General features: G+C 68.0%; 45 protein-coding genes and 2 pseudogenes (1 of these 47 running past the window's edge). 27 read left to right on the top strand and 20 right to left on the bottom strand.

The window, feature by feature from the left end:
* From clpB to IEY87_RS43645, 7 genes are all read left to right on the top strand, one after another.
* A protein-coding gene (gene clpB / locus IEY87_RS43675) for an ATP-dependent chaperone ClpB (protein WP_189144790.1) crosses the window boundary here: on the top strand, positions 1-2,382 show its 3' portion. It extends 237 nt beyond the left edge of the window; the window shows 2,382 of its 2,619 coding nt (coding positions 238-2,619); the start codon falls outside the window, past its left edge; its stop codon occupies positions 2,380-2,382.
* A 1-nt stretch (position 2,383) separates the two neighbouring features.
* Positions 2,384-2,812: a thioredoxin gene (gene trxA, locus IEY87_RS43670; protein ID WP_189144789.1), complete on the top strand. Its 429-nt coding sequence runs from the start codon at positions 2,384-2,386 to the stop codon at positions 2,810-2,812.
* Entirely contained in the window at positions 2,809-4,461 is a 1,653-nt protein-coding gene (locus tag IEY87_RS43665) for an FAD-dependent oxidoreductase (protein ID WP_189144788.1), read from the top strand. The genes trxA and IEY87_RS43665 overlap by 4 nt, the downstream gene beginning before the upstream one ends.
* Before the next feature lie 17 nt (positions 4,462-4,478).
* On the top strand, positions 4,479-4,928 hold the full coding sequence (locus IEY87_RS43660; RefSeq protein WP_189144787.1) for a DUF1931 family protein: 450 nt from the start codon (positions 4,479-4,481) through the stop codon (positions 4,926-4,928).
* Between the two features lie 143 nt (positions 4,929-5,071).
* The gene (htpX, locus tag IEY87_RS43655) at positions 5,072-5,923 is read left to right on the top strand and encodes a zinc metalloprotease HtpX (RefSeq protein WP_189144786.1); all 852 of its coding nucleotides are present in this window, start codon (positions 5,072-5,074) and stop codon (positions 5,921-5,923) included.
* A 125-nt stretch (positions 5,924-6,048) separates the two neighbouring features.
* The gene (locus IEY87_RS43650; protein ID WP_189144835.1) at positions 6,049-6,702 is read left to right on the top strand and encodes a DUF1345 domain-containing protein; all 654 of its coding nucleotides are present in this window, start codon (positions 6,049-6,051) and stop codon (positions 6,700-6,702) included.
* Between the two features lie 206 nt (positions 6,703-6,908).
* The gene (locus tag IEY87_RS43645) at positions 6,909-8,129 is read left to right on the top strand and encodes an NAD(P)/FAD-dependent oxidoreductase (protein ID WP_225277010.1); all 1,221 of its coding nucleotides are present in this window, start codon (positions 6,909-6,911) and stop codon (positions 8,127-8,129) included.
* Between the two features lie 363 nt (positions 8,130-8,492).
* Here IEY87_RS43645 and IEY87_RS43640 read toward each other — a convergent pair whose 3' ends face one another.
* On the bottom strand, positions 8,493-9,356 hold the full coding sequence (locus tag IEY87_RS43640) for an SMP-30/gluconolactonase/LRE family protein (protein WP_189144784.1): 864 nt from the start codon (positions 9,354-9,356) through the stop codon (positions 8,493-8,495).
* 454 nt (positions 9,357-9,810) lie between these two features.
* On the opposite strand from IEY87_RS43640, the gene IEY87_RS43635 reads away from it, so the two are divergent.
* Positions 9,811-10,908, top strand: coding sequence for an FUSC family protein (locus IEY87_RS43635; RefSeq protein ID WP_189144783.1), 1,098 nt, complete (start codon positions 9,811-9,813; stop codon positions 10,906-10,908).
* A 333-nt stretch (positions 10,909-11,241) separates the two neighbouring features.
* Here the strand turns inward: IEY87_RS43635 and IEY87_RS43630 are convergent, their stop codons facing one another.
* Positions 11,242-12,642, bottom strand: a complete 1,401-nt coding sequence (locus IEY87_RS43630) for a sugar porter family MFS transporter (protein ID WP_225277011.1) — start codon at positions 12,640-12,642, stop codon at positions 11,242-11,244.
* 121 nt (positions 12,643-12,763) lie between these two features.
* On the opposite strand from IEY87_RS43630, the gene IEY87_RS43625 reads away from it, so the two are divergent.
* Positions 12,764-15,286, top strand: coding sequence for a BTAD domain-containing putative transcriptional regulator (locus IEY87_RS43625; RefSeq protein WP_308426485.1), 2,523 nt, complete (start codon positions 12,764-12,766; stop codon positions 15,284-15,286).
* On the opposite strand, the gene IEY87_RS43620 is transcribed toward IEY87_RS43625, so the two are convergent.
* Complete coding sequence (locus IEY87_RS43620; RefSeq protein WP_189144780.1) at positions 15,221-18,352, bottom strand: ATP-binding protein; 3,132 nt, start codon at positions 18,350-18,352, stop codon at positions 15,221-15,223. The two genes, IEY87_RS43625 and IEY87_RS43620, sit on opposite strands and share 66 nt — an antisense overlap.
* Positions 18,353-18,500: 148 nt before the next feature.
* On the opposite strand from IEY87_RS43620, the gene IEY87_RS43615 reads away from it, so the two are divergent.
* From IEY87_RS43615 to IEY87_RS43595, 5 genes are all read left to right on the top strand, one after another.
* Positions 18,501-19,268 carry a GNAT family N-acetyltransferase gene (locus tag IEY87_RS43615; RefSeq protein ID WP_189144779.1) on the top strand — a complete coding sequence of 256 codons (768 nt, stop codon included), beginning with the start codon at positions 18,501-18,503 and terminating at the stop codon, positions 19,266-19,268.
* Between the two features lie 34 nt (positions 19,269-19,302).
* Entirely contained in the window at positions 19,303-20,187 is an 885-nt protein-coding gene (locus IEY87_RS43610) for an NADP-dependent ketol-acid reductoisomerase (protein ID WP_189144778.1), read from the top strand.
* Positions 20,188-20,357: 170 nt separating this feature from the next.
* Positions 20,358-22,013: an AfsR/SARP family transcriptional regulator gene (locus IEY87_RS43605; RefSeq protein WP_225277012.1), complete on the top strand. Its 1,656-nt coding sequence runs from the start codon at positions 20,358-20,360 to the stop codon at positions 22,011-22,013.
* 114 nt (positions 22,014-22,127) lie between these two features.
* Positions 22,128-23,729: an aldehyde dehydrogenase family protein gene (locus tag IEY87_RS43600; RefSeq protein WP_189144777.1), complete on the top strand. Its 1,602-nt coding sequence runs from the start codon at positions 22,128-22,130 to the stop codon at positions 23,727-23,729.
* An 18-nt stretch (positions 23,730-23,747) separates the two neighbouring features.
* Positions 23,748-24,305: a hypothetical protein gene (locus IEY87_RS43595; RefSeq protein WP_189144776.1), complete on the top strand. Its 558-nt coding sequence runs from the start codon at positions 23,748-23,750 to the stop codon at positions 24,303-24,305.
* A 109-nt stretch (positions 24,306-24,414) separates the two neighbouring features.
* Here the strand turns inward: IEY87_RS43595 and IEY87_RS43590 are convergent, their stop codons facing one another.
* Genes IEY87_RS43590 through IEY87_RS43580 form a run of 3 tightly spaced genes read right to left on the bottom strand, consistent with a single transcriptional unit; the run spans position 24,415 to position 29,896 of the window.
* Complete coding sequence (locus IEY87_RS43590) at positions 24,415-25,218, bottom strand: hypothetical protein (protein WP_189144775.1); 804 nt, start codon at positions 25,216-25,218, stop codon at positions 24,415-24,417.
* The gene (locus tag IEY87_RS43585) at positions 25,215-26,696 is read right to left on the bottom strand and encodes an aldehyde dehydrogenase family protein (RefSeq protein ID WP_189144774.1); all 1,482 of its coding nucleotides are present in this window, start codon (positions 26,694-26,696) and stop codon (positions 25,215-25,217) included. Before IEY87_RS43585 ends, IEY87_RS43590 begins: the two co-directional genes overlap by 4 nt.
* 32 nt (positions 26,697-26,728) lie before the next feature.
* Positions 26,729-29,896, bottom strand: coding sequence for an ATP-binding protein (locus IEY87_RS43580; RefSeq protein WP_189144773.1), 3,168 nt, complete (start codon positions 29,894-29,896; stop codon positions 26,729-26,731).
* A 154-nt stretch (positions 29,897-30,050) separates the two neighbouring features.
* Between IEY87_RS43580 and IEY87_RS43575 the strand changes: the two genes are divergently transcribed.
* From IEY87_RS43575 to IEY87_RS43560, 4 genes are all read left to right on the top strand, one after another.
* Positions 30,051-30,539 carry a (2Fe-2S)-binding protein gene (locus IEY87_RS43575; protein ID WP_189144772.1) on the top strand — a complete coding sequence of 163 codons (489 nt, stop codon included), beginning with the start codon at positions 30,051-30,053 and terminating at the stop codon, positions 30,537-30,539.
* The gene (locus tag IEY87_RS43570; RefSeq protein ID WP_189144771.1) at positions 30,532-31,521 is read left to right on the top strand and encodes an FAD binding domain-containing protein; all 990 of its coding nucleotides are present in this window, start codon (positions 30,532-30,534) and stop codon (positions 31,519-31,521) included. The genes IEY87_RS43575 and IEY87_RS43570 overlap by 8 nt, the downstream gene beginning before the upstream one ends.
* Positions 31,518-33,791 (top strand): xanthine dehydrogenase family protein molybdopterin-binding subunit, encoded by a 2,274-nt coding sequence (locus IEY87_RS43565; RefSeq protein WP_189144770.1) that lies wholly within the window; start codon positions 31,518-31,520, stop codon positions 33,789-33,791. Before IEY87_RS43570 ends, IEY87_RS43565 begins: the two co-directional genes overlap by 4 nt.
* A gap of 183 nt (positions 33,792-33,974) precedes the next feature.
* Positions 33,975-34,199, top strand: coding sequence for a hypothetical protein (locus IEY87_RS43560; protein WP_189144769.1), 225 nt, complete (start codon positions 33,975-33,977; stop codon positions 34,197-34,199).
* A gap of 1,214 nt (positions 34,200-35,413) precedes the next feature.
* Here IEY87_RS43560 and IEY87_RS43555 read toward each other — a convergent pair.
* Positions 35,414-35,662: a transposase gene (locus IEY87_RS43555; RefSeq protein ID WP_189144768.1), complete on the bottom strand. Its 249-nt coding sequence runs from the start codon at positions 35,660-35,662 to the stop codon at positions 35,414-35,416.
* Between the two features lie 225 nt (positions 35,663-35,887).
* On the opposite strand from IEY87_RS43555, the gene IEY87_RS43550 reads away from it, so the two are divergent.
* From IEY87_RS43550 to IEY87_RS43525, 7 genes are all read left to right on the top strand, one after another.
* Positions 35,888-36,388, top strand: a complete 501-nt coding sequence (locus IEY87_RS43550; protein WP_189144767.1) for a nuclear transport factor 2 family protein — start codon at positions 35,888-35,890, stop codon at positions 36,386-36,388.
* A gap of 239 nt (positions 36,389-36,627) precedes the next feature.
* Entirely contained in the window at positions 36,628-36,915 is a 288-nt protein-coding gene (locus IEY87_RS46460; RefSeq protein ID WP_225277013.1) for an RraA family protein, read from the top strand.
* Positions 36,849-37,289, top strand: coding sequence for an RraA family protein (locus tag IEY87_RS46455; RefSeq protein ID WP_225277083.1), 441 nt, complete (start codon positions 36,849-36,851; stop codon positions 37,287-37,289). Before IEY87_RS46460 ends, IEY87_RS46455 begins: the two co-directional genes overlap by 67 nt.
* 316 nt (positions 37,290-37,605) lie before the next feature.
* Complete coding sequence (locus tag IEY87_RS43540) at positions 37,606-38,436, top strand: pyridoxal phosphate-dependent aminotransferase (RefSeq protein ID WP_225277084.1); 831 nt, start codon at positions 37,606-37,608, stop codon at positions 38,434-38,436.
* A gap of 52 nt (positions 38,437-38,488) precedes the next feature.
* Positions 38,489-39,106, top strand: a complete 618-nt coding sequence (locus IEY87_RS43535) for a TetR/AcrR family transcriptional regulator (RefSeq protein ID WP_189144766.1) — start codon at positions 38,489-38,491, stop codon at positions 39,104-39,106.
* Positions 39,107-39,563: 457 nt separating this feature from the next.
* Positions 39,564-39,716 (top strand): hypothetical protein, encoded by a 153-nt coding sequence (locus IEY87_RS43530; RefSeq protein WP_189144765.1) that lies wholly within the window; start codon positions 39,564-39,566, stop codon positions 39,714-39,716.
* 98 nt (positions 39,717-39,814) lie between these two features.
* Positions 39,815-40,381, top strand: a complete 567-nt coding sequence (locus IEY87_RS43525; RefSeq protein WP_225277014.1) for a hypothetical protein — start codon at positions 39,815-39,817, stop codon at positions 40,379-40,381.
* 840 nt (positions 40,382-41,221) lie between these two features.
* Here the strand turns inward: IEY87_RS43525 and IEY87_RS43520 are convergent.
* Positions 41,222-42,331, bottom strand: coding sequence for an integrase core domain-containing protein (locus IEY87_RS43520; protein WP_225277015.1), 1,110 nt, complete (start codon positions 42,329-42,331; stop codon positions 41,222-41,224).
* A 151-nt stretch (positions 42,332-42,482) separates the two neighbouring features.
* On the opposite strand from IEY87_RS43520, the gene IEY87_RS47070 reads away from it, so the two are divergent.
* Positions 42,483-43,541 carry a response regulator gene (locus tag IEY87_RS47070; RefSeq protein ID WP_308112916.1) on the top strand — a complete coding sequence of 353 codons (1,059 nt, stop codon included), beginning with the start codon at positions 42,483-42,485 and terminating at the stop codon, positions 43,539-43,541.
* Positions 43,542-43,776: 235 nt separating this feature from the next.
* Here IEY87_RS47070 and IEY87_RS43510 read toward each other — a convergent pair whose 3' ends face one another.
* The 5 genes from IEY87_RS43510 to IEY87_RS43490 form a co-directional block, all read right to left on the bottom strand.
* Positions 43,777-44,988: a monooxygenase gene (locus IEY87_RS43510; RefSeq protein ID WP_225277016.1), complete on the bottom strand. Its 1,212-nt coding sequence runs from the start codon at positions 44,986-44,988 to the stop codon at positions 43,777-43,779.
* Positions 44,989-45,554: 566 nt separating this feature from the next.
* Positions 45,555-46,994 (bottom strand): HAMP domain-containing sensor histidine kinase, encoded by a 1,440-nt coding sequence (locus IEY87_RS43505; RefSeq protein ID WP_189144764.1) that lies wholly within the window; start codon positions 46,992-46,994, stop codon positions 45,555-45,557.
* Positions 46,991-47,665, bottom strand: a complete 675-nt coding sequence (locus tag IEY87_RS43500; protein WP_189144830.1) for a response regulator transcription factor — start codon at positions 47,663-47,665, stop codon at positions 46,991-46,993. The genes IEY87_RS43505 and IEY87_RS43500 overlap by 4 nt, the downstream gene beginning before the upstream one ends.
* A 129-nt stretch (positions 47,666-47,794) precedes the next feature.
* Positions 47,795-48,034: an integrase core domain-containing protein gene (locus tag IEY87_RS47390; protein ID WP_189144829.1), complete on the bottom strand. Its 240-nt coding sequence runs from the start codon at positions 48,032-48,034 to the stop codon at positions 47,795-47,797.
* Between the two features lie 630 nt (positions 48,035-48,664).
* On the bottom strand, positions 48,665-49,888 hold the full coding sequence (locus tag IEY87_RS43490; RefSeq protein ID WP_189144763.1) for an oxygenase MpaB family protein: 1,224 nt from the start codon (positions 49,886-49,888) through the stop codon (positions 48,665-48,667).
* A gap of 317 nt (positions 49,889-50,205) precedes the next feature.
* Between IEY87_RS43490 and IEY87_RS43485 the strand changes: the two genes are divergently transcribed.
* Complete coding sequence (locus IEY87_RS43485) at positions 50,206-50,853, top strand: TetR/AcrR family transcriptional regulator (protein WP_189144828.1); 648 nt, start codon at positions 50,206-50,208, stop codon at positions 50,851-50,853.
* Positions 50,854-51,468: 615 nt separating this feature from the next.
* Here the strand turns inward: IEY87_RS43485 and IEY87_RS43480 are convergent.
* The 7 genes and pseudogenes from IEY87_RS43480 to IEY87_RS47380 form a co-directional block, all read right to left on the bottom strand.
* Positions 51,469-53,781: a molybdopterin-dependent oxidoreductase gene (locus tag IEY87_RS43480; protein WP_225277017.1), complete on the bottom strand. Its 2,313-nt coding sequence runs from the start codon at positions 53,779-53,781 to the stop codon at positions 51,469-51,471.
* 485 nt (positions 53,782-54,266) lie between these two features.
* Positions 54,267-54,725, bottom strand: coding sequence for an EF-hand domain-containing protein (locus tag IEY87_RS43475; protein WP_225277018.1), 459 nt, complete (start codon positions 54,723-54,725; stop codon positions 54,267-54,269).
* A gap of 18 nt (positions 54,726-54,743) precedes the next feature.
* Positions 54,744-54,818, bottom strand: a pseudogene (locus IEY87_RS47385) (hypothetical protein); the annotation flags it as partial.
* A 23-nt stretch (positions 54,819-54,841) separates the two neighbouring features.
* Positions 54,842-55,122: pseudogene (locus IEY87_RS43470) on the bottom strand (Tn3 family transposase); the annotation flags it as partial.
* Between the two features lie 344 nt (positions 55,123-55,466).
* Positions 55,467-56,408 (bottom strand): SDR family oxidoreductase, encoded by a 942-nt coding sequence (locus IEY87_RS43465; RefSeq protein WP_189144760.1) that lies wholly within the window; start codon positions 56,406-56,408, stop codon positions 55,467-55,469.
* A 52-nt stretch (positions 56,409-56,460) separates the two neighbouring features.
* A complete protein-coding gene (locus IEY87_RS43460) occupies positions 56,461-57,141 on the bottom strand; it encodes an NADPH-dependent F420 reductase (protein WP_229699461.1) in 681 nt (226 codons plus the stop codon).
* Positions 57,142-57,317: 176 nt separating this feature from the next.
* Positions 57,318-57,482: a pentapeptide repeat-containing protein gene (locus IEY87_RS47380; RefSeq protein WP_189144758.1), complete on the bottom strand. Its 165-nt coding sequence runs from the start codon at positions 57,480-57,482 to the stop codon at positions 57,318-57,320.
* Positions 57,483-57,671: the final 189 nt, after the last annotated feature.

The raw sequence follows: 57,671 nt of genomic DNA, 5'->3' as shown, positions 1-57,671 counted from the left end.
GCGCCCGGCCAGGTGTTCCTCACTCAACGCCTGGCCCGGCTGCTCGACGCCGCGGACCGAGAGGCGGGCCGGCTCAAGGATGAGTACGTTTCGGTCGAGCACCTGCTGTTGGCCCTGCTCGAGGAGGGCTCCGCGACTGCGGCAGGGCAGTTGCTGCACGGCCAGGGTGTGACCCGGGACCGGTTCCTGCAGGCGCTCACCGCCGTCCGGGGCAACCAGCGGGTCACCTCGGCCATGCCCGAGGTCGCCTACGAGGCCCTGGAGAAGTATGGGCGCGACCTGGTCGCAGACGCCCGCGCCGACAAGCTTGACCCCGTGATCGGCCGCGACACGGAGATCCGCCGCGTGATCCAGATCCTGTCCCGCAAGACCAAGAACAACCCCGTGCTGATCGGCGACCCCGGCGTGGGCAAGACTGCCGTGGTCGAAGGGCTCGCCCAGCGGATCACCCGCGGCGACATCCCGGAAGGGCTGCGCGACAAAAGCATCTTCAGCCTGGACATGGGCTCGCTCGTCGCGGGAGCCAAGTACCGCGGGGAGTTCGAGGAACGCCTCAAAGCCGTGCTGAACGAGGTGAAAGCGGCTGAGGGCCGGATCCTGCTGTTCGTCGACGAGCTTCACACGGTGGTAGGCGCCGGGGCGACCGAGGGTGCCATGGACGCGGGCAACATGCTCAAACCGATGCTCGCGCGCGGCGAGTTGCACATGATCGGCGCGACCACGGTGCAGGAGTATCGCCAGCACATCGAGAAGGACGCCGCCCTGGAACGGCGGTTCCAGCCGGTACTGATCGACGAGCCCTCGGTCGAGGACGCTGTATCGATCCTGCGCGGCCTGCGCGATCGGCTGGAGGTCTTCCACGGCGTGAAGATCCAGGACAGCGCGCTCGTCGCCGCGGTGACACTGAGCCACCGCTACATCGCCGACCGGTTCCTGCCGGACAAGGCCATCGATCTGGTCGATGAGGCGTGCGCGATGATCCGCACCGAGATCGACTCCATGCCGGCCGAGCTCGACGCGCTCACCAGGAAGGTGATGCGGCTGGAGATCGAGGAGGCGGCGCTGGCCAAGGAGGACGACTCCGCAAGCCGGTCCCGTCTCGAAGAGCTGCGCCAGGAGCTGAACGCCTCGCGCGTCGAGGCTGACGCGATGCGGGCGCAGTGGGAGGCCGAGCGGTCGGCTCTGCGCAAGGTGCAGAGCCTGCGGCAGGAGCTGGAGAGTGTGCGGCGGGAGGCCGAACAGGCCGAACGTGCCTACGACCTCAACCGTGCCGCCGAGCTGCGCCACGGCCGGCTCCCCGAACTGGAACGCCGGCTTCGCGCCGAGGAGGAGCGGCTCGGCACCCGGCAGAACGGCCACCGGCTGCTGCGCGAGGTCGTCACGGAGGACGAGATCGCGTCCATTGTCTCCCGCTGGACCGGCATCCCCGTGACCCGGCTGCAGGAGGCAGAGCGGGACAAACTGCTCAAGCTCGATCAAATCCTGCACGAACGTGTCATCGGACAGGTGGAGGCTGTGCGGCTCGTGGCCGACGCCGTCATCCGCGCTCGCTCCGGCATCAAGGATCCTCGGCGCCCCATCGGATCGTTCCTGTTCCTCGGGCCCACCGGGGTCGGCAAGACCGAACTTGCGAAGTCCCTCGCGACGGCCCTGTTCGACACCGAGGACAACATGGTGCGCATCGACATGAGCGAGTACCAGGAGCGCCACACGGTCAGCCGGCTCGTCGGTGCTCCTCCGGGCTACATCGGTTATGAGGAGGGCGGTCAGCTCACGGAGGCGGTGCGGCGCAAACCGTACTCGGTGGTGCTGTTCGACGAGATCGAGAAGGCCCACACGGACGTGTTCAACACGCTGCTGCAGGTCATGGACGACGGGCGGCTGACCGACGCGCAGGGCCGCACGGTCGATTTCCGCAACACCGTGGTCATCATGACCTCCAACATCGGCTCCCAGCACCTGCTGGACGGGGTCACCGCCGACGGGGAGATCAAGCCTCAGGCACGCGAGAGCGTGATGGGTGAACTGCGCATGCACTTCCGGCCAGAATTCCTCAACCGGGTCGATGACATCGTGCTGTTCAAGCCGCTGACCGAGGCCGAGATCGAGCGCATCGTGGACCTGATGTTCACCGACATCAGAACCCGCCTGGCCAGCCGCCGGCTCACCCTTGAGGTCACCGAGGACGCACGTCGGCTCATTGCCAACCAGGGCTACGACCCCGTCTACGGTGCCCGGCCACTGCGCCGGTTCATCGCCCGCGAGGTGGAGACCAGAATCGGACGCGCCCTGCTCGCCGGCGACGTGCCCGACGGGTCGACCATCACGGTCGGCGCCGACAAGGGTGAGCTGAACGTCACCTTCTATCCGCCCAGGACCTGACGTGTACACCCTGAACTGCGCCAACTGCGGCAGGCTCAACAGAGTCCCGGACGCCTACCGAGGCAGGCCCCTGTGCGGGGTCTGCCACCGGCCGCTGCCGTGGATCGTCGACGCTGACGACAGCACCTTTGGCGAGGTTGCCGAACGCGCCGACCTTCCCGTCCTCGTCGACTTCTGGGCGCAGTGGTGCGCGCCGTGCCGGACAGTCACCCCGGCACTCGAACAGCTCGCCCGCGAGATGGCGGGACGGCTCAAACTCGTCAAAGTCGACGTGGACAGCTCTCCGGCCCTCGCCCGCCGATACACGATCACGGCCGTCCCGACACTCATGGTGCTGCACGAGGGCCGCGTCGTGGCGCAACGCGCAGGCGCGCCGCCCGCGCCGCAGTTGCGCCAGTGGGTCGAAGACACAGTACGGGCACCGTCATGACGGCCGCGCCGGCCTGCGCGGTCGAGACGCCTGACCTGTGCGGGGCCTATCCCCGGCTGGACGAGCAGCAGATCACCGAGCTGTCGCGGCACGGCGAGCGGCGATCCGTATCGCCGGGCGACATTCTGCATCGGGAGGGCGAGCAGACCCGTGAGTTCATCGTGATCCTGCGGGGCAAGGTGGCCGTGGTCGAGGGGGACGGCGCGAAGCAGCGGACGATCGCCGTTCACGGCCCCGGACGTTTCCTCGGCGAGCTCGGCCTCCTCATCGGCCAGGCGGGATTCGTGACCGCGGTCGTGCGGGAGCCTGGCGAGGTGCTGGCCGTGCCGGCCGACGAGGTGCGAACGCTCGTGGCGGGCGACCCGGCGCTCGGCGACCTCATCCTGCGCTCCTACCTGACCCGCCGCACCCTGCTGATCGGTCTGGACGCCGGGTTCCGCATCATTGGCTCCCGATACTCACCCGATGCCCGGCGGCTGCGCGAATTCGCCGCACGCAACAGGATCCCTCACCGGTGGATCGACCTGGAGGAGGACGAAGCCGCGGACGCGCTCCTGCGCGAGCTGCGCATCTCCCCGCACGACACCCCGGTGGTGATCTGGCACGGCGACCAGGTGCTGCGCAACCCGACCACGGCCGAACTGGCAAAGGCCATCGGCCTGCTCGTCCCTGCGTCGAGCGACGCCGTATGCGATGTGGTCGTCCTAGGCGCGGGACCCGCAGGACTGGCCGCCAGCGTGTACGCGGCCTCTGACGGCCTGACAACCGTCGTGCTCGATGCCGTAGCCACGGGCGGCCAGGCGGGCACCTCGTCCCGCATTGAGAACTATCTCGGCTTTCCCCCGGGCATCTCGGGCGCCGAGCTCGCCGAGCGTGCCGTCATCCAGGCAAGCAAGTTCGGCGCCCGCCTGACCATCCCGGCCGAGGCTAGCCGTCTGGAACCGTGTGAGGGCCACTACGGCATCATCGTGGAGGGCGAGTGCGCCGTTAAGGCCCACGCCGTGATCATCGCGACCGGCGCCCGCTATCGGAAGCTTGATGTTCCCCATCTCGAGAAATTCGAAGGATCCGGCGTCTACTATGCGGCGACACCGTTCGAGTTGCGCATGTGCCGGCGATCGCCCGTGGTCGTCGTCGGCGGCGGCAACTCCGCGGCCCAGGCGGCACTTTACCTGAACAGGAACGCATCGTCGGTGCGCATGCTGGTGCGTGGCAGCGACGTACACGCGAGCATGTCCCGCTACCTCGCCGACGAGATCGACCGAACTCCCGGCATCGAAATCATGTACCACACCGAGGTATGCGAACTGCTCGGAGACCGCACGCTACGGGCTGTCCGCGCGCAGAACACGCGAACAGGAGAACTTCTGGAGATCCAGACCAGCGCGCTGTTCGTTTTCATCGGAGCCGAGCCGCACACTGAATGGCTCAAAGGGACCCTCCCGCTGGACAACCGCGGCTTCGTCGTCACGGGCCAGGGCACGTCGCCCTGGGGCACCCTCCTCCCCCTGGAAACCGGGTATCTGGGCGTCTTCGCCGCCGGCGACGTTCGCAGCGGCTCGGTCAAGCGGGTCGCGTCCGCAGTCGGAGAAGGCGCCATGGCAGTACGCCTGGTGCACGAAAGATTCACCACCACAGGCAGCCAATAGGAAAGACGGTGATCCACATGCCCGTGATCGCAGTTTCCAGGTTCGAACACTTCTTTCGCGCCGCCGCGGGACTCGACGTGGACAAGGCCGACCTCAAGCGCTACAGCGACTTCGTCAACCGCAAACTGTACGACATGCTCATCGTCGCCGAGGCCGCCGCGAAGTCGAACCGGCGCGACATCATCCAGTTCTGGGACCTGCCCATCACCAAAGGACTGCAGGAGAACATGCACGACTTCCGGGACCTGGACGAGGAACTGGACCTGACATCGATCCTGGCGGAGCTCGCGGCGCTGCCTCCGCTGGATCTGTCGCTCAGCGAAGAGGCCGAGGCCCGGTTGCCGAACGTGGCGGGTGGGCTCTCCGTGGCGCTCGCCAGGGCGATCAGAGCCATAGAGCCTGATCGCAAGAACCCGGCGAGCAAGGAGTGGACACGCACAATCCGTGTCTTCGACCTGCTGCTATGACGAGACTCGGCGCGTTGCTGCTGCCTCTGCTCGCCACGCGATCGGATGGCGGCTACTCGGACACAGGCAGGCCTGGCCCACACCACAGGGAGGATGGGCTCGAGCGCGATGGGCAGTAGATGTGTTCGAGAAAGGAGGACGCCATGCGTCACAACGGTCTGCGTACCGCGGCGCTGCTCGGCGCCCTGTCTGCTCTGATCATCCTGGTGGGGTGGTGGCTCGGCGGCAGCACCGGAATCCAGATCGCCGTCCTGGTCTCGCTCGTCACCAACGGCGTCGCCTACTTCTTCTCTGACAAGATCGCACTGTCGGCGATGCATGCACAGCCTGTCGGCCCCGGTGACTGGCCCGCACTGCACCAGATGGTCCGCGAACTGTCGGAGGAGGCGCGCCAGCCCATGCCCCGGCTGTACGTTTCGCCGATCCTGCAGCCCAACGCGTTCGCCACCGGGCGCAATCCGCGTCATGCCGCAGTCTGTGTGACCCGTGGGATCATCCAGGTGCTGAACGAACGCGAGCTGCGCGCTGTCCTCGGGCACGAACTGTCGCACGTCTACAACCGCGACATTCTGATCTCCTCCGTGGCAGGGGCCCTGGCCACGATGGTCACCTACCTGGCCTACATGGCCGGGTTGTTCGGCGGGGGAGACGATGACGAGGGTCCCGGCTTCCTCGGGGCTCTCCTGATGATGGTCCTCGGGCCGATGGCGGCCGCGATGATCCAGATGGCCATCTCCCGGGCGCGGGAGTATCAGGCCGACGAGTCCGGCGCCCGGCTGACCCGTGACCCGATCGGGCTGGCCAGTGCGCTACGGAAGATCCATGCGGGCACCCGGCAACTGCCACTGCCGGAGACCGGCAGGCTCTCCTCGACCTCACACCTCATGATCGCCAACCCGTTCCGTGGCGGGGGCATCGGAAGGCTCTTCTCCACCCATCCACCGATCGCCGACCGGATCGCACGGCTGGAGGCCATGGCCGGTTACCGCCGCTGATCTGGCTGTGCTCGGGCCGGCGGGCAATTCCTCGAGCTCGGTCTCGGCCGGCGACAGCGAGCGTCCGCTGGACTCGCACGTCGAAGAAGTGACGTCGGCCCGTCCTGTGACACTCTGGTCAGGTGATGGCAGCGTGGGAGCGTCGCGGACGGCGGATACTTTCCTTGCGGCGGGTTTTGATGTGCGTCCTGCTCGGGGCCGTGGCCGGCGGATGCGTCGCGCTCATCGGCGCCCCTGAACTGTTCTTCTTCGTCACCTGGGATGTGGCTGTTTCCCTCGTCCTGGCGTGGGCGTGGCAGATCAGCTGGTCGCAGGACCACGAAGGGACCAAGCGCATCGCCGAAGAGGAAGGCGGGACGCACACCACCGACACGGGCATCCTGATCGCCGCGGTGGCCAGTCTCGCGGCCGTCGTGGCCGCCCTCCTCCGCCCGGGCAGCGATCAGGACCCAGTTGTCGTGACCGCGGTGATCTTGAGTTTGGTGACCGTGGTCCTGTCCTGGACTTTGACGAACACCGTTTTCGCCCTCAAGTACGCACGCTTGTACTACGTCGAGGTTGACGGAGGCATCGACTTCCGGCAGGAGGAGCCGCCGAGCTATAGCGACTTCGCCTACACGGCGTTCACCGTGGGGATGGCTTACGGAGTATCAGACAATGTGCTGGCCAGCACGCGCATCCGGAAGGTCGCCTTCGGGCACGCCCTGCTTTCCTATCTTTTCGGCACCGTCGTTATCGCGGTGTCCGTCGGTCTCATCGCCGGTCTGGGACAGCGATGAGCCCGTGTCGATGCCTGACGATCTCGAACAGGTCCGCCTGGAGCGTCGAGACGGTACTGGACGAGCCTGATCAACCACTATCAGCAAAACGGTCTTGCATACGCCCAGGTCAATCCACGAATCGCAATTCATGCATCTCGCAGATTTAACGGACACTGGGCATGCTATAGGCCTCCGAGGGGGTGGCACGGGGCACGGAGATGGTCATGAGACGAAGAACTCGCGTTGTGGTCGTGGGGGCGGGTTTCGCCGGATTGGCCGCGGCGCGAACGCTGGCCAAGGCAGGCGCGCTGGTCACGCTGGTCGACCACAACCCGTACTCGACCTTCCAACCCCTGCTCTACCAAGTGGCCACGGCCGGGATGAGCATGTCCGACGTGTCATACCCCGTCAGGACCTACGCCGCCAAGTGGCCGAACGTGCGCGCGCGTCGGGGTGCGCTAAGCACGGTGCTGCCCGAGAAGCGGCGCGTGGAGTTGGGTGACGGAAGCACGCTGGACTACGACTTTCTCGTGCTGGCCACCGGTGTGACCACCAACTGGTACGACGTGCCGGGGGCGCCGGAGAACGCACAGCCGCTTTATTCGCTCAACGACGCGGCAGCGTTGCGACGGCGGCTCCAGCACTGCCTGGAGGAAGCGGTGGCGGGCCGGCGCGACAGCGTCCACGTCGTGGTGGTGGGCGGGGGCTCGACCGGCGTCGAGATTGCCGGGACGCTGGCCGAGCTGCGGCGGCGCACGCTGCCGCTGACGCATCCCGAGATTCGTCCCGACCAGACGAGCGTGACGCTGGTGGAGCGCTTCGACTTCGTGCTGTCGCCGTACAAGCCGCGGCTGCGAAATGCGGCGGCAGCCGCGCTGCGCAAGCGAGGGGTGCGGCTGCGGCTGGGCGCCACAGTGGCATCCGTGGAACCGGATGCAGTGGGGATCGTCGACGGGACGCACGTGCCGAGCGACGTGACCGTGTGGGCGCTCGGCGTGACTGCGCCCGCCTACGTGGCGGAATGGGGGCTGCCGCAGACCAAGGGCGGCAGGATCAGGGTCACCGAGGCTTTGAATGTGCCGAAGCATCCCGAGATCTTCGTGGCCGGCGACCTGGCCGGACCGCCCGAGCAACTGCCCCAGCTCGCTCAGCCGGCGATCCAGATGGGAGAGCACGTGGGCAAGCAGATCCTGGCGGCGGCTCAGGGACTGCCGCTGCGGCCGTTCTCGTACCGGGATCCGGGGATCATGGCGACCGTGGGCCGGGCCGAGGCCGTGTTGCAGCTGTCCAACGGATTGACCATGCGTGGGTGGCCGGCGTGGCTGGTGTGGATCTTCATTCATGTGGCGTACCTGCTGGGCGGGCGCAACCGGATCACCGTGCTGGTCAACTTCTTCTGGCGGTACGCCGGTCCACGCCACGCCGCCACCAGCGTCAGTCAGTGAGCGCCACCGACAGGGCGGCCAGGTCACCAGCTTGGAGACCGTCGCGCCGCAGCCGAAGCCGGGCCGGGCGGACTCGCCAGGGCCACGGCTCTGGCCGTCCCGTTGCCCTCTGCCCCTGTTGTCGCCTCCGCTCCGCACGCTGGGCAACGGAATGCTCGTCCGGCGACCACGCACACTTCCGACGCCCCTCCCGGTCTGGCTTGACCGTGATGGGAACCGTGGACCTTCCACCGCAGGATCAGCACCGACTGAGTTCAGGCAGACTTCCGCTGCGACCACCGCGCGACATCGGGGTGGCGTGCAGGTCGGCGTACTCCGGACGGGCGGCTTCGTCGTTTTGGGCCAGGAAGATAGAGCACCCGGTCAGAGTGTTGTCGGCAGGACCGGGCGACCTGGCACGCCGGGGTCGGCGGCGAAGAGGGACCCCGCCTCCGGCTGCTCAGCGCGGTCCACGTCCCGCGCCGAGGTGGTGATGAACAGGCGGTCCAGATTCTCGCCTCCGAAGGCGACCGAGGTGACCTTGCGTACCGGCAGGCCGACGACCGCGTCGAGGCGGCCGCCGACGTCGTAGCGGTGGACGGCTGCTCCCTGCCACAGCGCCACCCACACGCCGCCCTCGTCATCGACTGTCAGGCCGTCCGGAGCCCCGACCTCCCGGTCGATGAATACGAACGGGCGGCGCCCGCTGAGCCCGCCCTCCGGATCATAGTCGAACACGTCCACGCGCCCGGTCGCGGTGTCGGTGTAGTAGGCGAGGGAGCCGTCCGGGCTGAAGTCGAAGCCGTTGGAGATCGTCACCTCGGGCAGGACCACCCGCAGCGTCCCATCGAGTTCGGCCACGTAGAACGAGCCGCGTCCGGGACTCTCGTCGTAGGCCATGGTGCCAATGTAGAAGCGGCCGTCGGGGTCGCAACCGCCCTCGTTCATCCGGATCGCAGGGTCGTTCCACGCCTCGCCGAGCGAGCGCAGCGGGGCGTCCAGGTCATCGGAGTCGGCCAGCAGCAGCTCGCGTTCTGCCGCGACCACGTAGCCGCCCGACACGCGCGGCCGTACGACAGCGGCGACCTTTGCCACATGGCGGCGGCGTACGTTGCCGTCGGGGTCGAGCATCAGCACGTCGCCGGCCAGCATGTCGACCCACCGCAGTCCGCCCCACTGGCCAGACCAGACGGGCCCTTCCCCGTGCTCGGCGACAGGGTCGGTCACGGGGTACGAGGCGATGGTCATGCCGATCTCCTTGACAAGTCTCACGGGACACGTGCCGCTCATGCTGCCAGAACTGTCGTAGCCGACCACGTACCTCACCAAGCGGTGTCGCGGCAGCTCAGCCTCGTCCACCAACGCCACCGCGATGTCCACCGATTACCGGGATGGACGTTGAGAGGTCTCCTGCCGGTCAGCGACGTCGGCACTCGATCCACCGCCGTGTTCTCGAGAGGCCTGGTGAGGGCAAAATGCCGCTCGAAAACGGAGCGCCCGCTACCCGACGCGGGCAGCCTCACGATAAAAGGTGAAAGACGACCCGGAAGCCACCAGGTGGGGCACCACGTCTGAGGGTGCGGTGATGGCATTTTCCGCCGCGAGGCGATGGCTGGACAGGTGGACTGACCTAGTCCCCGGCTTGGGTCGATGGCGGCGGCGGGGGCTACGCCGCTGGGTGCGGCGTGAGAGGCAGTTGCTGATGCCGACGGCGACGGTCACCGTCGGCTGCCTGGTGGCTTGGTGGATCTCCACCGAACTGATCGGCTCACCTCAGCCAGTGCTCGCTCCCACCGGCGTGCTGTTGTCGGTGACAGCGACCGCCTACAGCACCCTGATCCAGGCCGTCCAGCAGACCATCGCGGTGCTGGTCGGGCTGGCGGCTGCCATCGGCTTCGTGCAGGTGTTCGGCACCAGCGCCGCCACCATGGCCGTCCTGGTCGCGGTCGCGCTGGTGGTCAGCAGAACCGTCGGCATACCGTGGCAGAACACGCAGGCGCCCATCACCGCTCTACTCGTATTCACCCTGGGCCGCGAGTACGGCATGGCGCGGCTGCTCGACATTGTCATCGGCGCGCTCGTCGGAGCCACGCTCATACTGGTGATCCCGCCCCGTCACGTGGGTCGGGCCGCCAAGGACATGGCCGACCTGGCCGATGATCTCGCCGACCTTTGCTCCGACCTGGCGGAAGGCGTCAAGCAATCCTGGACCGCCCACCAAGCGCAAAAATGGCTGGCCCGCGCCAGACGCATGTCCGTCAGACTGCGTTCGGCCCATGAGAGCGCCGAACGAGCGACTGAGTCCCTGCGTTTCACCCTACGTCGGGCGCGAACCCGCCAGCGCCTGCGCCGCATCATGCAGGCTGCCCTATGCCTGGAGCACGCCTGTCTTCAACTGCGCGGCGTCACCCGTGCCCTCGCCGACCTGGCCGCCGGGGTTCGCGGCCTACCAGGACAGCACGAGACCGGCAGTTTTCCCCAGGTTTTCGCCGACCTGCTGAATGCGGTCGGGAAGGCTTACGCTTGTTTCGAGCAACTGCTGGTCGCCCCTGGCAGCGGCGGGGACCTGCTCCGCCTGCGCGCCGCCGTAGCGGAAGGCGAGCACCTCGAACGCGCTGCCCGCAGGCAGATGGCAGAGATCGATTCGCGTTCACCCCTCTGGACGTTGTACGGCGCGCTGCTCGAGGACTGCGTCCAACTGCGACATGAGGTCGATCCCGACGACGGGCCACATCGCGACGCCATCCCCCCACGCGCCCGTGAACAAGCGGCCCGGTTCACATCACGTCGGCGACACTAGCCTTCCGCCGTCCAGCAGGTGCACCGGGGGTGTTGTCGGCCTGCCTCGCCGACCAGCCCGCCTGTCTGCTACCGGGTGGTGGTGCGCAAGGAGATCGCCGACCACCTGCTCGGTTCGAGTTTCGTTGTCGTGCTGCGCTGCTGATCATCACCAAGGTCTCGGCCTTGTAAACGGTGGCCACGGTCGACTCGGCACCAGGCAGAGCGGATCACTGCGTACGTCAACATGCTCGGGCTCGTCCTATCCCGTCACGCCAGGGACGAGGTCCCCGTCGTCACACCTAGGCCTCGTGGTGTCCCGCGCGGGCGGGTCACCACGGCCGTACTAAGCGGGTCAGCCCATTTCCTCCAGCTTGCGGCCCTTGGTCTCCTTGATCCATCTGGCAACGAAGATGAACGACAGCAGCGCCATGACGGCGTACCCGGCATAAGTGAGCGAAAGATTCCACTCCGCGAGGGCCGGGAACGAGACTGATATCAGCCAGTTGGCGAGCCACTGGGCCGCAGCGGCGACGCCCAGGGCTGCGGCGCGGATGCGGTTGGGGAACATCTCGCCGAGCAGCACCCAGACCACCACACCCCACGACAGTGCGAAGAACAGCACGAACGCGTTGGCGGCGACGAGCGCGATCAGCCCCTGCTGGTCCGGCAGCGTAACCCTGCCGTCGGTCACCCTGGCCGCGCTGAACGCCCACGCCGTGGTGGCCAGCGCGATGGTCATCCCCACCGAGCCGATCATGAGCAGTGGCTTGCGGCCGATCTTGTCCACCAGCGCCATCGCGATCACCGTGCCGATGATGTTGATGATCGAGCTGGAGAAGCTGATCAGCAAGGACTCGCTCTGGTTGATGCCGACCGACTGCCACAGTACGGTCGAGTAGTAGAAGATCACGTTGATGCCGACGAACTGCTGGAAGGCCGACAGAGTGATGCCGATCCAGACGATCGGCAGCAGCCCGAGCGCCGGACCGCGCAGGTCCTTCATCCCCGGCACGCGTTCGGTGCGCACCACGTGCTGGATCTCCGCGATGCGCTCGTCGAGGTCCACGTCTTCACCCTCGATCTCAGTCAGCACCTCGCGCACCTGCCGGGTGCGGCCCGACATGATCAGATAGCGGGGCGATTCGGGGAGTTTCAATGCGAGCAGCAGATACAGCAGGGCTGGGATCGCGCAGGCGCCCAGCATCCACTGCCAGGCCTGCAGCGGCCCCAGGTGGTTGCTGACGTTGCCACCGGCGATACTGGCGATCACGTAGTTGACGAGCTGTGAGACGGCGATGCCGAGCACGATGGCCAACTGCTGGAACGACCCCAGCCGGCCGCGGTAGGCGGGCGGCGCCACCTCGGCGATGTACGTGGGCGCGAGCATCGACGCCATGCCGATCGCAAAGCCCGCGATCACTCGCCAGAAGCCGAGATCCCAAACCGTGAACGGCAGCATCTGCCCGATCGAGCTGATCATGAACAGCAGTGCCGCCACCTGCATGGACCTCGTACGCCCCAGCTGGTCGGCCAGCCTTCCGCCGGTCCAGGCACCTGCGGCCGAGCCCAGCAGCGCGATCGCCACCACGACCCCGGTCTCGACCGGTCCCACCCGGAAGTGGTTCTGGATACCAACTACCGCGCCGTTGATGACGGCGCTGTCGTACCCGAACAGAAATCCGCCGGCGGCCGCGGCCGCGGCGATGAACACGACGTGCCTCAGGCGCTCTTGACGGGCTCGTTTGATGATCATAGAAGTCCCCCTTGGCGGAGGCATACCCACAGGTCACGCTGAGTAGCCGACGTGGGAAGTTCCGCTATGCGGTGAGGTCGATGACGACCTTGACGTCGTCCCAGGCCCGAGAGTTTCCAGTGTGCGGTCCAGCGGCACCCGCCGAGTGATCATCTGTTCGACGATCGGCCTTGACCAAGGCGGTGGCCGCAGTCCTGAAGTGGCGCAGGTTCGCGTTAGTGAGGTAGGCCAGGCGAAGGAGCACGGCCGACCATCCTGCCGCACTTGGTTCCGTCTCCTGAGTGGCCAGAGCTCGGAGAACGCGCTCGAACACTACGCGCGAGCCCTGCCGCTGTGTCACGGCAATGCGGGAGAGGCCCTCGCCGACAGCGCGGGGGCCATGGCGGCCTTCGCCCGCATCGACCGCGAGTTTCTCGACGCGGCGGTCTCTGCGGCCGACCTCGCGGTCCGGCTCCGCCGCCCGTCGCTCGTCCTCGCACCGCTGCGGCTGGCGGCGCGGATGAGCCGGTTCGACGAGCCCGTCTACGCCGGTCTGATCATCGCCCTCGCCGCGCTGGGTCTCCGGGACGAGGCGCTGAGCCTTTTCGAGGAGATCCGCGTACGCCTGTCCGACGACCTCGGCATCGCCCCTGGACACGATCTTCAGGCGGCGCACCGGCGAGTGCTCACCCAGAGCGTGCCGCCGGCAGAGGCAGCGGTCTCGCTCGTGCATCCGGCTCGGCTGCCGCCCGGCCTCCCCCTGTTCGTCGGCCGGGCGCCCGAACGGGAAAGGCTGACGACACTACTGGCACGCATGCGTGCCGATCGCGGGATCAGCATCAGCCCGCTGGTCGTGGCGCTGGACGGCATGGGCGGCGTCGGCAAGTCCACACTGGCGGCGCACTTCGCGCACGCGATCGCCGGTGAGTTCGCCGACGGTCAGCTCTATCTCGACCTGTCGGGAGATCGGCGCGAGGAAGGCGGCCTGACCGCCGCCGATGCGCTGAGTTCGCTGTTGTACGCCCTGGGCGTCCCCGCGTCGAACATGCCGGACACGTTCGACGCGCGCGTGGGCACCTATCGCAGCCTCACCGCAGGAAAGCGGTTCCTGCTGCTGCTGGACAACGTCCAAGACGCCGCTCAGGTCCGGCCGTTACTGCCGAGCGCCGCCGGCAGCCTGGTGGTGATCACCAGCCGCCGTCGGCTGGCCGATCTCGCCACCTTCTACGGCGCTCACCTGCTACGGGTCGACGTGCCCGATCATGCCGTGGCACGGGAACTGCTCGTGCGCCGTCTTCCCGCGCAAGCGGCGGGAGGAACGGCCCACACCGCTGGGCGGAGCACCGTGGATGAGCTCGTCGAGCTCTGCGGTCGTCTGCCGCTGGCGCTCGCGAGCCTGGCGGCGAGGCTGATCGCCCACCCGACGTTGTCACTGGACGATGCGGTCGCCGAGCTCCGGGACGGAGCCGACCGGCTCGGCGCGTTCCCTGGCGGCCAGGACCTTCCCGATCCGCGTACCGCCTTCTCGTGGTCGTACCGCGCGTTGAGTGCGGAAGCCGCTCGCCTCTTCCGGCTGATGTCGCTGGCACTCGGCCCGGGAGTGACGGCCGCTGCCTGCATCAGCCTGTCGGGCCGGGAGCCGCAGAGCACCCGGGCCGCACTGGCGGAGCTGACGGAGGCGGCGCTGGTGACCGAGGACGACACCGGTTGTTTCTCGTCGCACGTGCTGGTCAAGGCGTACGCGGAGGAACTTCTTCTGGCCGGCGAATCCGCGATGGAGCGCGATACCGCGACCCGTCGTCTGCTCCAGCACTATCTGCACAGCGGCTTCAACGCCCAGATGCTGCTCCAGCCCCACCGGACGCCGGCTGTCCCGCCCCCGCCGCTGCCCGGCGTCGTGCCCGAGTGTCCTGCGACGTACAACGCGGCGATCGCGTGGTTCGCCTGCCACCAGCAGGTGCTCGTGGAGGCGGTTCGGCTCGCCGCCGACCTCGGGTACGGAATCGTGCCGTGGCAGCTCGCGCTCACCATGCAGCGGTATCTCCAGCGAGCCGGCTACTTCCAGGAATGGACGGACGTCATGCAAGCAGCCCTGCGTGCGGCCTGGCAGGAGCATGACGTGGTCGGGGAGGCGCATGTCCTGCGCGGCCTGGCGGGCGCGAGGTTCTGCGTCGGGGCCGATGTCGAGGCGCTCGAGCTCCTGACGGCGGCGCTGTCCATCTATGTCGAGCGCGGCATGGCCCTTGAGCAGGGATTGGTGCACAGCGACCTACGCCGCGTCCATGACGCGGCGGGCCGCGACGAGGCCGCTCTCAGGCACGGCAAGAGGGCCGTCGAGCTGTACCGGCTCGCCGGTGACTGCCGCATGGAGATCATCGGCCTCTGGGAGACGGGTCAGGACCTGGCTCGGCTCGGCCGGCCGGCGGAGTCGGCCGAGGTTCTGGAGCGCGCGATGAGCCTGGCTCTGCGACTCGTGAGCGTGCAGGTGGACGGCGAGATCCAGAATGACATCGCCGTCGATCTCGTCCAGTTGGGTCGCACGGCGGCGGCTTTCGATCGGCTCAGGCACGCGGAGGGGGCGGTCATGGCCCGTCCGCTGTCAGCCGAGGCCGGCCAGGAACGTCTCGGCGCGGCGAGCGAACAGGTGGGCTCCACGCGTGGTTGAGAGCTCGCGCGCCTGTTCACCCGCGGACCGCACGGCGGCCACCGGGGCACCACGGGCCTGGAGCAGCCGCGCCCGTTGCAGAAGGACCAATCCTTCCGGATAGCGCTGGCCGTAGGCGTCCAGGCAAAGGTCTGCGCGGTCGAGTGCGGCGGCGGCCGCGACCGTGTCCCCGTTCGCCAATCGCATCTCGCCCAGCAGCCCGAACCAGGTGGCGACGCACGAACGCGGCGGGTCGAGAAGGTCCGCGGCGATGATCCGCTCGGCCTCCGCCGTTGCCCTGGCGGGGCCGTCTCCGGTCATGGTCAGCGCCCAGCATCGTGCCAGCCGCTGGTAGGTGCCGAGGTAGGCGAAAGACTGTCCGGGATCCGCGGCGATCCCCAGCTCCGTGACGCGTAGCGCCTCGGCCGGGTCACCGGTCAGCGACGCGATCCGTGCGGCGAAGGTGGCCCAGATCGTGAGCACGTACGGGTCGTCGCCGGCCGTTCTTTCGAGCATGCCGAGCATCTCGCGCGCCGCGCCGAGGTCACCGTGCAGCGCGGTCACCTCGGCGAGCAATCCGATCATGATGAGCAGGAGGTCGTGCCGGACCGGATCCTCATCATGTCGCGCAAGGTCGAGGACAACGGCTTTGGAACGGCTGAGGTACCGGTAGGCCTGCCCGATGTCGCCGAGGTGCCACTGGTAGATACCCCATGCCTGCAGACCGCTGGCCGACACGAACGGGTCGGCGGACGCCTCGCCCGCCTCCAGCAACCGGCGCGCCAGCGGGCCGCTGCGGTCGAGTTCGATGGCCTGGGCATGAGCGGCCCAGCGAGAGTAGAGAAAACTCGCCGCCTCGACCTCGCGACCGAGTCCGCGAGCCAGGCGCTCGGCCCGCTCCAGTTGGGCGAGCGAGGCGAATCCGTACATCGATCGCATCCCGAGGACGGCGGTGAGCTGCGACAAGGCGGACAGCTCCAGTTCGGGGAGACCCGCGGTCCGTGCCACCTGTGCGGCTGACTGCAGATGCCGCTCGGCGGCCTCGAGCGCGGACTTCGCCGCCGCGCTGCGGCCCGCGCGTACCAGGGCGCCGGCGGTGCGGGCCGGGTCGGCCAGCGGTCCGGCCGCCCACAGGTGGTGCGCCAGACGCTCGGCGGTGGGTTCGCCACCGGCCGCGGCGATCTCCAGGGCGTCCGCGATCTGCAGATGTAGCCGGCCGGTACGGGGAGTCGGTGCCGTGGCTGCGACCGACTCGCGGACCAGGTCGTGCGCGAAGTGCAGGGAGTACGGATTGTCCGGCGCCGGCTCGATCATGCCCAGGGCCGCCGCCGGCTCGAGGCGGTCGAGACAGCTCTCGACCTCGAGGTGGGCCGCGCGGGCCAGCAGGCCGAGGTCGATGTCCCGTCCGATGAGGGCGGCGATCCTCAGCAGGTCCCGGGTGCCGGTATCGAGGCCGGACATCCGATCGATCACGATGTCACGGACAGTGGCCGGAACCGCTTCATGGACGGCGGCGGCCTCGGAGAGGGCGCCGTTATCGGCGAGCATCCGGGACAACTCCCGGATGAAGAACGGGTTGCCGGCGGTACGGGCATGGATGCTGCGGGCGGCGTCGAGGTCCGGATCCAGCCCGGTCTCCAACCGGACGAGTTCGACCGCCTCGCCTGGGGCGAGCGGGCCGAGCCGGACGCGACGATGACCGGACACCCGGCTGACCGCGGCGAGCGTGCGCGACAGTTCCGAGCCGGGTGCGGGGGCGCGATCACGGAGCGCTCCCATGACCGCGGTGCCGGCGGGCAGTCTGGCCGCCACGTGGCCGAACAACTGGAGCGAGGCGATGTCCGCCCACTGGAGATCGTCGATGATCAGCAGTACGGGGCGCCGCGCGGAGGACTCGCTGATGACGGTGACAACCTGCTCGAACAGCCGGAACCGGGAGGCGCTGTCCGGGATCATCGGTACGGCGCCCGCGTCATCCGGCGGCTCGACGAGCCGGCCGAGCTCACCGGTATGCCACTTCTCCTGCTCGGGAACGGTCAGATCGTCGAGAAGGGCGCCGATCGCCTGCACCCATGGCCACATCGAGGGCATCCCGTCGCCGTCCAGGCAGCGACCCCAGACGACGAGCGCTCCCTGCCGGTCCGCCTCGGCGGCGATCTCCTCCAGCAGGCGGGTCTTGCCCACACCCGGCTCGCCCTCGACGACGCCGATCCCGCTGCCGCCGGCGAGCGCCGGTCCGAGCGTTCGCCGAAGCGTCACGAGTTCGTCGGCCCGGCCCACCAGCCCGCCGGAAGTGGGCGGTTCGTCGCGGATCGCCCGGTCGGGGCCCGCGGCGGCCTGCTTGAGCACCTGCTCGTGTGCGGCCTGGAGCGCACGACCAGGGTCGATGCCGAGTTCTTCGTCGAGGCGGGTGCGGACCGTACGGAAGACCGCCAGCGCTTCGGCCTGGTGCCCCGCGGCGCCGAGAGCGGTGACGAGGCTCGCCTGCAACGGTTCGTGCAGCGGCGCGATCGACGTGGCCAGTTGGAGCGTGGAGAGCACGCGTTCCGTCCGGCCCAGCTCGACCGCCAGGCCGGCGGCGGTCACGCACACGTCGAAGAACTCCGCGTCGAGCGCGGCGAAGATCGGTATTCCGGCGGTGCGATGGGACAGCCCGCTGCCCGCCGAGCCTTTCCAGTGGCCGAGTGCCGTGATGTAGTGGTCCAGAGCTCTCTCCGGGTGCTCGGTTCTGGCCGTGGCGACGAGGTCACGGAAGGCGATGAGGTCGAGCGTGCCGGGACCGGCATTGAACAGGTAGCTGGTCCCGCGGCGGTGGAGGTAGGCGCCGGTGGCGCGGGCGGGAAGCTCCGGTTCGAGCACGCGCCGGAGGGCGCCGATGTATTTGTGGATGACGTTGATGGCGGACGCCGGAACGTCGTCCTCCCAGATCAGGTCGATCAGGTCGGCGGTGCTGACCGGCTGTCCCGCGCGGGCGAGGAGAACCGCGAGGAGGTAGGCCTGCTGACGGGGCCCGGGATCTCGCTCGACGTCATCGCGCCAGATCCTCGGCGGGCCAAGAATCTCCAGCCGCAGACAGTCACCAGCCACTCGCCGCCCCCATGAACGTCGCTCGTAGGCAGGGTACGCAGGACGGATCCGCGGTGCCAAAGCCCCGAGCGCTCCGACGAGATCTAAGAATCCCAGGGTTCAGACGGAATGCAGAAGGCTTCAACTACGCGCCATTAGCGTCGCAGCCATGCTGAAGCCACTCTCCATCCGCGACCTGCAGCCACAGCTCGCAGCCAATCGCCGGTACTGGACCGGCCTGGCGGGTGCCGAGGGTGCCGATGATCCCGGCGCCAGCCTGCCGATCTACCGCACAGGTATCGCGCACCCTCTGCTGAACGGGGTTCTACGGGTCCGCGCTGTACCGCTCGACGACGCGGTGGCCGAGGCGCGGCAGCGGCTCGACGGTTCGGTGTGGACCTGGTGGGTCGGTGCGGACAGCGACGAGGGCACCGCGGAAAGGCTCATGGCGCGGGGTGCCGACGAGATCGTGACCCTGCCGATCATGGCTATGGACCTCGACCGCGTCGCGACGTTCGAGGCGCCGGGCAACCTGAGATTCCGCACGATCACCGGCGCCGCGGAGATGGCCGGGTACGTCGCCACGTTCGCCGGGCCGATGGGCATCGCGACCGGCCTCGACCTGGTCGCGGAGCGTGAGCTCGCCTTCGGGTGCCTTGACGTGGTCCGCCGGGCCGCGGTCATCGACGGCCGCATGGTCGGCACCTGCACGCTGTCGCTCGGTACCGACGTCGCCGCGCTCTACTGCATAGCCACCCACCCCGATCACCGCCGCCGTGGCATCGCCACCGCCCTGACCCTCGATGCGCTGCGTATCGCCCGGAACTCCGGAAGACGCATCGCCACCTTGCAGTCGAGCAGCGCGGGTGAGCCGGTGTATCGGCGGATCGGCTTCGAGACCGTTTCCCACTATCGCCTCTTCGCCTTCGGCGAGTAGGCATTCCAATCCAGCAAGAAACTGAGAGGAATCCATGTCCGCGGAAGTTTTCTACGACGCCGACCTGTCCATGATCCAGCAGCGCAAGGTCGCGGTCATCGGGTACGGCAGCCAGGGCCACGCGCACTCGCTGTCGCTGCGTGACTCGAGCGTCGACGTGGTGGTCGGCCTGAAGGAGGGCTCGAAGAGCCGGGCCAAGGCCGAGGAGCAGGGCTTGAAGGTGCTGACGCCGGCCGAGGCGTCGGCGTGGGCCGACGTGATCATGGTGCTGGCGCCGGACACCGCGCAGCGCCAGATCTACACCGAGTCGATCGCCCCGAACCTGACCACCGGCAAGGCGCTGTTCTTCGGGCACGGGCTGAACATCCGGTTCGAGCTGATCAAGCCGCCGGCCGGCGTGACCGTGGCGATGGTGGCGCCGAAGGGGCCGGGTCACCTGGTCCGCCGCCAGTATGTGGACGGCAAGGGCGTGCCGTGTCTGGTGGCCGTGGAGCGGGACCCGACCGGCGACGGCTTGTCCGCGCTGGTGCAGACCGGGTTCGAGGTGCTCACTGAGGCCGGGTACGCCCCGGAGATCGCGTACTTCGAGTGCCTGCACGAGCTCAAGCTGATCGTGGACCTGATGTACGAGGGCGGCATCTCCCGGATGCGCTACAGCATCTCGGACACCACCGAGTTCGGTGACTATGTCAGCGGGCCGCGGGTGATCGACGGCCGGGTCAAGGAGGAGATGAGGACGATCCTCTCGGAGATCCGGTCAGGCGCCTTCACCGAGAAGCTCATCGCGGACGACGACGCCGGTGGGCCGGAGCTCACCAAGTACCGCGCGCAGGGCGCCGCCCACCCGATCGAGGTGACCGGGAGGAAGCTTCGCGACATGATGTCGTGGGTCGACCGCCCGATCACCGAAACCGCCTGATCTCAGGCGATGCGAAGCGCCCGGCCGAATCCGGGCGCGACGATCCACTGACCGTTCACAACTCCTCAAGTTCATCTCCTTACGGTTGCCGAGGTTCTGGCCGGTGGGAGGTCCCGTCACGGACGGAACCTCCCACCGGAACGACTCAGCCGCGATGAGAAGGACGATCCGTGACCGCAGTCACCCACCTCTTGACCGACGGCGATCCGGGGCCGGGCGACCCTGCGGCGCTGCGCCTCCAGGTCATGGGCGCGGTACGGGTCTGGCGTGGAGACACCGAGCTCGACGCGGGTCCACGTCAGCAACGATGCCTGCTGGCCCTGCTCCTGGCCCATGGGGGCCGGCCGATCGCCATGACCCATCTGATCGATCTCATCTGGGGTCCGGGGGCGCCGCCCAGCGCGGTGAATGTCATCCACAAATACGTGGGCGCTCTGCGCCGGCTGCTCGAGCCTGGCCTGCGCGCCAGGGCCGCGGGCAGTTACCTCGTCCGGCAGGGCAACGGCTACCGCTTCATGGCCGGCCCGCAGACCCTGGACCTGTTCGCGTTCCGTCAGCACGTCACCGCCGGGCGGGCGAGCGCCGCCGAAGGCGATGCGAAGCAGGCGCTCGACCGTTACGTCGAGGCTCTTCAGCTGTGTCACGGCCACGCGGGCGAGGGACTGTCGGACAGCGCCGCCGCCATGGCGACCTTCTCGGCCATCGACGGCGAGTTCTACGAGGCGGCCACGGCCGCCGCGGAGATCGCCACCCGTGCTCGGCGGCCCTCCCGCGTGCTTGCGCCGCTACGGCTCGCGACGAAGATGGGGCCGCTCAACGAGCCCGTGCACGCGAGCCTGATGACCGCCCTGGCCACGGCCGGGCATCAGGCCGAAGCGCTCGCGGTGTACCGGACGATCCGGGACCGCCTGGCCGACGACCTGGGCATCGACCCAGGTCACGATCTCCAGGAAGCTCATCGACGGGTGCTGGACCAGACAGTGACCCCCGCCGGTGAGAAACCGGCGGAGGCGAGACCTGCGGCACCTTTTCCTCTGGTACGCCCGGCTCAGCTGCCACCGGATCTGTCGGTGTTCGTGGGCCGCGAGGCCGAGCTGGACGTCCTGCGCGGCTTGGTCGCGGGTATGCGCGACGAGCGGCGGAGCGGCCCGCTGGTGGTGGCGATGGACGGCATGGGCGGCGTCGGCAAGTCGACGCTGGCGACGCGTCTCGCGCACCAGGTCGCCGCCACGTTCGCCGACGGCCAGCTCTATCTCGACCTTCAAGGGGACCAGGCCCAGGAGGCGAGCCTCACGGTCCGCGACGCGCTGCCTTCGCTGCTGTACGCGCTGGGCGTTTCCCCGTCTGAAATCCCGGACGCCTGTGACGCGCGGATCGGCACGTACCGGAGTCTGACCGCCGGTCGGCGGTTCCTCATTCTGCTGGACAACGCTCGCGACTCGGAGCAGGTCCGGCCGCTGCTGCCCAACTCGGCCGGCAGCCTGGTCCTGATCACCAGTCGCAGGCCGCTCACCGCGCTGGCCGCGTTCGACGGCGCTCACCTGGTGCGGATCGACCTGCCCGACATGTCGTCGGCGCGGGCGCTGCTCACACTCCGCCTGGCCGGACTGCCGAACGGGGCCGAGTCCGCCGACCCCGAGATCGTGGACGAGATCATCGAGCTGTGCGGCCGGTTGCCGCTGGCCCTCGCGGTTGTCGCCGCGCGGCTCATCGCCCGCCCGCGCCTGTCGCCGGCCACCGTGCTCGCGGATCTGCGCGACGGCGCCCGCCGCCTCGACGCCTCTCCCGGCGTCGCCGATCCCCGTACGACTTTCTCCTGGTCGTAGCGGCTCTTGCCGGATTCACCACACGTTCAGTCTTCTTCCACTGACGCTCCCTACGTTAATGCCGATCCGGATGCTTGGGGACCAGCGCATCCGCATGAATAAAAGGGGGAAACAATGAAAGCCGCGAAAGCCGTCGATTGGGCCGACCCGGGCCGGTGGAAGGCCACTCCGGCCACCGTTCGGCTGGACCTGCTCAAGCAGATCCGGCGCAATATCGACCGGTATTTCGACGACCTGGTGAGCGCCGACTGCGAGGCGAAGGGCATCGACCGCAGCGTGGCGGCCAACGCTCACCAGGTGGGCACGAGCGTTCAGGCGACCGTGGTACCGGTCGCCGCCAACGTGTCGGCCGCCATCGCCCTGTACGAGGGCCTGGTCCAGGGACGACCGCTCCAGCCGCTCACGGTGCGGCCGGCCGGCGACGGCCGCTTCGACATCCGGGTCGGGCCCCGGGGCAGGGACCGTCTCCTCAACGGGGACCGGACGGACATCCTGCGTGTCACCGGCGAACCACGCAGGACCGACCCCTACCAGAAGCCCGGCGGCATCGTCGCCGTGCTCGGCGCGGGCAACTTCGCGTCCTCACTCGAGATGATCAACGCCCTCTTCGTGGACAGCTGTGCCGTCGTCCACAAACCCCATCCCCTCAACGTCGGCGCCGACCTGGTCTGGGAGAAAGTCCTCCAGCCCCTCGTCGACATGCATGCGCTCGCTTTCTGCGACGCCGAGGAGGGGCATGAGCTGACCCGTGATCCGCGCCTGACGAAGATCTACTTCACCGGTGGCGCACCCACGGCCGAAGCGATCATGGCCGGCATCGACACGGAGGTGGTCTCCGAGTGCGGCGGCAACAACCCGTGCGTCATCATCCCGGGCGACCGCCGCTGGACCGCGAGCGAGATCCGTCACCAGGCGCTCCAGATCGCCACCATGGTCAAGATCAATGGTGGTTCCGTCTGCGGGCGCGTCCAAACGCTGGTGACCAGCCGGCACTGGCCGCAGCGGCGTGAGTTCCTGGACGCCGTCACGCTCGCCTTGCGGGACCAGACGCCGGCGACCACCGCCTACTACCCGGGGGTGGACAAGACGTTCGCCGCCTTCCAGGACGCCTACCCGGACGCGCGGATCATCGAGTCGCGAGACCGCGCGCCCGCATCGGCGGTCCTGGTGATCGAGGACGTGGACCATGACGGGTTCGCCGTCCACAACGAGGCGTTCTGCCAGGTCATGTCCGAGGTCGCGCTCGATGTGGCGCCCGACGCCGAGACGTTCACGCCCGCCGCGGTAGCCTTCTGCAACGACACTCTGCTCGGTACTCTCGCCGTGACCGTCCTGGTCGACGAGGACACCCGCAAGGCCCACGCCTCGACCGTCGACCGCACGGTCACGGAACTGCGCTACGGCGCGGTCGGCGTCAACACGATGCCACCGACGGTCTGGACTAACCCCTATCTGACCTGGGGCGGGAACGAGGAGGGACAGGAGCTCGTCTCCGGTCGCGGCAACTTCGGCAACGTCCTGGGCTACGAGAACGTCGACAAGTCCATCGTCATCAGTGGATTCACCTCACCGGGTCACCTGATCAACGACCGCAAGCAGGGCTGGCTCGACCTGTCGGCCCGCTTCACGCGCTACACGATCGACCCGACCTGGGGGCGTCTGCTCGCGCTCGCCGGCACGGTGCTGCGTCTGCGTCTCCAACGCCCCGACTTCTAGTCCTGTGAAGGGAACCTCTTGAACGCCGTTGCCACTTCGGCCGCGCCCGACCTCGGGCGTGTTCTGAGGCGCCTCTACCTCGTACGCTTCGGATTCGCCCTGGTCTGGGCCGTCCTGCTGTTCCTGACCGCGGCGGATCTCGGCCCGGTCGCTTCCACACTGCTTGTGCTCTACCCCTTGTTCGACGTGGTCGCCGCCGTCATCGATGCTCGCTCTTCCAGGGCGACCGGTTCGCCCGCCGTCCTGTACGCGAACATCGCCGTCAGCACACTCGCCGGCATCGGGCTGGTCTTCGCCGTGACCTCCGGCATCCCGTCGGTCCTGCGGGTGTGGGGTGTCTGGGCCATCGCGTCGGGGCTCGTTCAGCTCGTCCTCGGCATCGGCCGCCGCCGTCTGTCCGGTCAGTGGCCGATGATCATCAGCGGGACGATCTCGATGCTCGCCGGGACGTCCTTCTTCCTTCAGGCCGGTGGGGAGGGGGCGTCGCTGGCCAACCTGGCCGTCTACGCCTTCCTCGGCGGCGTCTTCTTCCTGGTCTCCGCTCTGCGGCTCGGACGCGCGGCCAGGCACCGCTGATCCGACATGGCCCGTGTGGTTCGCCAGGTGCTGGGCTACTGATGGCTCGGCGTCCGACGGCGCTCGCCGCCGGACGCCGTACCTACTGAACCCGGCCGGCGACCTTCTTTCAGGTTGCGAGAAAGTGCGGCCACCGCCGCAGGTCCGCGGCGACACCGGGGTCGATCGCGTGGATCGCGTCGATCGCCTCGTCGTGCGTCAGCGCCGGTCCGTTCAGCATGTCGATCAGACATCGCAGCGCGGTGGCCCCGGCGTTGGCCCACAGCCGCTTGGTGAGCGTCTGAAGGCCGAACTCGAACCAGACGTAGTTGCTTCCGTCCAGCTCCGGCGCCCGGAACATGTCCCGCAGCTCGTACAGCGGCCACTGCCGGGATCCGCCCCAGACGATCCGGACGACGGTGAGCAGCGCCTCCTCGCGTTGCGGCTCGACCTCACTGACATAGCCCTGCAGCGCCAGGTTCGCGAGCATTTCCCGCAGCCAGAATGCCGTCGGGTTAGCCGGCTCCCCCAGCGAGTGCAGGTAGTGCCCGATCTCATGAGACACCAGCAGGTCCGCGAAGCTGCTGAGCGTTACCGGGTCGCCGTAGACGCGACGCAGCTCGGCCCGGTCGTGGCCGGCGAGGACCGGCGCGACCGAGTCGAGCACCACGGTCCAGAATTGCGCCGGTTCCTGCCCGACGACGATGCGGTCCGCTTCCGCGTGCGGCATCCCGTACACCGGGAACGCCGCCACGGCAGCCCAGTCGTCGGCGCCCACGACGTACAAAGTGGGGATCCTGAACTCCCCCACCAGCTTGTTCAGCCACTCGACCATCCGCTCGGCCTGGTCCGCGATGGACCGGCCGCGGGCCTCTCCGCCCCGGCTCGTGCGGACCGGGAAACCCCAGCCCTCCAGGGCATTCAGCTCGTTCATGACACGAGTTCCTGCGGGGCCAGGCCGAGGCTCACGGTTTTGACCTGGGTGTATTCGTAGACGGCAGCGGCGCCCTTCTCCCGGCCGTACCCGCTGCGCTTGTATCCGCCGAAGGGTGTCTCCTGGGTCATGACGCCGCCGTTCACCGCGACCTGGCCCGCCTCGATCAAGTGTGCCGCGCGCAGCCCTCGGGCAACGTCGCCGGTCCACACGGCTGCGGCGAGTCCGTACTCGGTGTCGTTGGCCAGCGTGATGGCTTCGTCGAAGCCATCGAACGGCAGGGACACGAGCACCGGTCCGAAGATCTCCTCGCGCGCGATACGCATGTCCGGCGTGACGTCCTTGTACACAGTGGGTGCGATGTAGCGTCCCGAGGCGGCCGCTCCTTGGCGGTAGCAGGCACCGCCCGTCAGCGCGGTGGCGCCCGCCTCGGCGGCGGACTCGAAGAAGCCGAGGACCTTCTCGAACTGTGGTTCGGTGATGATGGGCCCGAAGTCCACACCGGGCTGCTTCTGCTCGAGGATGGCGCTGACGCGGCCGAGCAGCGCGTCCTGGGCGGAGCGCTCGACGATCAGCCGGGTGGTCGCCGAGCAGACCTGCCCGGAGTTCATCAGGGTGGTCGTGGCGGCGGCGAGAGCGGCACGGTCCAGGTCCGCGTCCCCGAACACCACCAGCGGGGACTTGCCGCCGAGTTCAAGAGTCAGGGGAATGACGCGTTCTGCCGCGATCCCGGCGATGACCTGACCGGTCGGGACCGAGCCGGTGAAGGTCACCTTGCGGACGGCGTCGTGGCGCACCAGCGCTGCTCCGGCGGCCGGGCCGGTGCCCGTGACGACGTTGAGCACGCCGTGCGGAAGCCCCGCCGCCGAGGCCAGGCGGGCGAACCTGAGGGTCGCGGCCGAGGTGAATTCGGATGGCTTGACGATGACCGTGTTGCCTGCGGCGAGTGCCGGAGCGATACCGCGGGAGGCCTGGTTCAGCGGCCCGTTCCACGGGGCGATGATGCCGACCACGCCGAACGGTTCGTGCCGGGTATAGGTGTGCTGTCCTGGTCCTTGGTCGATGGTCTCGCCGTGCATGGTGCGCACCACGGCCGCGTAGTACTCGAAGTAGTCCGCGCAGGACAGCATCTCGGCTCGGGCGTGGGCGACCAGCTTGCCCGTCTCGGCGATCTCCGCCTCGACGAGTCCGTCAAGATTCTCGCGGACGGCCGTACCGACCGCCCGGAGCAGATCGGAACGTTCCGCGGTGCTCGTCGCGGCCCAGGCGTGACGAGCCGACGATGCGGCGACCGCGGCGGCATCGACATCACGCCCGTCGCCGTCGGCGATCTCGAAGGAGACACTGCGATCGACGGGACTGGTCGTCGGCCGGTAGGCGCCGCCGACGGGCGCCGCTCCCCATCCGTCGATCCAGTGATCGAACCGCTCGGCCCCCCTGCTCGCGCCGCCGACGGCATCAAGGGTCTCGTTGGTCACTGACACGACCTCCAAACATCGTTTTCAGGGCGTCAGCAACCTACGTGCGGTGACTGCAGATTTAGTGGATTCGTGATGCCGGCGAGGAACTCCTCGGCACGCCGGGCGAACAGCTGCGCTCCTCGTTCGCTGGACAGTGCCACCGCCCGCTCACCGATCTCGCGGACGACCGAGTCGGACTCACCGAGCGCCTGCAGCTGCCGCGCCCGCAGCAGGAGGAGCAGGCCTTCCGCATAACGCTGGCCGTACTCGTCGAGATACCGGTCGGCGCGGTCGAGCGCGGCCGCCGCTTCGCGTGGCAGGCCGGCCGACAACAGCATGTCGGCGATGAGCCCCTCATGGAACGCCAGTCCGAACCGTGGCGGGTCGACGAGAGTCGTGGTCAGGATCCGATCAGCCTCGGCCGCGGCGCCCGCCGGATCGTCGCCGGTCAAGGCTCGTGCCCAGCAGGCGGCGATGCGCAGGTACGGGTCGACATTGACGTGCACATGCCGAGAGTCCGTGGCGGTCCAGGGCCCGGCCGCGGTCAGCGCCCAATCCGGATCGCCGGCCAGCGCCGCGGCCATGGTGGAGAAGTGCGCCCAGATGGCGATCGAGTACGGATCGTCCCCGGCGCCGGCCCGCACTCCGTCGAGCAGGGTGTGGGCCGTACCGAGGTCGTCGGAGATCGTGGCCACCACCGCCCCCAGGAGTGCCCCGAACGGACGCAGGCCGGTCCGGAGGGGACTGTCCCCGGTGGTGGGGACGCTCCCCATGATCCGGTTGCCGTCGTTCAGATGCCGTACGGCCTCGCCGATGTCGCCGAGCTCCCATTGGTGCTGACCCCAGGCCTGCAAGCCGTACGCCCTGACCATCGGGTCCTGCGAGGCGGCACCCTGCTCGTACAGTCTGCGTGCGAGTTCGGCACGGTCCGGTCGGACCGCGCTGAAAGCCGCGACCATGCGCATGAGGAGGAAGTCGGCGGCGTCCCCTTCCCGGCTGAGGCCGCGAGCCAGGCTCTCGGCGCGTTCCATCATGGGGTGGTACGGGTCCTGGGACCTCGACTGCCGCCAGAAGACCGTGGCGATCGACGACAGCGCGGACAGCTCCAAGTCGGCCAGCCCCGCCGCACGCGAGACCTGGACGGCCGACAGCAGGTGCCTCTCGGCGGCCTCGAACGCGGATTTGAACGCCGCTTGGGCGCCCGCGCGGACAAGCGCACGCGCGGTGCGCGCGGGGTCGGCCAGCGGGCCGGCCTCCCACAGGTGAAAGGCGAGTCGTTCGGCGGTGAGCTCGCCCTCAGGGTCGGTGCCCTCCAATGCCTGCGCGATGCGCAGGTGCAGCCGGCCGGTCTGGGCGGGCGGCGTTCTCCCGGCGACGGACTCACGGACGAGATCGTGGGTGAACCTCACAGAGTACGGATCATCCTGTACGGACTCCAGTATGCCGAGCGCCTTGACCGGCGCCAGGAGTTCGAGGCAGCCTCCGGCGTCGAGCCCCGCGGCTCGGGCCAGCAGATCGAGGTTGACGCCCCGGCCGATGAGAGCCGCGGTCCGGAGCAGGTCGCGGGCGTCGTCGCCGAGTCCGGACATCCGGTCGAGAACGATGTCGTTCACGGTCTCGGGCACCGCGGGGTGAGCCATCCCGTCATTGAGCCCGGCGTTACCGGCGAGCATCCGGGACAGTTCCCGGATGTAGAACGGGTTGCCCGCCGCACGGGCGTGGATGCTGCGGACGGTTGCGGGCGCAGGGTCCTGTCCGATCTCGCGCCGGACGAGCTCGGCTGCCTCGGTCGGGTCGAGCGGGCCGAGCCGGATACGTCGGTGGCCAGGGACGCGGCCGGCCGCGGCGAGCGCATGCGACAGCTCCAGGCCGGCGACGGGCGCGCGGTCGCGGGCCGCTCCGAGGATCACGGTCCTGGCCGGCAACCGGGCCGTGAGGTGGGCGAGCAGCCGCAGGGACGCGACGTCGGCCCACTGCAGGTCGTCGAGCACGAGCAGCAGGGGACGCCGTACGGTGGCCGCGCCGATGACGGTCACGACCTGTTCGAACAGCCGGAACTGCAGGCCGGTGTCCGTCAGGACCGGCACGGCGGCCGACTCATCATGCGGTCCGACGAGCCGGCCGAGTTCGCCGGCGCGCCACTTCTGCCGCCCGGTGGCGGGCAGACTCTCGATGACGGCGCTGATCGCCTGCGTCCAGGGCCACAACGAGGGTGTTCCGTCTCCATCGAGACAGCGGCCCCAGACGACGAGGGCGCCATGCCTGGCCGCCCCGGCGGCCACCTCCTCCAGCAGACGCGTCTTGCCGGCGCCGGGCTCGCCCTCGACGACGCCGATCCCGCTGCCGCCGGCGTCGGCTCGGCGTACGGCCCGCATGAGCGCCCCGAGCTCCTTGGCGCGGCCGACCAGGTCGCTGCTCGTGCCCACCCAGGCGTCGGCTCCATGGGTGGCGGCGACCGGCATCACGTTCCGCGTCAGCGCTTGACGATGCGCCGCCTGCATCGCCGGGCCGGGGTCGACCCCGAGCTCGCCGGCGAGGCGGGCGCGGACCGCGGCGACGACGGCCAGTGCCTCCGCCTGGTTCCCCGCGGCGCTGAGGGCGGAGACAAAGCTTGCCTGCACGGGTTCGTTCAGCGGTGCCATCGAGGCGGCCAACCGCAACGGAGGCAGGATCTTCGACGGTCGCCCCAGGGCGACGGCCAGGGTGGCCGCCGTCACGCACGCGTCGAAGAACTCCGCGTCGAGGGCGGCGAAGGCCGGCTCCGCGGTCGTTCGCTGAGCGAAGCCGCCGCCCGCCGGTCCGTGCCAGCGGCCGAGCGCCTCGGCGAGAAGGTCGAGCGCCCTCTCGTCAGGCTCGGCTTTCGCCTGGGAGACGAGGTCGCGGAAGGCGAGCAGGTCGAGGGTCTCCGAGTTCGCGGTGATCAGGTAGCTGTTGCCGCGGCGGTGCAGGAAACTGCCGGTGGCACGGGTGGGTAACGCGGGTTCGAGCAGGCGGCGCAGGACTCCGACGTACTTGTGGATGACGTTGAGCGCGCTGGCCGGGGCCTCGTCATCCCAGATCAGATCGATCAGCTCGGACGTGCTGACCGGCCGGTTCACGCGGGCGAGGAGCAGAGCCAGAAGGAATGCCTGCTGACCGGGCCCAAGGTCCAGCTCGACGCCGTCGCGCCAACCCCGGAGCGGGCCGAGGATCTCCAACCGCAGGAGTCCGTCAACCATCCCATCGCCCCCGAACCTACGCGTGCAGGTCCGATCTTACCGGCGGGCCGGAAATAGGCGGTGGCCCGGCTACCGGCGCGATCAAGAGTTTGTTCACTGCGGGGCTCTAGCGTGTGCTCATGCCTACGGGGACTCTCATCGAGATGAGGCGCTTATGAGCTTCGAACCGCCGCTGGTTCGCACGGCGGTCCAGGTCAACGGCTTCGAACGAAAGCTGGAGGCCGACGCCCGGCTGACGCTGCTCGATGCCTTACGTGACGTCATCGGCCTGACCGGGACGAAGAAGGGCTGCGACCAAGGCGCGTGCGGCGCCTGTACGGTACTGCTGGAAGGACGCCGCGTCCTGTCGTGCCTGACGTTGGCGGCACAGTGTGACGGCCGGCAGGTCACCACCATCGAGGCCCTGGCCGGCGACGACCTGCATCCGCTCCAGGCCGCGTTCATCCGACGGGACGCCTTTCAATGCGGATTCTGCACCTCCGGTCAGATCATGTCCGCGGTGGCCTTGCTGGACGAGGGCCGGGCAGGCTCGGATGACGAGATCCGCGAGTTCATGAGCGGCAACCTCTGCCGGTGCGGGGCGTATCCGAACATCGTCGCCGCGATCCGCGACGTCGCCGGCGGGCGAAATCACGATGCGTGAATTCGCATTCGTCCGGCCCACCAATGTCGAGCAGGCCGTCGAACTCGTGACCGGCGACCCGGACGCCGCCTATCTCGCCGGTGGCACGACGCTGGTGGACCTCATGAAGGACGGGGTTCTGCGCCCGCGGCGAGTCGTCGACATCGCGCGGCTGCCTCTGCGGGAGGTGATCCGCACGGACCACGCTGTCACCGTCGGAGCCTTGACGACGATGGAGGAGCTCGCCGCCGAACCGGTGCTGGCCGAACGTGCGCCCGTCCTGCGCGAGGCGCTCCTCGCGGGTGCGTCGACGCAGTTGCGCAATATGGCCACCATCGGCGGGAATCTGTTGCAGCGTGCCCGATGCCGCTACTTCCGCGACCCGTCGGTGCGGGCATGCAACAAACGCAGCCCCGGCAGCGGTTGTGCCGCCGTCGATGAGTCGGCCCGCATGCACGCCATCCTGGGCGCCGGCGAATCCTGTATCGCCCTGCACGCTTCGGATCTGGCCGTCGCCCTGGTCGCTCTCGACGCTGTCGTCCACCTTCAGGGCACGACGGGCACGCGCCGGGTACCCCTGACCGAGTTCTACCGCGTTCCGGGCAGTACTCCTGAACGTGAGAACGTACTGGAACACGGGCAGCTCATCACCGCAGTCGAGATTCCGTTACCGGCAGCCGGAACCGCCTCGGGATACCTGAAGATCCGCGACCGGGCGTCCTACGAGTTCGCGCTCGTCTCAGCGGCCGCGGTCCTGGAGATCCGCGACGGCGTCATCCACGACGCCCGGATGGGGCTGGGCGGCGTCGGCACCATTCCCTGGCGAGCGCCCACCGCCGAAAGCCTTCTCCGCGGGGCGCGTCCCGGCACGGGGGTGTTCCGGGCCGCTGCGGCGTCCGCGATACGAGACACCTTCACCGTGCCCGGGACCGCCTTCAAGGTCGCACTGGCCCGGCGCACGATCGAGCGGGCGCTGAGCACCGTCTCCGGAGGAACACCATGACGCCCGAACCCCGGGTCATCGGACTCGGCCTGGACCGCGTCGACGGGCCGGCGAAGGTCACCGGCGCGGCCACGTACACGATGGACGTCGCCGTTGCCGGGCTCCTGCACGCGGCACTCGTCCGCAGCACTTTCGCGATCGGCACCATCACCTCGATCGAAACCGCGCAAGCGGCGGCCGCCCCGGGCGTCGTCGCGGTCTTCACCCATCACAACGCGCCGCGCATGAAGAAGCCGTCCTGGAATCTGATCACCCCACCACCTCCGGTGCCCTTGCAGGACGCCTCCGTGCACCACTACGGGCAGTACATCGCCATGGTCGTCGCCGAGACACCTCAGCAGGCGACGGCGGCGGCGGCTCTGATCCGGGTCGAGCACAAGGCCGCCACCGCCTCTCTGAGCCTGGACGCCCCGGCGCTCAAAGCCCGATCGAACCCGTACTTCCTCGATGCCAAGCGCGGTGATGTCGAATCCGCGCTGGCAGCGGCCGACATCACGGTCGACGCGACCTTCTCCACCAAGGCGAACGCTCACAATCCGCTCGGGCTTTTCAGCACGGTCGCCTATTGGGAGGGCGGCCGCCTCGTCGTGCACGACTCGACGCAGAACCCCTACCTGATCAGGGACAGCCTGGCCAAGGTCTTCTCCGTCTCCAAGGACAAGGTCCAGGTTCTGGTGCCGTACGTCGGCGGCGCGTTCGGCGCTGGTCTGCGACTGTGGCAGCACGTGATTCTCACTGCGATGGCCGCCCGCGCCGTGGGCCGGCCGGTCAAGACGGTCCTGACCCGCCCGCAGATGTTCACGGGGATCGGCCATCGCCCGGCGACGATCCAGCGGATGCGCATCGGAGCGCTCCGCGATGGCACCATCACCGCGATCGACCACGAGGCCACCTCGACCGCCGCCAAGGTCGCCAACGTGCTGTATCCGGTCACCCTGTCCACCCCCGCCACCTACCGGTGCGACAACGTGCGAGGTCGCGACCGCCAGGTGCGGCTCGACATCCCCTCCCCCGCGCACATGCGAGGTCCGGGCGAGGCCGAGGGCAACTTCGCACTGGAAACGGCTCTGGACGAGGTCGCGTACGCGATCGGAATGGACCCGATCGACCTGCGGATGCGCAACTACGCGAAGGTCCACCCGCAGACCGGCCTCGCGTGGTCGAGCAAGGCGCTCGACGAGTGCTACCGCCAGGGTGCCGAGCGCTTCGGCTGGGCCGATCGAACGCCGCGGCCGCGATCCATGCGTGACGGCCATTGGCTCGTCGGGTACGGCATGGCCGGCGTGACCTACGGCCATTTCCAGGCGAAGTGCCATGCGTCGCTCACCGTTCGCGATGACGGCACCGTACTCGTACGCAGCGGCGCCACCGACATCGGTCAGGGCACCTACACGGTGATCACCCAGGTCGCGGCAGACGGTCTGGGACTGGACCCGGCGAACGTCCGGTTCGAACTCGGCGACACCGACCTGCCCCGGGCGCCGCAGGCCGGAGGGTCAGGCCTGGCGACAGCGCTCAGCAACGCCGTGCGCGACGCCACGGTGAACGCCATCGCAGCCCTGCTCTCCTTGGCGAGCGCGGACCACGCCTCGCCCCTGCACGGCTGTTCGGCGCGCGACGTGGTCGTGGCCGGCGGTCGCATCCACCGCAAGGATGACGCCTCGCGCAGCGAGACCTACGGGGCGATCCTCACCCGGAACGGCCGCTCCGAACTCACCGTTCAGGGCAGCAGCGCACCTTCGCGTGCTGAGACCGGCGTGCTGCTCGGATCTCTCGCGGTCTCCCGCATGGGACGAGCCGGTCGGCGGCTGGTCGAAGCCACGCATGCGATCGCCCCGGCCGGCGCTTTCGCCGCCCATTTCGTGGAGGTCCGGGTCGACCCCCTACTCGGCCGTCTGCGGGTGAAGCGGATGGTGTCCGCCGTCGACGCGGGTCAGGTGCTGAACGAAAAACTGGCTCGTAGTCAGATCGTCGGCGGAATCGTCGGTGGCATCGGACAGGCACTGTTCGAGGAGATCACCACGGACGAGGGTTCGGGACGTGTCTCCAACGCGACCTTGGCCGACTATCTCGTCCCGGTGAATGCCGATGTTCCTGACATAGACGTCGTCTTCGTCGGCGAGCCGGACTCGGACAACGCAGTAGGCGTCAAGGGGATCGGCGAGATCGGCCTGGTCGGGGTTGCCGCCGCCATCGGCAACGCGGTCCATCACGCGACCGGCAAACGCCTGCGGTCGTTGCCGTTCACCATCACCGAACTGATGGACTGACAGGGATGAAACACGACCAGGCGGCTGCTCCGCAAACCCTGATTCTTTGACCTGAGGCGTCTTGCACGTCTCCACCATCAGCGGCCGCCGCGGTAGCCCGGCAGGCCGCAACAGCCATCGCACAAGACCACAGAAAGCAGAAACCTGAACCTCAGGAACGGCTCGCGCACGTTCGGCCTGGCCATGGCGGCCGGGGCGGTCGTACTGACCGCGACGCCCGTGGCGATCGCCGGCACCACCTCCGCCCCCGCTCAGGCGGTGAACAACACCGATGCCGCGAAGCAGCACAACGCCGCTCGCCAGAACGGTCTCCGCGGCCCCGATTGGGACCTCGGTGATGACCACTGTAACGACGTGAACCTCCGGTCCAAGGCCAACAACCGTTTCGTCTCCGCCGAGGTCGACTAAACCGGAAGCGTTTCCGGAATACTTCGCGCCCGAGCAGCCAACGTCGGAGACTGGGAAGAGTACGCACTCTGCCCGGGCAATGGATTCCACACTCTCTATTCGTATAGCGCCAAGCGTTATGTGAGCGCCGAGCTGGGCTATGCAGGCGCCGACTACGGCATGCTCCCGGCACGCTCGAACTCCTCCGATGGACCGTGGGAGAAGTTCTTGATCTCCTGATCGGCTGACTGGTGATCAACGCCCTAGGGCGCGCAGTAGCGCGGCCGCCCAGGGGGCATCCAGGCGAAGCGTGGTGAGGATCCGCCAGTTGTTCAGGCCGGCGAAGCCGTGCTCGACCTGGGTGCTATTGCCGGCGATCAGTTGATTGACCTGCTTTGCGCGACGGCGAGGGGCTTGCGCAGGTGGCTGGGCGTACGGCGATCACGACAGGATGATCGCCGTCGTTCAAGGTGACGAAGCGGAGATCGGCGGGTGCGCTCAGGCCCGAGTCTGGTCGCCATGATGGACTCGTACACCCACGACGCCCGGTCTCCCCGCCCATACAAGGTCATCGACGGGTCCGACACCGGACGCTCTGCCGTGAAGGTCGGGGTTTTCGTCATAACACATAGCCGTTCCAAAAAGGGACAAACGGAACATCATAACAATAGTCAAGAACCCATGGTTGCTCGGTGGTTGCTCGCGTGTACGCGATACAGCACGGCACGCGTTGGCACAGACCAACACGACGACGGGAATAATTCCGGCTACGGCAATACAAAATAGCACTCGGTGCCACTGAGCGACATCAACCGAGGATTCTCATAATCCGTGGGTCGTGGGTTCAAGTCCCACCCGCCCTACTCTCCACTACCGCGTTCTACCTGGGGTTTCTCGGTTCTCGCCGGCCTCGGATCTCGTTGTTGATCATGGGTGGTTGCTCGGTGGTTGCTCTCGTGTACGGACCGTGTATAGCGGTAGATCGTTTAGGCGCCCACCGTGCCCTCAGACTTCAAAGACGACCATCAGAAGATCAAGCCAGAATGCCCGCACGGCCTCGTCCGTAAGCGGTGACTCCAGGTGTGGTCAAGTTTCGCCCAAACCGGCTCATCTTGCCAGCCAGGTGACCCATCTTGCTAACCAGGCCGTTGGTGACCAGCAGATAAAAGATCCGCTGCTTCTCGTAGCGATCCTCGCGGCCCGGTTCCAGTACATCTGAGGTTGAAGGCCTGAGGTTACGGCGGTTCGAGGATGAAGCCGGGCTGAGCGATGAAGCCGTCCAGCAGCCTGGGCCGGTACCGCATCCGTTTGAGCTTGGTGGCGACCATCGCGGCGAGTTCGTCGATGTCTCGCGGGGCGAGGTTGGCCAGGGCCCGTTTGAGTGCCGACCACACCCCTTCGGCCGGGTTCAGCTCCGGCGCATAGGACGGCAGTTGGAAGACCGTCAGCCACGGGCGGGGGTCACGTCCACGAACGTGGCGCATGAATCGATCTTCGCGTGGCCGTCTCGGAACGTCAGGAACACGATGAGCTACCCCATCCTGAGTGAGACATATTTCTCATATGAGAGAACTGTGATTCAATGAGCTAAGGACTCGACGCGCGGCTGACCCGCTCGACGCGCCCACCCCCGATCTGATGGAGTCCTCGATGTCTCATTCCGACCCGACGAGGGCCCCGCGGACACTTCCCGACCAAGAGGAGGCATCATGCTGTCCGACATCCATCCGAACGCCTTGTGGCTGGCCGAGCTCTATCGAGGCGGCGCGGCGATCACGACCGATCCGAGCCTCACTGAGGGCGAGCGGCTCCAGCGGCAACAAGAGCACACCAGCAAAATGATGGAGCGGATGTCTCCGGACATGGTGATCCACACCGGCGGCGTGCGCCTGGCAACAACCGGGGGAATGGACTTCCTGCGCCGCTACGCCAAGCGGCGGGAGAGTCTCGCCGACGCCAACGTCGAACCCCTCGAGATCGACCAGATCCTCGCCGACGACCATTACGGCATCATCCACGGGACATTCCGCACGGCGCGTGGCGAATGGATCTGGACGCGCGTCGGCATGGGCGCGTGGCGCTTCAGGGACGGTCTGGCCGTTGAGCACTGGGAGCTCTCCGACGGACCGGTGTGGGACGAATTCTTCCTCGCCGGCGACCCGACGTCGTTCACGGGGTCGGCGCAGGAGTTCTGGACCCGCGGCGTCTGACTGCGCCACCGGTTCCGCTACGGGGGCCGGGCCTCGACGACGGTCGAGAGGGCGGCGATGGCCTGCTGGCCGGGCCTGCCTGCTCCCCCGAGCGGGCGCCGGCGTACGCCTGCCAGGCCAGCTCGTCCCGCCCGATCTCCGGAAACCCGCGCGGCCGTGCCGGCTCCTCGTCCGCGAACGTTAGGGGAGGCTGTCGTTCTAGATGGTAGAAGAGTCTTATTTAAGAATTGAGCTTCATTATGTACATTGCCGCGGCGACGGACAGCGTGTCCATCGCTCCGAGCTGGCCTCGCGCAGCAGCGGCGGAGATTCGCCGGCTGGGGGAAGTGCCGGCCGCCAACGTCGGTGACGCGCTGCAGCGGATGACCGTGATGGACGGCGGCATCCGGCTGTTCACCGGGCGCGCCGCGCTGCTGGGAACCGCCCTGACGGTAGACGTGCGGTCGGGTGACAACCTGCCATCCACCGAGCGCTCGACGAAGCCCGACCGGGCGACGTCCTGGTCGTCAATGGACACGGCGACATGACCCGCGCGCTGATCGGCAACCTCATCGGCGAGATCATGGTGAATGCCGGGGTTGCCGGCGCCGTGGTCGACGGTGCGGTCCGCGACGTCCAGGCGCTGTCCGAGATGGGCCTGGCCGTCTACGCGCGGGCGGTCACCCCCGCCGGACCTTTCAAGGACGGGCCCGGCACCATCGGCGCCCCGGTGGCGGTCGGCGGCGTGGTAGCGGTAGTGGTGGCGGGTGACGTGCTCGTCGGCGACGCCGACGGTGTCGTCGTCGTCGCGCGGCACCGGGTGCAGGAGGTCGTTGACGCGGTCGACGGTATCGGCGAGAAGGAGCAGGCGCTCCGGCGGCGCATCCTCGCCGCACGCCCCGAACGTGCGGTGATGGCTTGATGACCGCCGCGCGGCCCGCCTGCCGAATCGAGGACCTGCGCCGCTTTTCGCGCCGCCCGGCCCTCACCCCGGCCCCGCCGGGTGCGGTCTCCCCCGCCATGGGTGAGCCGGACTTCCCGACACCACCGCCGGTGATCGAGGCCGCGGTGGCGGCCTTGCGTGCGGGAGACACCCACTACGCCGACCAGAAGGGCCTGCCGGAACTGCGTACCACGCTCGCGTCCCGGTTGCCCGCACACCCCGGCCGGACGTGGAGCGCGGACGATGTCGTCGTCACCCACGGTGCCACCGGCGCCCTGGCGGCCGTGTGTTCGCGATGGTCGGCCCCGGCGACCGCGTGGTCATCCCGGAGCCCGCCTACTCGCTGTACGCCGACCTGGTCGTCCTCGCCGGAGGCACCGTGGACTTCGTCCCGCTCGGCCGGGACCTGCACTGGGACCTCGACGCGCTGGCCGCCGCGCTTCCCGGCGCCAGCATGATGATCTTCTCGAACCCGTCGAACCCCACCGGCATCGTGCACCGCGAGCCGGAGCTCAAGGCCCTCGGCGAGCTGCTCGACGGCTCCGACACCCTGGTCGTCAGCGACGAGGCGTACCACCGGCTGGTCTACCCGGGGCATGCGCTGACCTCGGCGCTGGCAGTCGAGTCGCTGCGCGACCGGACGGTGTACGTACAGACGTTCTCCAAGACGTACGCGATGACGGGCTGGCGGGTGGGATACCTGACCGGGCCGCGCGAAGTGGTGGACGCGGCGGCCCAGGTGCACCGGACCCTCAACGGCTCGGTGAACACGGCGGTCCAGCACGCTGCCCTCGCCGCCCTCGACCTGCCGGACAGCGTCATGGACGCCATGGTCGACACGTACCGGCAGCGTCGCGAGCTGGTGATCGCGCACCTCTCGGACATCCCCGGCCTGCACCTGGTTCCGCCGGAGGGCGCGTTCTACGGGTTCCTCCGCTACGACAACGACCGCCCCTCCGAGGAGGTCGCCCGCGAGCTCGCCGAGCGGAAGGTGCTGGTTCGAGCCGGAGCAGAGTACGGCCCCTCCGGCGAGGGGCACATCAGGATCTCGTTCGCGGCCGCCGAGGACGACCTGCGGACCGGGCTGGCCCGCATCGTCGGTCACCTGGACGTCACGAGATCCTGACGGGGCGGAGGCGATAGCCTTTGCCTGCACTTCTACGAGGCGGAGGAGACCGGTGTCCGATCAGCAGGCCACCCCACGTGGAGAGCGCAAGTTGCGCAGTGACACCCGCCGCAACCGCCGGCGCCTCCTCGAGGCCGTCGGCGAGCTCGCCCGGGAGGCGCCCGACGAGCTCACCATGCAGGCGGTCGCGTCCCGCGCGGAGATCGGTCCGGCCACCGCCTACCGCTACTACTCCTCGATGGAGGAGGTGCTCGCGGCCTATGTGCTCAGCGTCGTCGAGGAGCTCAGCGATTTCACCGCGACGTCGACCGCGCAGGGGCGGCCGCTCTTCGATGCCGTCGTGGACAAGTGGGTGGACCTTCTCGCCGAGCACGGCCCGGCGCTGGTTCAGCTTCGGTCCCGACGGGGCTACCTGGAGCGGCTCCATGACGGGAACGAGATCATCGCCACCATGCGGGACGCCTGGGACGGGCCCGTGCGGGGACTGCTCGACGACATCGGGCTCCCGGAAGAGATGCTCGAGTACGCCCTGTTCCTCAACAACATGATCTTCGATCCGCGCGAGGTCCAGGACCTGCTGGGGGAGACGCACCTGTCCCGCCGGGAGGTCATCACCCGGCTGATCGAGGCGTACTGTGGCGCGCTGCGCGGGTGGGCGCGGGTGGGCTGATCGCTCCGCCCAGGTGCCGGTGGGGCACCATCCTGGAGCCGGGAACCCGGTACTCGGTTCCCCGGCACAAGCCTGACCGCCCCTGAAAGGCGCCGATCTGGCGCCGGTGGACCGGGGGCGGCGCTCGCGTGGCGACGTTTGCCGACGCCGTATCTGTACCCGCACCCCACTCGGATCCGGTCACGCGTCAGACGTGACCTCCTTCACCTCCTGCCGCAGTGGCACCCGTCGGCAGGAGAAGTTCGCAAAACGCCTGTCCATTTATAAATCGGACAACTTAAGATACCCCGGGTATCAGACGATTCGCCACTATGTGATAGATTCATCTCAATTCATACGACAGTTGCACCTCGCGTTAGCGAGGGGGCAGCGTTGGCATTGCACCGAGAGAGGCACGAACCCGCCGAAACGGCCAGTTCGACCGTACGAGCGGGTGATCTCGAAGTCGGGTTCGTCGATGGTTGACGCCGACCGTGCGGTCGCGAACCGGATGGTGGAGGCGGCCGGGGCGTGGCTGGACTCCTTGGACGCGGACCAGCGCAAGGTGGCGGTCGGGCCGCCGCCGGGCGTCGGCGGCGAAGCCGAGGCCGAACGCTGCGCCTGCCGATAATTACATCCGCCCAGGTCATGGCTCTGCGACGGATTCTCGTGGCGGCGCGAGCTCTGGCCACTCAGGAAACGGTTCCATGTGCGGCAGGATGATCGGCTGTGCTTCTCCGCCTGGCCTACCTCAGCTTCACCAACACCTTCGCTGCGCTGCGATTGCTGCCCATGAGCGACCGGGATAAGGACGTGGAGATTCTCGTCCTACGTCACCAGATCACCATCCTTGAACGCCAGCTCGGCGCTGACTCCAGAGTGAGGTTCGCACCCGAGGACCGGGCCTTTGTCGCTGCGCTCCTGACCTCGCTGCCCCGCGAGGTCCTACGCCGGCTGCGGCTTCTCGTCCGTCCGGACACCGTCCTGCGCTGGCACCGTGATCTAATGAAACGACGTCATGCTCGTACCTGCAAGCCGAAGCGACGTGGGCGCCCACCCACGGTCCGCTCTATCCGTGACCTCATTTTGCGCCTGGTCCGGGAGAACACCGGCTGGGGCTATCGGCGGGTTCACGGAGAGCTCACCATGCTGGGCATCAAGGTGACACCGTCCACAGTGCGGGAGATCCTCAAGCAGGAAGGGCTCGATCCGGCGCCCGAGCGGGCCTCCACCACCTGGGCCGACTTCCTGCGCTCGCAAGCCGAGGCCCTACTGGCCTGCGATTTCCTCCCCTGAGCGGACAGCGCCAGTACATCCTGGCCGTCATCGAGCACAACACCAGGCGCATCCGGGTGCTCGGTACCACCGCGCACCCGAGCGCCGACTGGGTCACCCAGGCGCTCAGGAACCTGGTGATGGATCTGGACGATGCGAGCTGCCGGGTGCGCTATCTGGTCCGCGATCGGGATGGGAAGTTCCCCGCCCTGATGGACGAGATCCTCGCCGAGACCGGCATCGAGACCGTGATCTCCGGCATCCGGATGCCGCGGATTTCACCTGGACGGCCCCGCCCCTTGGCTCCACCCCCACTGCGATACGCAGAGGCTTCACAGCTACTAAGGCGAGTCCGCCAGCGCGCCCCGCAACACGTACTCAACTCCTCACGGGTTCACCGCTTGGAGGTCTCCATCTCGCCACCCACACACAGGCGGCACTTTCGGGACACGCCTTCACATGTTCCATACGAGAGCCCGGACCGGACTCATGCTGCCTCTACGCCGGACCCCACCTGAGCAGTAAACGGGTATCCCTCAGGCTCATCCCGGGATTTTTCGGAGACCCCGGTTTTGGATGTCATCTAATGTAATTTCGACGCTTCAGACGGCAGAGGGCTTACACCCATCGCTCATCTTCCCGGTCCACATCTGACGCAGTCACAGCCACGCCTTTTCCCACGCCGTTCAACACCACAGTCTTCAGCTAAGGCACCGGTAGGTGATTTGAAGCCACCTCCACGTAAGGCGACTCCGGAGGATCAGAACCCCTCCATCTACTCGTACAGCACCGCGATCAGCCGGTCATACTCAACCCGCCTCTCGCGTTCATGTTCACAACCGAGCATTACATCCATACAGGTCAAGCGGCATGTGAGTACTCGCGGAGGACGCCGCCGAGCTGGTCTCGTCGGCGTACGTTCAGGTTGATGATCCGCCTGGGATCCGTGATCGGGTCCGGTACGGAACGCAGCGGCGCGGCTTGGTCCAGGGCTTGATGGGCGCGGTGCTGGACGTAGAGACGTTCGTACTCGCGTAGGGCATGCCTCAGGTGGTGTTCGTTCCATACGAGGCAGCGGTCGAGGAGTTCACGGCGGCAGGACTGCACCCATCGCTCCATGATCGAGTTCATCCGCGGTATCCGGATGCCGGTGAGCACCGTCTTGATGCCGGCCTCGGCGAGGATCTCGTCTATGAGGGCGGGGAACTTTCCATCCCGATCTCGGAGCAGAAAGTGCGCCCGACAACCCGCATCGTCCAGGTCCACCACCAGGTTCCTTATCGCCTGAACGACCCACTTTGCGGTGGGGTGCGCGGTGGTGCCGAGCACACGGATGCGCCTGGTGGCGTGCTCGATGACGGCCAGGATGTACTGGCACTGGCCGTTCAGGGTGATGATCTCGATAAAGTCGCAGGTCAGCAGGGCGTCGGCTTGCGAGCGCAGGAAGTCGGCCCAGGTGGTGGATGCCCGCTCGGGCGCCGGATCAAGACGTGCTTGCTTGAGGATCTCCCCTACCGTGGAGGGTGCCACCTTGATACCCAGCGTGGTGAGCTCGCCGTGGACCCGCTGATAGCCCCAGCTCGGGTTCTCCCGAACAAGGCGCAGGATGAGAGTGCGGATGGAGCGGAGCGTGGGCGGGCGGCCGACCCGCTTCGGCCTGCAGGTACGGGCGTGACGTCGTTTCATCAGATCGCGGTGCCAGCGCAGGACGGTGTCCGGCCGGACGAGGAGCCGCAGCCGGCGCAGGACCTTGCGGGGCGGCGAGGTCAAGAGAGCGGCGAGAAAGGCCCGATCCTCGAGTGCGAATCTCACTTTGATGTCAGCGCCGAGCTGGCGTTCAAGGACGGTGATCTGGTGACGCAGGACGAGAATCTCCACGTCCTTGTCCCGATCGCCCATAGTAGCAATCGCAGCGCGGCGAAAGCGTTCGTGACGGTCAGGTACGTCAGGCGAAGAAGCACAGCGGATCATCCTGCCGTACGCGTTTCCGCCTCTGGGCGACCGGAACTCGCGTACGGCACCCGAAGCTCCCTCAGAGCCATGACCTGGGCGGATCGGCATGCGCAGAGTCGAACGTCGCCCTGGAGCACGAGATTCGAGCGCTGCGAAATCGGCTGTTGCAATGATGCGATCCGGCAGCCCCGACCGGCTGGACCTCGGCGTGCAAATGGCCGCCTTCCGCATCGTGCAGGAGGCCCTGACCAACGCCCTCAAGTACGCCGGCCCGCGCACCGCCGTCGACCTGAGCCTGGCGGCCGACTCCTGCCACGTCCACATCGTCGTGCACGACAGCGGCCCGCCCGACGCCGAACCCGCGTCGGCGGCCAACCGGGCTGAGCGCCGTTTTAACAGTCGTCTCAGGTTCGCTCGGTATGAAGTAGGCATCGCCGGGCGACGCCGGTCTCGGCCTCGTCGGCATGGCCGGACGCGCCGCGCTCTACGCCGGCACGGTCAGCGCCGGCCCAGCATCGGACGACGGCTGGACCGTCTACGCGACCCTGAAAGGCAGCCATTCATGATCTCTGTGCTCGTGGTGGACGCCCAGCCGCTGCAGCGCTTCGGGTTTCGCATGCTGCTGGAGAGTGCCCCCGACACCGAGATCGTCGGCGAGGCCGAGAACGGCGCCGAGGCCGTTCGGCGGACCACCGAGCTGCATCCCGACGTGGTGCTGATTGACATCCGCATGCCGGGCGTGGATGGGATCGAGGCCACCCGGCGCATCGTCGCCGCCGGTGGGCGTTCGCGGATCCTGGTGCTGACGACGTTCGACGTGGACCGGTACGCGCTCGCCGCGCTGCGGGCCGGGGCGAGCGGTTTCCTGCTGAAGGACATCCACCCGGAGGAGTTGCTCGCCGGCATCCGGGCCGTCGCCGCCGGGGACGCGGTGATCGCGCCGGCGCTGACTCGGCGGCTGCTCGACGCGTTCGCCGACCGGCTCAGCGATGACCTCTGCGGGCCCGTGCGGGAGGATCCCCGGCTGGACTCCCTGACCGGCCGCGAGCGCGAGATCCTCGTCGCCATCGGCCACGGCCTCACCAACGGCGAGATCGCGCAACGGTTCACGCTGTCGGAGTCGACGGTGAAGACTCACGTCGGGCGGGTCCTCGCCAAGATCGGCGCACGGGACCGGATCCAGGCCGTCATCCTCGCCTACGACCTGAGACTCACCCGGCCGATTTAGCGCTTCATATCGCGCGTCCGTCGGGGGCGCGACCGTAGTTCCCAGCCTCACCGCTCCGGGCCGATCCGCTCCGCGTGATCGACCGCTCCGCTGCCGGGTCCGCCTGCAGCCGCCCACGTCACCGCCCGTCCGACCGCCACGACGCCGCACGGGTGTGAGTTCAGTACGGACGTGTGTGAGCTCTCTGTTTTTCGGCTTGTTGACCTCAGTGTGCTCACACACGTTCGACGCTTCGTCAGGACTTGCGGGGGGAGACCGACATGATGCCCGTGCACATCTCGTCGCTGGTGCCGTCGCCCCACACCACGTAGCGCGGTGGCAGCTTGCTCAGCTGCGGCAGCAGTTTGCGCAGCCCCGCGTCGTGCGTACACGTCACCCGCAGCGTGTCCCCCGGACCGACCTCCACCGGCGACGACAGCTTCATCAGCCGCTGGTTGTCGAAGTCGAACTGCGGCACGTCCAGCACGACCTTGGCCTTCGGCGTGCCCGGGTTGAGTTCGACCTTGATGGCCCGCCCGAGCAGGTGCATGTGGCCGAAACCGGCGAACAGCGTCATCGGCGCCTCCACCTTGTGGTCGCAGGTCTGGGTGTCACCGGGCTTCGGCGCGCCGCCCTGGTTGCACTCCTCCACCTGACGGTCCGCCATCTCGCCGACATCCGGCCCGAACCGCTTCGTCACGTCCGCGATCGAGGCCGCCCGGTCACAGAGCGGACCCGACTCGTCGGCGGCGCAGGGCAGGTCGGTCGGCGCGTCGAGCGACCACGTCTCGAGTTCCCGGGTCTGCGGCGTGCCGTCCGTCAGCCGCAGCCGCACCGCCGAGCGGTCCGACCCGGCCGGCTTGCCGTCGGTCGCGAGCAGGTTGTAGTGGATCTGGAGGACGATCAGGCCGCCCGGCTCCAGCTTGAAGCCGGCGTCCTGGTCGAGCAGCGTCTCCGTGGCGCCCGGCGCCCAGGTGTCCACCCACGCCGCGTCCCCCTCTTCCACCTCGGCGCCGGCCACGCCGGTCCCGCCGAAACACTGCCAGCCGAGGCCGGGTGTCTTCGCGTCCTGCTCACGCACCGCGGCAGCGCCGCCCGGCGGCACCGCGTACACGATGGCGTGGTGCGCGATGGCGCCGTTCTCCGGCATGACCTGGGTCCCGGTCAGGAACGCCGCCTTGGTCAGGCCCGGATCGATCACCTGGCACCGGTACTCGTCCGTGCCGCCGCCCTCCGGCGGCGCGGGCGTGTAGGCCTCGGCCATCTTCAGGTTGACGAACCGCTCGCCGGCCCGCAGCGGCTGCGGTGGCGCCGATGACCCGCCCGCGTGCGCGCTGTGCGAGCCGGCCGCGGCGGGCGCCGCTCTCTTGTCGGCGTCCGACCCGCAGGCGGCGACGGCAGCGAACGCCGTCGCCAGCGCCATGGTGGCCGCCCCGAACCTCCGCAGTGGACTTTCAGGTTTCGTCATAGCCCTGAACGCTAGGCCCGATTCCGTCCCGTTTCGTCGTACTGCGGTCGTCATCTTCGGGAGGGAGGTAGTACCACGGTACTTCTCTCCGGAGCGCCGTTCGACACCCGCACGAGAATCAAGGCCCGTCGCAAGTGGGCCCGAAGTCACGCCCACGAAAGTCCGTCGGCGATGGACGGGAGCCAAACTAAGCTCAAACCGACTTCTACGCCTGCCCGACCGCGCGGGTTGACGCGCTGTTCGAGCTCACCGACGCGGTGCTCTGTACTGATGGGCCGGTACGGACCCTGGTCGGGTTGTCCTTGCCGCCCGAGCACCGGCGCGGGCACGGCGCGTCGCACGACGCTGAACAAGGGCGGCTGGTCCTGGCCGTGGACGTCAGCGCCCGGACGCCAGCGCCTGGACCACGTTCTTTTCATGGGCCCGACGGTCGCCGCCCATTGGTCCTGCGCCGTGCGGCCGGGGCTGGGGTCGGCGCACCGCGGTGTCCTGCCCCGACAGTGAGCCGCGCGGGGCCATGCCCGAGGGCCGCCGTCCCTAGTCCTGCGCCGCGCCGCCGGGGCGGGTCAGCGCGCCGCGGTGTCCTCCCCGGCGGTGAGCCGCGCGATCGGGGCGGCCGGAAGGTCGACCCGAAGCAGCGCGCCACCGCGTGGGGAGCGGGCGACGGTGGCCCGGCCGCCGTGGGCGTCGACGACCCGCTGCACGATCGACAGCCCCAGACCGGATCCCGGCAACGCCCGGGCGCTGTCGGCACGGTAGAACCGGTCGAACACCCGCGGTACGTCGGCGGCGTCGATGCCCGGCCCGGCGTCGTCGACCTCGAGCACCGCCGACGCGCCCTGGGCACGGAGCCGGACCTGGACCGGCTGGTCCGCGGGGGACCATTTGCCGGCGTTGTCGATGAGGTTGAGCACCGCCCGTTGGAGCGCAGCGGGACGCCCGCTCACCCACACGGAGGTCACGTCGAGCGCGACCTCGATGTCGGGCACGCGGGAACGCGCCTGGGTCGCGGCGGCCACCACCACGTCGGCGAGGTCGAGCCGTTCGGTGCTCTCGTCGCTGACGTCACCGCGCGCCAGGTCGGTCAGCTCGGCGACAAGGGTGCTCAACTCGGCCACCTGGGCGCCGAGGTCGTTGAGCAGCCGGGTCCGGCTCTCCGCCGGCAATGCGCTGTCCAGGGTGCCGCGCCGATCGAGCCGGATCAGCAGCTCGATATTGAGGCGCAGGCTGGTGAGCGGGGTCTTGAGCTCGTGGGCGGCGTCCTCGGCGAGCAGCTGCTGGGCCCGCCGGGAGTCCCGGAGCGCGGCGAGCATGTCGTTGATCGACTGGATCAGCCGCCGGATCTCCCCACCGCCCTCATCCGGGATGTCGGCGTCGAGATTCCGGGTGCGCGCGACACGGACCGCGGCGGCGGTCAGCCGGTCGATCGGTGCCAGCCCGGTCCGCGCCACGGCCCGCCCGACAAGGGCGCCGCTGACCACGCAGAGCAGCCCGATCAGCAGCATGCCCAACCCGAACCGGTTGATCGAGCTGTCGTCGGCGACGCGGGCCGCCTGGACCGCGCCGTCGCCCGCCCGCAGCGTGTAGATGAGGTAGCCGTCGTCGTCGCTGTCGCCCGACTCCATCAGGTCGGCCGACGCGCCCCGCGCCACGCGCCCGGCGTGCTCACTGACCGGGGGCAGCGCGGGTTGGCCGGCCGGCGTCCGGATCGAGCCGTCGGGCAGGATGACCCGCACCAGCCGACCGGATCCGGGGTACGGCGGTAGCTGGACCTGCGCCAGACCGGCGCGCTCCGCGTTCGTCGCCAGGACGCGGGAGTCGGCGCGTAGCTGATCCTCCGCGGTGTCCTGCAGCTCCCCGTCCAGTAGCTCGCTGGCCACCTGGAAGGCCATGAACACGCTGACCGCGATGGCCGTCGCCGCGATCACCGTCAGCCTGGTGCGCAGGGACTTCCGGCGCCACCAACGGGTCAGCCGGCGCGAGCCCCGGCCGGCGGGCCTGCTCACGGAGGAGTCTCCCGCAACGTGTACCCAAAGCCGCGCAGCGTGTATATCAATCGCGGCTCACCCTCGGCCTCCATCTTGCGGCGCAGGTAGCTCACGTACACCTGGAGGTTGTTGGAGGTGACGCTCATGTCGAAGCCCCAGATCGCCTCGAACAGCGCATCTCGGGTCAATACCCGGGTCGCGTTGCGCACGAGGATCTCCAACAGGGAGAACTCGGTCCGGGTCAGGCGGAGCGGCCGCCCGCCCCGCCACGCCTCGAACCTGTCGGGATCGACCCGGACGTTGGCGAACGTCAGGATCTGCGACTCATCGTCGCCCGGCGCGCGGCGGCGCAGCAGGGCCCGGACCCGGGCCAGCAACTCCTCCGTGGCGAACGGCTTGGGCAGATAGTCGTCGGCGCCCGCGTCCAGCCCCGCGACCCGGTCGGAGACCTGATCCCGGGCGGTCAGCATCAGCACCGGCAGGTCCCGACCCGCCGCCCGCAACCGCCGGCAGGTCTCCAACCCGCCGAGGCGGGGCATCATCACGTCGAGGATCAGCAGATCCGGCGCGTCGCCACCGACCCCGTCGAGCACAGCGAGACCGTTGGCGACGGTGCTGGTGTCGTAACCCTCGACCTGGAGCACCCGCTCCAGCGACTCACGGATGGCCGCCTCGTCATCCGCGATCATGATCCGCACGCCGGCCCGCCCCCTTCCAGTCGATGCTTTTGCCGCTCATTGTCCCCGATCAACCTGAGGCCAGGATTAGAGCGTCGCCGCTGTGGTACCTGTCCATCCCCTGAAAGCGTGGAGACTCGGTTATGCGGCGATGGTCTCCTGGGACCTCGCCTTGGTGGCTGTTCGTGCGGTCATGATCTGCTGCTCGTAGACAATCGGGGGTAGGCCGTCGGCGGCGCTATGCCGGCGGCGAGTGTTGTAGAAGTCGGCGATCCAGGTGGCGATCTTCAGACGGGCTTCGGCCCGCGTCGCGAAGTGGTGCTGGTGGACGTATTCGACCTTGAGAGTGGAGTTGAACGATTCAGCGGCGGCGTTGTCCAGCGCTTAACCGGCCACCAACGCGCCGGCACCTTCACCGCATTGCGGTCCCTGTTTCAGTTGGCTAGGCGCCACCGCCTGATCTTCGCCGACCCAACCCGCCGCCGGAGCGTCGGCCGAGCGCCAGCGCGCGTGTTGCAGCCCATGACGGACTCGGAGATCGCCAAAGTCAAGCAGGCAGCGGTGACGCCAGAACAGCGACTGGTCGTCGCCTTGGCCGCCGTCTACGCCATGCGCGCTAGTGCCATTCGCCATCTGACCCTTGACGACATCGACCTGCCCAGGCGGCAGATCCGGCTCAGCGGTCATCACTAGAAGCTGTCCGAGTTCGCGCACCGCGCCCTCGTCGACTGGCTGCATGATCGTCAACGCAAGTGGCCGCATACGCCCAACCGCCATGTTCTGATCTCGTGGAAGTCCGCTGCCGGTACTGAGCCCGTTAGCGACTACTACCTGACCTGGCGCCTGCTGCTTCTCGGCATCCAGCTTGAGCAGATACGCGGTGACCGTGTCCTCCAGGAAGCACTCGTGGTCAACGCGGATCCGTTGCACCTGGAGCTGGTCTTCAACCTCAGTTCGCAGACCGCCATCGAGTACGCGGACATCGCCCGAAGCGACACCCCTGGACCGTGATCAGCCGGGCCGGTTGCCGGTCGGAATCACGATCTTTGTTTGCGCCCCCCTGGTTAGGTAGTACGTGGTCCACTTTTTGATCATTTCGTCGAGGAGCCAGGCGGTGGCGGGCACCAACGGCAGGCCGATCAGACCCTCCCGGAACCGCACCAGCAGCGGCCAGGCCGCTTTGACCACCGGGTCCAGCAGCGGCTGACGTGGGATGCCGTTCCAGTCGGCCACCTGGTTGCCGGTGAGGTACCTGGAGAACGCGTTGACGAGCGGCTTGTCGATGCTGCCGGGGCTGGTCAGCTCCGCGAGCATGTTCCGCAGGATGGCGTTCAGTTCCACGCCCTCCGAGGTCGGCCCCATGTTCCTGGGCAGGACTATGTCCGACTGGGCGTAGGACGAGTCCCAGGTGGCGGGCAGGAATTCGTCCCTGATGCCGAGCATGTGCCCCATCACCTGCAACGACTGCAGGTAGCCCGTGGACTCGGCGGAGGAGATGCGCACGTTCCATTCACGCATCCCGCGCATGGAATAGGTCGCCAGGGTGTGCCACGTGACGAGCATGTCCTCCTGGCTGATCGGGATGGGGCCGGACCAGTGGGGAGACGACTGCAGCAGGTGCCGCACCGCTGCGTGCACCAGCCGGGTCTTCACGGCCTCGACCACGGCCGTGCCGCCGGCCGACCAGGCATTCTGCGGCCTGACCGCGTACGCCAGGATGTTCGTCTTGGCGACCCGGTCTTTCAGATCCGCACCGCCCGCGGAGTAGTAGACCGAGCGGGCCTCCTTGGGGATGGCGGTGGCCAGCATGCCGGCGCCGACAATGGTGAGGACGACGATGTAGTTGCCTTTGAGCACATGGAACCGGGCCCCGGCGTTCAACTTGGCGGGGTCGACCCATGACGGCAGCTGACGCGCCTGCTCGATGAAGGCCCGCAGGTCTTCCGGCAGTCCCGCGGGCAGGGGCTGGTCGTTGCGGTTCCAGTCGTACAGCAGCCGGTTGACCTCGGGTATGAGACCGCGGTCGAACAGTGAGGCGAGGAGCGGATCGGCCACGTCATCCCACACCCATCGGGGATCGGCGCCACTGCCGGAGCCCGCGACTGAACCGCTGGCCGGCCAGGTCCAGCCGTCGGACTGGGAGGCCGCCTGGGCCGGAGAGGCCATCCCTAAGGCGCCGAGCGCTCCCAGGGTGGTACCTGAGATCAGCATGTCGCGCCTGCTCAAGTCTGCCATGCCTGTACTCCTTCGAGGTGGGGGTCTCGCTCAGGGCATGTGGTTGGTTGCGAAGTCTTGGCCGGCTCGCTGGGGACCCACGGAACATGAAGCACGTGTACGCGCCCTTGCCGGACCCACGCCCGCCTTTGACGCGTCGCGCCTGCTGAGTTCTCCCATGCCGTTTCCTCCTCGCCCGAGGCTGAGAAGTGGGTGATACTTAGAGACAGATCATGATTCTCTGTATCAGAAAATCACAGTGTGACAGGCATCACAAGGCCGCGTTTGAGGCAGAATCCATACAGGAGGTGAGCGTGGAGTCTGTGCTGTCCGAATTCATGGCACCGTCGGACTCGGAGTCGTTGCTGGAGCGCGCCTACGTCGATGCCGTCGAGCGCGTGGACGACATCGACGAGCTACGGACGCGCATCCTTGATGCGGCGTACGAGCAGTTCTGCCGGATGGGTATCAGGCGCTCCACCATGGAGGACGTCGCCCGGCTGGCGAAGGTGTCGCGGATCACGATCTACCGGCGGTTCGACGCCAAGGACATGCTGGTCGAACACGTGGTGCGCCGGGAGTTCCGCCGCTACTTCGACCAGTTCCTCATCGACATAGAACAAGCCGACACCGCCGCCGACAGGGTGGTTCTGGGCTTCGTAAGCTCACTGCGGGCAATTCGCGGCAACCCACTGATCGGCGGACTCATCGCCACGGAACCGGACCTGCTCATACCTTCCATGATGGCTGGCGGGGGCCAGACCCTCGCCACCGTGCAGAAGTTCGTCGCCGGCCAGCTCCGCCGCGAACAACGCGCGGGCAACGTGTCTGGCAGGCTGGACGTCGACCTCGTGGCCGAGATGATGGTGCGGATCTCCACCTCCTTCCTGGCGATCCCCAGCGCGATCATCGATCTGGATGACGACACGCAACTGACCGCAGTGGCCCGGCGGTTCCTCGTGCCCATGCTGGAACCACCCGCCTGATCCTCGGCCTCGCGCCAGGGTCCCGAGGCGCCATGCGAGCCGCCGAGTTCACCGCAACCCCCTCGGCACGTAAACGCGAAACCGCCCCTAATCTGGACCTTATCGGCAGGGCTACTTCCTGATTCAGGTGCGGAGTCAGATGACCCAGGGCAGTCAGGGTGGCGGCGCCCAGGAAAATGTGGGCGCGTTTGATGTCCTATGGGGTCAAGCGGCTGTTGGAGTGACTTGTGACGGCGGCGGGTTTTGCCGTCGGCGATGCGTCGTTCAACGTACTCACAGGTTCTCTGATCCCAGCGCAGCCGTGCCAGGACGATGGCGTGCGAAGGCGGAGTCGGCTTTGCGCCTGCCGGAAACTGCACCCATGCACGTCAAGCATGCTGCACATCGCATCCGAAATCGACTGCAATTCCTGGCTCGCGAACGCGAACTCGCCAGCCGATGGCTATTCCATGGCTACTCGGACGTACTTGATCTGCCGTGAAACTCGAGCCTCGTCACAAAAGCCCTGCCCACACGATCCCTGTCAAAGATAAGGGACAAATCGCACATAAGTGCGCCGGTCAAGAACGCATCGTTGCTCGGTGGTTGCTCCCGTGTTCGCGATACAGCTGTGTGTCACTGTTCGAGGCTGGGTGGTGAGTAGGCGAGCACGTCGGGCACGGGGGCGTCATAGCGCTCGATGTCGACCAGCGCACTGTGAGCACTCGGTCCTTGTGACAGGCGCGAGCAGGGCCGGTCCGCCGTGAGAACGTTCGGGTTGCTGTGACGATCCAGCGTTCCGCTCGTGCCTGGCTGGACCGGATCCCACCACGCCCCGGTGGACAGTTGGACGACGCCCGGCATGACGTCGTCGGAGAGGACCGCGCCCGCGAGGCAACTCCCCCGGTCGTTGTAGATACGCACGATCACGCCGCTCTCGATGCCGCGTGACGCGGCGTCCGACGGATTGATCGTCACGGGCTCACGGCCGCGGATTTTCGAACTGAGGCTGTGGCCGCCGTTGTCGTATTGGCTGTGCAGGCGCGAGGCGGGTTGATTCGAGATCAGGTGCAGCGGGAATCGGCCCGACAGATCGGCGCGAAGCCATTCCACTGGTTCGAACCACTTGGGATGGCCGGCGCAGTCGTCGTAGCCGAATGAGTCGATCTCCTCGGAGAAGATCTCGATTCGGCCCGACGGTGTCAGCAGGGGGTATCGCTGCGGATCTGAGCGGAGGGCTTCGAAACTGCCGGGAAACGGTCCGGTCAGCGCGGGTAGCTCTGCGGTGGTGTCTCTCCAGAAGTCCTCGAAGCCCGGCAAGGCGGCGTCGCCGCCGAGCTTGGCCCTCGTCTGCTCGTAAAGATGCCGGACCCATTCGATCTCCGAGCGTGCTTCTGTGAACTCCTGCTCGTATCCGAGCCGGGAGGCCAAAGCGGCGAAGATCTGGTGGTCGGTACGCGACTCGCCCGCCGGCTCGCGGACTTTCGGCATCGCGACAAGGTGGGGGTCTGAAAATCCGGCGGCGAAGTCGTCGCGTTCCAAGGTGGTGGCGACAGGCAGAACGATGTCGGCGAACTTGGCGGTGGTGTTCCACCAGGCTTCGTGAACGACCACCGTGTCGGGGGCTTGCCAGGCGCGGGTCAGCCGGTGGAGGTCTTGGTGGTGGTGGAACGGGTTCCCTCCGCACCAGTAGATCAGGCGAAGGTCGGGCAACGTCAGGCGTTGGCCGTCGTAGTCGATGATCTCACCTGGGTGCAGCAGGGTATCGGCGATCCTCGCCACAGGGATGAAGCCCGGAACGGGGTTGGGAACCTCGGGTATCGTCGCCACGAAGGCGCGGCCTGGGGCGACGCCGGTCGCGTCCATCGTCGCGTAACCTGCACCCCAGCCGCAGCCGGCCCGGCCCATCGAGCCCGCCATGGCGGCCAGCACGACGGACATCCAGATCGGCTGTTCGCCGTGGTCTGCCCGTTGCACCGCGTAGTTGACCATGATGAGAGAACGTTGGGTGGTAAGGCGGCGAGCGAGGTCGGTGATCGCGTCGCGACCGATGCCCGTGATCTTCGCCGCCCAGGCGGCGTCCTTCCGAACGCCGTCGAGCTCGCCGAGCAGGTAGGAGGCGAAGCGGTCGAACCCGACGCAGCACCGGCGAAGGAAGTCCTCATCGTGCCACCCGTTGACCAGCATCGTGTGGGCGACGCCAAGCATCGCGGCGGTGTCGGTGTTGGGGATGACGGGCAGCCACTCGGCGTCGAGGAAGTCGGCGGTGTCGCTGCGGATGGGGCTGATGTTCACGAACCGCACCCCAGCCTCACGACACCGGCGTTGCAGGTTCAGCGTCTGGTGCCTGGCCAGCCCACCAGGGTTGATCTGGCTGTTCTTCAGGGCCAGCCCTCCGAACGCCACCACCAGCTCGCAGTTGTCGGCTATCTCGTCCCACATCGGCATCCGGGACTGGTAGCTCCATGGATGGCCACCGATCACATGGGGGAGGATGACCTCCAAAGCCGCGGTGCTGTAGGTGTTGCGAGAGTCGGTGTATCCGCCGCCCAGCGCCAGGAACCGGTGCAGTTGACCCTGCGCGTGGTGGAACCTGCCCGCGCTCGCCCAGCCGTAGGATCCACCGAACACCGCGCTGTCTCCGTGCTGAGAACGAACGCGACGGAGTTCATCACTCACCAAAGTGATCGCGTGGTCCCAGCTCACCTCCACGAAGGCGTCCCTGCCTCTGGCCGTGTCATGGCCGCGCGGCTCGCCGTTCAGCCAGCCCTTGCGCACCGCGGGGCGTAGCACGCGAGCGCTGTCGTCGGCGGCCGCCACCATTCCGGGGCCGATAGGCGATGGACTGGGATCATCGTACCTCGGCTCGATACGCACCAACCGGCCGGAATCGACTACGGCGATGTAACTGCCCCAGTGCGTCGCAACCGACATGCGCCGTTCCACCATGCATCAACTCCGTCTCCGACGCTTTCCGCTGATCGCAGACAGCGGTTGCCTACGTTGCGGTGAGGTGCTGCGAAGAGGCCCGGTCACTCACGCTGCCGTGATGCGCGAGGAAAGATCATGATTGGCTGTTGGAGGGCTTGTGAAGTAGATACCGGAATCCTGAATACACCCTGTCTTCGCACTGTACGCGCGTGAAGTCGACGCTTAAAGAGCGCTCCCACAGCACCGTCTATCGGCGGATAGCCCCTTCACGCACAGGTAGAGGCCAGGGCTCCCGAATGACTTCGAGCTCGGGCCATGACCTTGCCGGCGTTCCGCGTCCTTGTCCGGCGTGCTCTTGAAGCCCCGCACCGCTGCGCCGCGCATCACGCACAGGCGGCAGGGGATGTGCGGCTCGTTCGGGCCGCACATCCCTCCCCGCCGAATCGCAGCTCTTTGGCGCGATCGTGAACCAGCACCCCTGCCGGTGTGGCGGGCGCGTGCTGTCACTCGGCGAGCCTGCCGAACAGGTGGTTGGCGGGGGCATCGGGGTCCTCGCCGTAGAAGAACTCCGCGACCGCCTTGTGGAACTCGGCGCGGTCCAACCTGCCCGAGCCATCCAGGTCAAGCGCGGCGAAGACCGCTGCGCAGTCCTCGCTGGGAACGTCGGCGACCGACTCAAAGATCTGCCGGAACTCCACCTGGTCGATCTTGCCGTCCGCATCGAGATCACTGAGGTCGAGAAAGCAGTCGGTCACCGGCTCGATCTGCTGTGGGTACAGCGCGGGATCGGTCAGGACCCGCCGGAACCCTTCGGTCATCTCCCGCAGATCGACCTTCCCGTCGCCATCCTGATCCATCGGCGCGATCACATTCGACCAGAACGCGTCCATCCCCTCGGTGAGCCGATGGGCGGTCGCGGCGTCCGCTGCGGCGCCACGAGCGGCGATGTAACGCTCGCTCATCAGCCGGACGTCCCGCTGAGTGATGAATCCGTCCCCGTCGACGTCAGCGCCCCGGAACCACTGCCGGTATTTGAGGTCTTGAAGCACAGCCATGGAAACGCAAAGTATCTATTCCATCACCTTAAGTCAACATCGCGTCGCGGCGTCGGCAGCCTGGTGAGGTCAAGGCGCCGATCGGTGCGCAGCTGGATCTGCCCGTACGGGGTCATGTCCTCCACCATGTTCAGCCCGGATTCGGTTTCCCGTTGAAGATCGCGATCGCGAAGCCAGCGGGCGAGGAAGACGGTGCGCTGGGCGCGGCCGACCTTAAGCATCGCGGCGTAGGCCAGGTGGTGGTCTTGGATGCGAACCGGCGCAGCAGGGCTTCGGTGGACGCGGTCCGCAGCCGGATCGCGGAGGTCAGGTGCCAGCCGCTGCTGACCTACTCGACCACGGCCGCAGCGGCAATGTCAGCTCAGATCCCTGAGTTGCCCACTAGAAGATCAAGTCAGAACACCTCTGCAGGCTGGCCGGTCAGTTACGGCAGTTGTAGATCGGGATCTTTGGGGGCTGTGATCCGGGGGGCGCCTGTGGGCAGGGAACGGCCATCGGCATCATGACCGTTTGTGACGACGAACATAGACACGGTGGCCGCAGAGGTCACGGCGCGATGGTGCTGCTGCCGATGAATCCCACAGTCGTCATATTCTGAGCCGCCCTCCTTGTCATGTGCCGGACTCGTTGAGACTCGGGTCCTTGCCGTCAGCTGGCGGGGAAGTAGTGGCCGTTGTCGAGATCGGCGAGCAGTGAGGGCTGAGCGGGTTCCCAGCCGAGGGTCCGGCGGGTGACGAGGTTGGACGCCGGGTAGCTCTGCGTGACAATGTTGGCGAGGAACCCGAAGTATCCCGGCAGCACCAGTTCGTCCACGGGAACGCTCACGGCGGGCAGGCCCAGACGGCTGCCGATGGCCTCGGCGATCTCCCGGAACGGGATGCCCCCGTCGTCGACCGCGTGCCAGTATTTGCCGGCCGGGCCCTTCTCCAGCGCCAGGCGGAACAAAGAGGCGACATCGCGGATGTGCACGGCGTTCCACAGGTTCGCGCCGTCTCCGGGGTAGCCGACGAAGCCCTTCTCCTTCGCGAGCGCGATCAGCTGCACGAGGAAACCGGCACGATCGGTCGTGCTGTGGGCGATGTTGGCGATCCGCACGACCGAAGACCGCACTCCCCGCTCGGCGAGGCCGACTACGGCGGTTTCCACGACGTTACGAGCCCGCAGGGTGCCCTTGTGCTCATCGCCACTGGGAAGGGCCGGGTCCTCCTCGGTGGCCGTCCGGCCCAGGAATCCCTGCCCGGGCGAGCCGATGCTCCCCGCCGCGACCAGCGGCTTTCCGGTTCCCGCCAGTGCCTCGCCGTAGGCGAGCATGATCGGGAGCTCGGCGGCGGCCACGGCGTGGATCCCGCCGGAGAAAAGCAGGTCTTGCCTGTGTGCGACGTGGATGACGCCGTCTGAGTCCGCGGCCGCTTCCTTGAGCCCGTCGAGATCCCCGAGGTCGCCGCGACGCACCTTCGCGCCGAGCGCGGACAGCGCCGCCGCGGCAGTGTCCGACCGGGCCAGGCCGGTGACCTCGTGCCCGGCCGCGATGAGCTCGGGGACGATGTACGAACCGGAATGGCCGGTCCCGCCAGTGACGAAAACGCGCATTCTGCTGTTCCTTATGAGTGAGGTGGCGCGAGAATTCGTGGTGCTGATGTGCTCAGCTGAGATTGCTGATGCCGAGGGCGAAGTTGAAGTCGCCTACGCCGTGGCGGGCCAGGTTGATCATTAGCAGGCCGGCCCCTTCCAGCCAGTGCGCCATCTCCAGGCCTCCGGCATCCAGGGGGCGCAGTCCGAGGCTTTGGATGAACGCCGATACGTCGGCCTTGGCCCGCGCGTCGTCGCCGGCGAAGAGCACGTCCAATGGGCGGCCCGGGGTCAGGACGTGGCCGAAGACGGTGTTGAACGCCTTCACGACGTGCGCGCTCGCCGGGGCGGCCTTGGCGATCTCCTGCGCGGCCGAAGTGCCGTCAGGGGTGGTCAGCCCGCTGGCGTCGGCTTTCATGGGGTTGGTGATGTCGATGATGACCTTGCCGGCTAGCGCGTCCCCGTACTGGGCGACGACCGGCACGGCGCTGGCGTTCGGCACGGCGAGGATGACGATGTCGCCGGCTGGGGCGGTGCGGAATGTCCCGGCCGTGGCGCCGCCGCCGAGCGCGGCGGCCAGGTCCTTGGCCTTGGCCGCGTCGCGACCGACGACCTCGACGGCGTGGCCGCCCTCGACCGCGCGGGCGCCAATGGCGCGGCCCATACCCCCCAGGCCGATGATGCTGATGCTGCTCATGGGTGTGCCTGCTTTCTGAAGCTGGATAGGACGCCATGCCCACTCGTCGTTGTCCACGGCTGTGTCATCGACGCCCCCCATTTGGTTAACGTGGGAACCAGAAGGTACGCCGCGCTTGGTTACCATGTCAACCAGACGGTGAAGTGACGTGCGCGACCGAGCCGCGGTGGTTGGACGAGCGAGAACAGCAGGCCCGGGCGGTAGTCGCCATCACCCCCGGCGCAGCGACCTGATCAAGTTGGTGAGCGCAGTCGTGCGAATCTCATGTTCGCGTGTGTCAGCGTCGCGTTGGTGAGATCCGCGCGGGTGAGCGTCGTCCAGTCCAGCCCCGTAGTGGGTCGTGCATCGCGAACAGCCGTGCCGGCGCCCGCGGGATTCTGTAGGCGGCGGCCTAACACGCACGCAGTGCGTGAGCGATGAGGTCCGGGATCGGGTATCAGGGCTTGTGTTCCAGCGCCGCCAGCCGTTCGGCGACTTTGTCGCCGAGGGTGACGAGCATCGCCATCTCTGCTGCCGTGAGGTGATCGATGAACACGTCGCGGACGTCGGCCACGTGCTGCGGAGCCGCGACCTTGATCAGGTCGCCG

Origin of the sequence: Nonomuraea glycinis, from assembly GCF_014646515.1 — a bacterium.
GTDB lineage: Bacteria > Actinomycetota > Actinomycetes > Streptosporangiales > Streptosporangiaceae > Nonomuraea > Nonomuraea glycinis.
The sequence above is the reverse complement of the archived record's forward strand: the minus strand, read 5'-3'. Positions and strand labels throughout refer to the sequence as shown.

Excerpts from the sequence above, each read along its gene's own strand:
- IEY87_RS43665 (WP_189144788.1), top strand. The coding sequence starts at position 2,809 with ATGACGGCCGCGCCGGCCTGCGCGGTCGAGACGCCTGACCTGTGCGGG.
- IEY87_RS43660 (WP_189144787.1), top strand. The coding sequence starts at position 4,479 with ATGCCCGTGATCGCAGTTTCCAGGTTCGAACACTTCTTTCGCGCCGCC.
- htpX (WP_189144786.1), top strand. The coding sequence starts at position 5,072 with ATGCGTCACAACGGTCTGCGTACCGCGGCGCTGCTCGGCGCCCTGTCT.
- IEY87_RS43650 (WP_189144835.1), top strand. The coding sequence starts at position 6,049 with ATGGCAGCGTGGGAGCGTCGCGGACGGCGGATACTTTCCTTGCGGCGG.
- IEY87_RS43645 (WP_225277010.1), top strand. The coding sequence starts at position 6,909 with ATGAGACGAAGAACTCGCGTTGTGGTCGTGGGGGCGGGTTTCGCCGGA.
- IEY87_RS43640 (WP_189144784.1), bottom strand. The coding sequence starts at position 9,356 with ATGACCATCGCCTCGTACCCCGTGACCGACCCTGTCGCCGAGCACGGG.
- IEY87_RS43635 (WP_189144783.1), top strand. The coding sequence starts at position 9,811 with ATGCCGACGGCGACGGTCACCGTCGGCTGCCTGGTGGCTTGGTGGATC.
- IEY87_RS43630 (WP_225277011.1), bottom strand. The coding sequence starts at position 12,642 with ATGATCATCAAACGAGCCCGTCAAGAGCGCCTGAGGCACGTCGTGTTC.
- IEY87_RS43615 (WP_189144779.1), top strand. The coding sequence starts at position 18,501 with ATGCTGAAGCCACTCTCCATCCGCGACCTGCAGCCACAGCTCGCAGCC.
- IEY87_RS43610 (WP_189144778.1), top strand. The coding sequence starts at position 19,303 with ATGTCCGCGGAAGTTTTCTACGACGCCGACCTGTCCATGATCCAGCAG.
- IEY87_RS43600 (WP_189144777.1), top strand. The coding sequence starts at position 22,128 with ATGAAAGCCGCGAAAGCCGTCGATTGGGCCGACCCGGGCCGGTGGAAG.
- IEY87_RS43590 (WP_189144775.1), bottom strand. The coding sequence starts at position 25,218 with ATGAACGAGCTGAATGCCCTGGAGGGCTGGGGTTTCCCGGTCCGCACG.
- IEY87_RS43580 (WP_189144773.1), bottom strand. The coding sequence starts at position 29,896 with ATGGTTGACGGACTCCTGCGGTTGGAGATCCTCGGCCCGCTCCGGGGT.
- IEY87_RS43575 (WP_189144772.1), top strand. The coding sequence starts at position 30,051 with ATGAGCTTCGAACCGCCGCTGGTTCGCACGGCGGTCCAGGTCAACGGC.
- IEY87_RS43570 (WP_189144771.1), top strand. The coding sequence starts at position 30,532 with ATGCGTGAATTCGCATTCGTCCGGCCCACCAATGTCGAGCAGGCCGTC.
- IEY87_RS43565 (WP_189144770.1), top strand. The coding sequence starts at position 31,518 with ATGACGCCCGAACCCCGGGTCATCGGACTCGGCCTGGACCGCGTCGAC.
- IEY87_RS43560 (WP_189144769.1), top strand. The coding sequence starts at position 33,975 with ATGGCGGCCGGGGCGGTCGTACTGACCGCGACGCCCGTGGCGATCGCC.
- IEY87_RS43555 (WP_189144768.1), bottom strand. The coding sequence starts at position 35,662 with ATGCGCCACGTTCGTGGACGTGACCCCCGCCCGTGGCTGACGGTCTTC.
- IEY87_RS43550 (WP_189144767.1), top strand. The coding sequence starts at position 35,888 with ATGCTGTCCGACATCCATCCGAACGCCTTGTGGCTGGCCGAGCTCTAT.
- IEY87_RS46460 (WP_225277013.1), top strand. The coding sequence starts at position 36,628 with ATGTACATTGCCGCGGCGACGGACAGCGTGTCCATCGCTCCGAGCTGG.
- IEY87_RS43540 (WP_225277084.1), top strand. The coding sequence starts at position 37,606 with ATGGTCGGCCCCGGCGACCGCGTGGTCATCCCGGAGCCCGCCTACTCG.
- IEY87_RS43530 (WP_189144765.1), top strand. The coding sequence starts at position 39,564 with ATGGTTGACGCCGACCGTGCGGTCGCGAACCGGATGGTGGAGGCGGCC.
- IEY87_RS43520 (WP_225277015.1), bottom strand. The coding sequence starts at position 42,331 with ATGATCCGCTGTGCTTCTTCGCCTGACGTACCTGACCGTCACGAACGC.
- IEY87_RS47070 (WP_308112916.1), top strand. The coding sequence starts at position 42,483 with ATGATGCGATCCGGCAGCCCCGACCGGCTGGACCTCGGCGTGCAAATG.
- IEY87_RS43510 (WP_225277016.1), bottom strand. The coding sequence starts at position 44,988 with ATGACGAAACCTGAAAGTCCACTGCGGAGGTTCGGGGCGGCCACCATG.
- IEY87_RS43500 (WP_189144830.1), bottom strand. The coding sequence starts at position 47,665 with ATGATCGCGGATGACGAGGCGGCCATCCGTGAGTCGCTGGAGCGGGTG.
- IEY87_RS43490 (WP_189144763.1), bottom strand. The coding sequence starts at position 49,888 with ATGGCAGACTTGAGCAGGCGCGACATGCTGATCTCAGGTACCACCCTG.
- IEY87_RS43485 (WP_189144828.1), top strand. The coding sequence starts at position 50,206 with ATGGCACCGTCGGACTCGGAGTCGTTGCTGGAGCGCGCCTACGTCGAT.
- IEY87_RS43480 (WP_225277017.1), bottom strand. The coding sequence starts at position 53,781 with ATGGTGGAACGGCGCATGTCGGTTGCGACGCACTGGGGCAGTTACATC.
- IEY87_RS43475 (WP_225277018.1), bottom strand. The coding sequence starts at position 54,725 with ATGAGCGAGCGTTACATCGCCGCTCGTGGCGCCGCAGCGGACGCCGCG.
- IEY87_RS43465 (WP_189144760.1), bottom strand. The coding sequence starts at position 56,408 with ATGCGCGTTTTCGTCACTGGCGGGACCGGCCATTCCGGTTCGTACATC.